At 62.7% G+C, this 56,683-nt stretch carries 48 protein-coding genes, 3 tRNA genes, 1 pseudogene and 1 riboswitch (1 of these 53 cut by a window edge); of the genes and pseudogenes, 29 read left to right on the top strand and 23 right to left on the bottom strand.

Going from position 1 to position 56,683, the window contains the following annotated elements:
• The 3 genes from AB5Y64_RS12620 to AB5Y64_RS12610 form a co-directional block, all read right to left on the bottom strand.
• A protein-coding gene (locus AB5Y64_RS12620; RefSeq protein ID WP_368203925.1) for an AAA family ATPase crosses the window boundary here: on the bottom strand, positions 1–3,016 show its 5' portion. Its footprint begins 740 nt before the window's first position; 3,016 of the gene's 3,756 nt are visible here — the first part of the coding sequence; its start codon is at positions 3,014–3,016; its stop codon lies off the left edge, out of view.
• Positions 3,013–4,239, bottom strand: a complete 1,227-nt coding sequence (locus AB5Y64_RS12615) for an exonuclease SbcCD subunit D C-terminal domain-containing protein (protein WP_368203922.1) — start codon at positions 4,237–4,239, stop codon at positions 3,013–3,015. The genes AB5Y64_RS12620 and AB5Y64_RS12615 overlap by 4 nt, the downstream gene beginning before the upstream one ends.
• A gap of 110 nt (positions 4,240–4,349) precedes the next feature.
• Positions 4,350–4,778: a GNAT family N-acetyltransferase gene (locus AB5Y64_RS12610; RefSeq protein WP_128345195.1), complete on the bottom strand. Its 429-nt coding sequence runs from the start codon at positions 4,776–4,778 to the stop codon at positions 4,350–4,352.
• A gap of 179 nt (positions 4,779–4,957) precedes the next feature.
• Here AB5Y64_RS12610 and rdgC point away from each other — a divergent pair, with 179 nt between their 5' ends.
• A complete protein-coding gene (gene rdgC / locus AB5Y64_RS12605) occupies positions 4,958–5,869 on the top strand; it encodes a recombination-associated protein RdgC (protein WP_010673564.1) in 912 nt (303 codons plus the stop codon).
• A gap of 179 nt (positions 5,870–6,048) precedes the next feature.
• On the opposite strand, the gene AB5Y64_RS12600 is transcribed toward rdgC, so the two are convergent.
• On the bottom strand, positions 6,049–6,666 hold the full coding sequence (locus tag AB5Y64_RS12600) for an arylesterase (protein WP_103244482.1): 618 nt from the start codon (positions 6,664–6,666) through the stop codon (positions 6,049–6,051).
• A gap of 112 nt (positions 6,667–6,778) precedes the next feature.
• Here AB5Y64_RS12600 and ggt point away from each other — a divergent pair, with 112 nt between their 5' ends.
• The gene (gene ggt, locus AB5Y64_RS12595; RefSeq protein ID WP_368203920.1) at positions 6,779–8,560 is read left to right on the top strand and encodes a gamma-glutamyltransferase; all 1,782 of its coding nucleotides are present in this window, start codon (positions 6,779–6,781) and stop codon (positions 8,558–8,560) included.
• A gap of 374 nt (positions 8,561–8,934) precedes the next feature.
• Entirely contained in the window at positions 8,935–10,566 is a 1,632-nt protein-coding gene (gene ybaL, locus AB5Y64_RS12590) for a YbaL family putative K(+) efflux transporter (protein ID WP_201996264.1), read from the top strand.
• A gap of 98 nt (positions 10,567–10,664) precedes the next feature.
• Here the strand turns inward: ybaL and AB5Y64_RS12585 are convergent, their stop codons facing one another.
• On the bottom strand, positions 10,665–11,966 hold the full coding sequence (locus AB5Y64_RS12585) for a sigma-54 dependent transcriptional regulator (RefSeq protein WP_010673560.1): 1,302 nt from the start codon (positions 11,964–11,966) through the stop codon (positions 10,665–10,667).
• Positions 11,967–12,312: 346 nt separating this feature from the next.
• Between AB5Y64_RS12585 and AB5Y64_RS12580 the strand changes: the two genes are divergently transcribed.
• The 5 genes from AB5Y64_RS12580 to AB5Y64_RS12560 all read left to right on the top strand — a co-directional run bounded on the left by AB5Y64_RS12580 (position 12,313) and on the right by AB5Y64_RS12560 (position 16,691).
• The gene (locus AB5Y64_RS12580; RefSeq protein ID WP_368203917.1) at positions 12,313–12,891 is read left to right on the top strand and encodes a hypothetical protein; all 579 of its coding nucleotides are present in this window, start codon (positions 12,313–12,315) and stop codon (positions 12,889–12,891) included.
• Between the two features lie 187 nt (positions 12,892–13,078).
• The gene (locus tag AB5Y64_RS12575) at positions 13,079–14,038 is read left to right on the top strand and encodes a hypothetical protein (protein WP_081331937.1); all 960 of its coding nucleotides are present in this window, start codon (positions 13,079–13,081) and stop codon (positions 14,036–14,038) included.
• A 52-nt stretch (positions 14,039–14,090) separates the two neighbouring features.
• Positions 14,091–14,768 carry a C39 family peptidase gene (locus tag AB5Y64_RS12570; protein WP_039039335.1) on the top strand — a complete coding sequence of 226 codons (678 nt, stop codon included), beginning with the start codon at positions 14,091–14,093 and terminating at the stop codon, positions 14,766–14,768.
• A 7-nt stretch (positions 14,769–14,775) separates the two neighbouring features.
• Entirely contained in the window at positions 14,776–15,435 is a 660-nt protein-coding gene (locus tag AB5Y64_RS12565) for a hypothetical protein (RefSeq protein ID WP_010673556.1), read from the top strand.
• 62 nt (positions 15,436–15,497) lie between these two features.
• Positions 15,498–16,691 carry a transporter gene (locus AB5Y64_RS12560; protein WP_042864210.1) on the top strand — a complete coding sequence of 398 codons (1,194 nt, stop codon included), beginning with the start codon at positions 15,498–15,500 and terminating at the stop codon, positions 16,689–16,691.
• 100 nt (positions 16,692–16,791) lie between these two features.
• Here AB5Y64_RS12560 and AB5Y64_RS12555 read toward each other — a convergent pair whose 3' ends face one another.
• Together AB5Y64_RS12555 and puuR are read right to left on the bottom strand one after the other, a co-directional pair.
• A complete protein-coding gene (locus AB5Y64_RS12555) occupies positions 16,792–18,069 on the bottom strand; it encodes an FAD-binding oxidoreductase (RefSeq protein ID WP_323937748.1) in 1,278 nt (425 codons plus the stop codon).
• Between the two features lie 49 nt (positions 18,070–18,118).
• Positions 18,119–18,727 (bottom strand): HTH-type transcriptional regulator PuuR, encoded by a 609-nt coding sequence (gene puuR, locus AB5Y64_RS12550; RefSeq protein ID WP_029314011.1) that lies wholly within the window; start codon positions 18,725–18,727, stop codon positions 18,119–18,121.
• A 309-nt stretch (positions 18,728–19,036) separates the two neighbouring features.
• Here puuR and AB5Y64_RS12545 point away from each other — a divergent pair, with 309 nt between their 5' ends.
• The 5 genes from AB5Y64_RS12545 (at position 19,037) to AB5Y64_RS12525 (ending at position 25,551) form a co-directional block, all read left to right on the top strand.
• Complete coding sequence (locus AB5Y64_RS12545; protein WP_010673552.1) at positions 19,037–20,500, top strand: NAD-dependent succinate-semialdehyde dehydrogenase; 1,464 nt, start codon at positions 19,037–19,039, stop codon at positions 20,498–20,500.
• A gap of 232 nt (positions 20,501–20,732) precedes the next feature.
• The gene (gene gabT / locus AB5Y64_RS12540) at positions 20,733–22,022 is read left to right on the top strand and encodes a 4-aminobutyrate--2-oxoglutarate transaminase (protein ID WP_069651685.1); all 1,290 of its coding nucleotides are present in this window, start codon (positions 20,733–20,735) and stop codon (positions 22,020–22,022) included.
• Between the two features lie 233 nt (positions 22,023–22,255).
• Complete coding sequence (locus AB5Y64_RS12535) at positions 22,256–22,393, top strand: hypothetical protein (protein WP_164882164.1); 138 nt, start codon at positions 22,256–22,258, stop codon at positions 22,391–22,393.
• Positions 22,393–23,736 (top strand): APC family permease, encoded by a 1,344-nt coding sequence (locus AB5Y64_RS12530; protein WP_161470788.1) that lies wholly within the window; start codon positions 22,393–22,395, stop codon positions 23,734–23,736. The genes AB5Y64_RS12535 and AB5Y64_RS12530 overlap by 1 nt, the downstream gene beginning before the upstream one ends.
• 471 nt (positions 23,737–24,207) lie before the next feature.
• Positions 24,208–25,551 carry an APC family permease gene (locus tag AB5Y64_RS12525; RefSeq protein WP_039039328.1) on the top strand — a complete coding sequence of 448 codons (1,344 nt, stop codon included), beginning with the start codon at positions 24,208–24,210 and terminating at the stop codon, positions 25,549–25,551.
• A 75-nt stretch (positions 25,552–25,626) separates the two neighbouring features.
• On the opposite strand, the gene AB5Y64_RS12520 is transcribed toward AB5Y64_RS12525, so the two are convergent.
• Entirely contained in the window at positions 25,627–26,019 is a 393-nt protein-coding gene (locus tag AB5Y64_RS12520; RefSeq protein ID WP_069651686.1) for a hypothetical protein, read from the bottom strand.
• A gap of 251 nt (positions 26,020–26,270) precedes the next feature.
• Here AB5Y64_RS12520 and AB5Y64_RS12515 point away from each other — a divergent pair, with 251 nt between their 5' ends.
• From AB5Y64_RS12515 to AB5Y64_RS12495, 5 genes are all read left to right on the top strand, one after another.
• Complete coding sequence (locus AB5Y64_RS12515; RefSeq protein WP_125117413.1) at positions 26,271–27,425, top strand: Na/Pi symporter; 1,155 nt, start codon at positions 26,271–26,273, stop codon at positions 27,423–27,425.
• A 140-nt stretch (positions 27,426–27,565) separates the two neighbouring features.
• Positions 27,566–28,036, top strand: a complete 471-nt coding sequence (locus AB5Y64_RS12510) for an FKBP-type peptidyl-prolyl cis-trans isomerase (RefSeq protein WP_010673545.1) — start codon at positions 27,566–27,568, stop codon at positions 28,034–28,036.
• 297 nt (positions 28,037–28,333) lie between these two features.
• A complete protein-coding gene (locus AB5Y64_RS12505) occupies positions 28,334–29,101 on the top strand; it encodes a class III extradiol ring-cleavage dioxygenase (protein WP_041213317.1) in 768 nt (255 codons plus the stop codon).
• Positions 29,102–29,204: 103 nt separating this feature from the next.
• The gene (locus tag AB5Y64_RS12500) at positions 29,205–29,630 is read left to right on the top strand and encodes a hypothetical protein (RefSeq protein ID WP_223931064.1); all 426 of its coding nucleotides are present in this window, start codon (positions 29,205–29,207) and stop codon (positions 29,628–29,630) included.
• A gap of 35 nt (positions 29,631–29,665) precedes the next feature.
• A complete protein-coding gene (locus AB5Y64_RS12495) occupies positions 29,666–32,464 on the top strand; it encodes a transporter substrate-binding domain-containing protein (protein WP_368203912.1) in 2,799 nt (932 codons plus the stop codon).
• Between the two features lie 243 nt (positions 32,465–32,707).
• Here AB5Y64_RS12495 and AB5Y64_RS12490 read toward each other — a convergent pair whose 3' ends face one another.
• Entirely contained in the window at positions 32,708–32,908 is a 201-nt protein-coding gene (locus tag AB5Y64_RS12490; protein WP_010673543.1) for a YbfA family protein, read from the bottom strand.
• A 214-nt stretch (positions 32,909–33,122) separates the two neighbouring features.
• Here AB5Y64_RS12490 and AB5Y64_RS12485 point away from each other — a divergent pair, with 214 nt between their 5' ends.
• Complete coding sequence (locus tag AB5Y64_RS12485; protein ID WP_200164044.1) at positions 33,123–33,410, top strand: hypothetical protein; 288 nt, start codon at positions 33,123–33,125, stop codon at positions 33,408–33,410.
• A 63-nt stretch (positions 33,411–33,473) separates the two neighbouring features.
• Here the strand turns inward: AB5Y64_RS12485 and AB5Y64_RS12480 are convergent.
• Positions 33,474–33,547: transfer RNA gene (locus AB5Y64_RS12480), tRNA-Cys, on the bottom strand.
• A 55-nt stretch (positions 33,548–33,602) separates the two neighbouring features.
• Positions 33,603–33,678, bottom strand: a tRNA-Gly gene (locus AB5Y64_RS12475).
• Positions 33,679–33,927: 249 nt separating this feature from the next.
• Between AB5Y64_RS12475 and AB5Y64_RS12470 the strand changes: the two are divergent.
• A pseudogene (locus AB5Y64_RS12470) lies at positions 33,928–37,367 on the top strand (ATP-binding protein).
• A 380-nt stretch (positions 37,368–37,747) separates the two neighbouring features.
• On the opposite strand, the gene AB5Y64_RS12465 reads toward AB5Y64_RS12470, so the two are convergent.
• Positions 37,748–37,837 (bottom strand) — tRNA-Ser (locus AB5Y64_RS12465).
• A gap of 340 nt (positions 37,838–38,177) precedes the next feature.
• Here AB5Y64_RS12465 and AB5Y64_RS12460 point away from each other — a divergent pair.
• Positions 38,178–39,095: a L,D-transpeptidase family protein gene (locus AB5Y64_RS12460; protein ID WP_049636696.1), complete on the top strand. Its 918-nt coding sequence runs from the start codon at positions 38,178–38,180 to the stop codon at positions 39,093–39,095.
• Between the two features lie 22 nt (positions 39,096–39,117).
• A complete protein-coding gene (locus AB5Y64_RS12455; protein WP_199252941.1) occupies positions 39,118–40,101 on the top strand; it encodes a DUF481 domain-containing protein in 984 nt (327 codons plus the stop codon).
• A gap of 63 nt (positions 40,102–40,164) precedes the next feature.
• Here AB5Y64_RS12455 and AB5Y64_RS12450 read toward each other — a convergent pair whose 3' ends face one another.
• The 3 genes from AB5Y64_RS12450 to AB5Y64_RS12440 all read right to left on the bottom strand — a co-directional run bounded on the left by AB5Y64_RS12450 (position 40,165) and on the right by AB5Y64_RS12440 (position 42,714).
• The gene (locus AB5Y64_RS12450) at positions 40,165–40,890 is read right to left on the bottom strand and encodes a MaoC family dehydratase (protein WP_010673529.1); all 726 of its coding nucleotides are present in this window, start codon (positions 40,888–40,890) and stop codon (positions 40,165–40,167) included.
• 236 nt (positions 40,891–41,126) lie between these two features.
• On the bottom strand, positions 41,127–42,074 hold the full coding sequence (rlmF, locus tag AB5Y64_RS12445) for a 23S rRNA (adenine(1618)-N(6))-methyltransferase RlmF (protein WP_182957602.1): 948 nt from the start codon (positions 42,072–42,074) through the stop codon (positions 41,127–41,129).
• A 151-nt stretch (positions 42,075–42,225) separates the two neighbouring features.
• The gene (locus tag AB5Y64_RS12440) at positions 42,226–42,714 is read right to left on the bottom strand and encodes a C40 family peptidase (protein WP_010673526.1); all 489 of its coding nucleotides are present in this window, start codon (positions 42,712–42,714) and stop codon (positions 42,226–42,228) included.
• Here AB5Y64_RS12440 and AB5Y64_RS12435 point away from each other — a divergent pair.
• The 3 genes from AB5Y64_RS12435 to AB5Y64_RS12425 all read left to right on the top strand — a co-directional run bounded on the left by AB5Y64_RS12435 (position 42,632) and on the right by AB5Y64_RS12425 (position 44,559).
• Positions 42,632–42,895, top strand: coding sequence for a hypothetical protein (locus tag AB5Y64_RS12435; protein ID WP_164882945.1), 264 nt, complete (start codon positions 42,632–42,634; stop codon positions 42,893–42,895). The two genes, AB5Y64_RS12440 and AB5Y64_RS12435, sit on opposite strands and share 83 nt — an antisense overlap.
• 96 nt (positions 42,896–42,991) lie before the next feature.
• The gene (locus AB5Y64_RS12430) at positions 42,992–43,714 is read left to right on the top strand and encodes a 4'-phosphopantetheinyl transferase superfamily protein (protein WP_053288177.1); all 723 of its coding nucleotides are present in this window, start codon (positions 42,992–42,994) and stop codon (positions 43,712–43,714) included.
• Positions 43,711–44,559: a tetratricopeptide repeat protein gene (locus AB5Y64_RS12425; RefSeq protein ID WP_041214740.1), complete on the top strand. Its 849-nt coding sequence runs from the start codon at positions 43,711–43,713 to the stop codon at positions 44,557–44,559. The genes AB5Y64_RS12430 and AB5Y64_RS12425 overlap by 4 nt, the downstream gene beginning before the upstream one ends.
• Positions 44,560–44,698: 139 nt before the next feature.
• Here AB5Y64_RS12425 and AB5Y64_RS12420 read toward each other — a convergent pair whose 3' ends face one another.
• The gene (locus AB5Y64_RS12420) at positions 44,699–44,941 is read right to left on the bottom strand and encodes an Lpp/OprI family alanine-zipper lipoprotein (protein ID WP_010634682.1); all 243 of its coding nucleotides are present in this window, start codon (positions 44,939–44,941) and stop codon (positions 44,699–44,701) included.
• A gap of 225 nt (positions 44,942–45,166) precedes the next feature.
• The gene (gene ribB / locus AB5Y64_RS12415) at positions 45,167–45,820 is read right to left on the bottom strand and encodes a 3,4-dihydroxy-2-butanone-4-phosphate synthase (protein WP_010673523.1); all 654 of its coding nucleotides are present in this window, start codon (positions 45,818–45,820) and stop codon (positions 45,167–45,169) included.
• A gap of 104 nt (positions 45,821–45,924) precedes the next feature.
• Positions 45,925–46,082: riboswitch (FMN riboswitch) on the bottom strand.
• A gap of 209 nt (positions 46,083–46,291) precedes the next feature.
• On the opposite strand from ribB, the gene purU reads away from it, so the two are divergent.
• Entirely contained in the window at positions 46,292–47,128 is an 837-nt protein-coding gene (gene purU / locus AB5Y64_RS12410) for a formyltetrahydrofolate deformylase (RefSeq protein ID WP_029313992.1), read from the top strand.
• A gap of 58 nt (positions 47,129–47,186) precedes the next feature.
• Here purU and AB5Y64_RS12405 read toward each other — a convergent pair whose 3' ends face one another.
• Entirely contained in the window at positions 47,187–48,455 is a 1,269-nt protein-coding gene (locus AB5Y64_RS12405) for a DUF945 family protein (protein ID WP_053288175.1), read from the bottom strand.
• A gap of 109 nt (positions 48,456–48,564) precedes the next feature.
• Positions 48,565–50,046 (bottom strand): cardiolipin synthase, encoded by a 1,482-nt coding sequence (gene cls, locus AB5Y64_RS12400; RefSeq protein ID WP_010673520.1) that lies wholly within the window; start codon positions 50,044–50,046, stop codon positions 48,565–48,567.
• Between the two features lie 96 nt (positions 50,047–50,142).
• On the opposite strand from cls, the gene AB5Y64_RS12395 reads away from it, so the two are divergent.
• Positions 50,143–50,685, top strand: a complete 543-nt coding sequence (locus AB5Y64_RS12395; protein ID WP_029313991.1) for a DUF1439 domain-containing protein — start codon at positions 50,143–50,145, stop codon at positions 50,683–50,685.
• Between the two features lie 4 nt (positions 50,686–50,689).
• On the opposite strand, the gene AB5Y64_RS12390 is transcribed toward AB5Y64_RS12395, so the two are convergent.
• Positions 50,690–51,148 (bottom strand): GNAT family N-acetyltransferase, encoded by a 459-nt coding sequence (locus AB5Y64_RS12390; RefSeq protein WP_029313989.1) that lies wholly within the window; start codon positions 51,146–51,148, stop codon positions 50,690–50,692.
• A 324-nt stretch (positions 51,149–51,472) separates the two neighbouring features.
• Between AB5Y64_RS12390 and AB5Y64_RS12385 the strand changes: the two genes are divergently transcribed.
• Complete coding sequence (locus tag AB5Y64_RS12385) at positions 51,473–52,213, top strand: lytic transglycosylase domain-containing protein (RefSeq protein WP_053288174.1); 741 nt, start codon at positions 51,473–51,475, stop codon at positions 52,211–52,213.
• Between the two features lie 105 nt (positions 52,214–52,318).
• Here AB5Y64_RS12385 and aqpZ read toward each other — a convergent pair whose 3' ends face one another.
• From aqpZ to AB5Y64_RS12370, 3 genes are all read right to left on the bottom strand, one after another.
• Complete coding sequence (aqpZ, locus tag AB5Y64_RS12380; protein WP_010673516.1) at positions 52,319–53,005, bottom strand: aquaporin Z; 687 nt, start codon at positions 53,003–53,005, stop codon at positions 52,319–52,321.
• Between the two features lie 293 nt (positions 53,006–53,298).
• Positions 53,299–53,820: a crossover junction endodeoxyribonuclease RuvC gene (gene ruvC, locus AB5Y64_RS12375; protein WP_039039380.1), complete on the bottom strand. Its 522-nt coding sequence runs from the start codon at positions 53,818–53,820 to the stop codon at positions 53,299–53,301.
• Between the two features lie 234 nt (positions 53,821–54,054).
• Positions 54,055–54,963, bottom strand: a complete 909-nt coding sequence (locus AB5Y64_RS12370) for a Gfo/Idh/MocA family protein (protein ID WP_042878794.1) — start codon at positions 54,961–54,963, stop codon at positions 54,055–54,057.
• 628 nt (positions 54,964–55,591) lie between these two features.
• On the opposite strand from AB5Y64_RS12370, the gene AB5Y64_RS12365 reads away from it, so the two are divergent.
• The gene (locus AB5Y64_RS12365; protein WP_042017433.1) at positions 55,592–56,632 is read left to right on the top strand and encodes an IS481-like element ISAs19 family transposase; all 1,041 of its coding nucleotides are present in this window, start codon (positions 55,592–55,594) and stop codon (positions 56,630–56,632) included.
• Positions 56,633–56,683: the final 51 nt, after the last annotated feature.

Genomic DNA, 56,683 nt, shown 5'->3' with positions numbered 1-56,683 from the left:
GCTCGGTCAAACGGGTACGCGCCTCGGCGCGGGCATCCTCCAGCGCCTGCAAGGCGGCGCGGCGCCCCTTGAGCTCATCCGGGCTCATGGCCAGCAGGCGGCGCAGATCATATTCGGCGATGCCGAGGCTGCTGGCGTGGGCAGCCCAGCGCCCCAGCACCTCCCGTCGCCGCCGGCTGCTCACCTGCTTCTCCTGCTCCAGATGGCTGAGACGGGTCTTGAGCTCGGTCTGGCGCTCGCGCAGGGTGCGGGCCGCCCCCTGCATCGTCTCCAGCTCGCTGGCCAGTTGCTGCAGCCGCTGCTGCCAGCGGCTCTCGACCAGGGCAATCTCCTCCCCCCCCAGACAGGCAGCGCGGCTGGTAACCAGCCCCTGCCGTTGCTGTTCATGTTCCTTGTAGTCGCGCTCGAGCTTGTGCAGCAGCTCACGCTGGGTCTGCAAGCGCGCCTCCTGAGCACTCAGGGCCGGGGTGAGGCTGGCAATCTCGCCGGTCAGCCGCTCCCACTCGCTCTGGCCGTGCAGCCAGGCCTCGCAGGCCCGCTGCCACTCGCGCCACTGCTGGCTGCCCAGCCACTGACGCCAGGGCTGGCCTCCCATCTGCTCGTCGAGCCGGCTGCCCCCCTGTTCAAGGCGCTGGCGCAGGGTCGTTTCCTGCTCGCCCATCGCATTCACCTCCCCTTCCAGAGCGATGCGCTGGCGGTCGGCCTCCTGCCACTGCTGCTCGAACTGCTGGTGCTGGCTGGCCAGCTGGCTCAGCTGCTGGCGCACGGCCTGCAACTGCTGCTGCCCCTGCTGGGCCTCGCGCAGTTGCTGCTGGCTGCGGGCCAGCCCCTGCTCCAGACTCTGGCCGCGGCCGAGCAGGGTACTCATCAACTCGTTCCACTCGATCGGGCTCTGACGCAGCGGCAGCGGATGGCCCAGCAGCTCGGCACCGCCCAGCTGCTGCCAACGCTGGGTCAGCTGTTCGGCACGCATCTCCAGCTCAGGTAGATGCTGCTGACGCACTGCCAGCTGGCGGGCCAGCTCCTGGCGTTCACTCTCGCACTGAATGTATTGGTGATTGAGCCGCTCCCACTCAAGCTCCAGGCCGCGGGCGCGCTCCGCCAGCTGCCCCAGAATGCCCGCCACCTGTGGCTGACTCTGGTGATAGGGGTGCTCCTCGGCGCCGCAGAGCGGGCAAGGTTCACCGTCGCGCAGGATATGGCGATGCTGCTCGAAACTGGCGATGGCACGGGACTGCTCCAGCGCGTGGCGTGCCTCGTCCCGTTGCAGGGCGAGCCGCTCGCGGGCCGGCGTCAGCTCGTCGCCGAGGATGGCCAGCTTGCCGAGCGCCTGCTCCAGCTGGGCGATCTCCTGCTGCAGGCGACCATGCTGCTCACCGTGATTGCGGCCATAGTCCGCCAGCTCCAACAGCTGACGCAGCTGGCTGAGCTGCTCGGTCTGCCCTTGCCACTGCTCCTGCGCCTTGGCCAGACGCCCCTCCCACTGCTGTTCCTGCAGCTCGTGCTGTTGCTGCTGCAGCCGCTCCTGCTCGCGCTGCCAGTAGTCGCGCTCCTGCTGCCCCTGATCCAGCTGGCGCTGCAACTGCCTGAGGACGCGCAGCTTGTGCTCGCGCAGGGTGAGCAGTTGCTGCAGCCTGTCGGCATCCTCGGCCCAATCCTGCATGGCAGTGAGCAGCGGCTGCCACTGGCGGGCCACCGGCGCCAGCTCCTTGTGCTCCTCAAGCCAGGCGCCCCACTGCAGGTGCTGGGCCTTGAGCTGCTCCACCTGCTGGCGCTGCTGGCGCCAGCCCTGTTCCAGGGTGAGCTGCACCTCCCGCTCCTGCGACCCCTCCTGCTGGATCTTCTGCAGTTGCTGCTGCTTTTCCCGAATGCGGGTGTCGAGCTCCTGCGCCCGTTTGAGTTCGGGTTGCAGGGCTCCCCACTCGCGCTCGGCGGCGATCTTCTCCGCCAGCAGTTGCTGTTCGGTGAGGGCACTCTGCTGGGTCTGCTCCTCCAGCTTGCCAAGTTCGGGGCCAAGCTCGGCCAGTGCCTTCTCCTGCTGCTGCACCTCCAGGGTGAGGCGAGCCAGCTCGTCGTGATCGGCGCGGGCCACCTGGGCCTGCTCGGCGCGGGCGAACTCCTCCCGCTCGGGAGCGGCCGCACCGTGGGCCGCCTCCGCCGCGGCAAGGGCCGCCTCTCCCTCCTGACAGGCCTGCAACTGCGCAGCAATGCGGCCGTTGAGATCCCGCAAGTCCTGCATCAGTTGCTGTTGCTGCTGCTCGTGTTTGAGGCTGGTGGCGAGGCTTATCTGCTGGCTCACCCACTGCTCGCGGGTCGCCTCGTCCATCAACGCCACGTCACCGAGCCGCTGGCTGATGGCGGCCAGTTTCTGCTGCTCCTCCCGCGCCCGCTCATGGGTCTGGACCGAAATGGCGGAGTAGAGCTCAGTGCCGGTCATCCGTTCGAGCAGGGCCGAACGCTCGTCGGCGCTCGACTTGAGGAAGGCGGCAAACTCCCCCTGGGGCAGGATGACGGCGCGGCGAAACTGCTCCCAGGAGAGCCCCACCAGCTCGTCGATGCGATCCTGCAGCTCCCGCTTGCTACCACTGAACACCTGGCCCGACGCCACGTCGGTCAGGCTGCGCTCCTGGGCCTGAAAGCGCCCCTCGGCGCGGTTGCGCGCCCGGCGCACCGCCCAGCGGGCCAGCCAGATGCGGCCGTCACAGCCGCGAAACTGCACCTCGGCAAAACCGCTGGCGTGGCCGCGGCTGAGGATACCGCGCACGTCGTTGGCCTTGAGTTTCTCCTCGTCATCCATGCGGCCCACTTCGGCGACGTTCTTGCGATTGGCGATAAAGCGCGGCATCTCGTCGTAGAGCGCCAGACAGATGGCATCGAGCAGGGTGCTCTTTCCGGCGCCGGTATTGCCGGTGATGGCAAACAGGCCGGCGGCCCCCAGGGCGCCGCCAGCAAAATCGATGGTAAAGGGGCCGGTCAGGCTGGCCAGATTCTCCCCTGACAGCGACAAGATTTTCATTGGCTGGCCTCCTTCACTTGCTCCAGGATCTCTTCAAACGACGCCACCAGCTCGGCCTCCGGCTCCCCGTCGAACTGACGCTGATAGCAGAGGCGAAACACCTCGGTGGGGGAGAGCTCATCGAGCCGGCGCTGGCCGGCACCATCCGCCAGCCCCTGGCCCGAGCCTTGATAACTGGTCGTGATGCGGGCAAGGCGCACCGGCTTGTCGCCGATGGCGGCCAGCACGCGCTCGCGGATGCGGGCCTCGGGTTTGGGCAGCAGCAGCCGCACCTCGAGGAAGGGCTGCGCCTGCTGCGGGCAAGGGTGCAGCGCCAGCGCCTCGATGGCCTTGAGCGCCTCGTCAAGGCCGCTCTGGGGCAGGCGGATCATCTCCACCGCGCGGGGCACCGGGATCCGCTCAAGGCGGGCCAGTTTGCCCCTCTCAAACGTCACCTCCAGCACCTGATGGTTGTAATTCGCCTCGGCCAGCGAGAGCGGCAGCGGCGAGCCGCTGTAGTGCACCCCCTCAGCCGGACTCTGGGCCAGGTGCAGGTGACCTAGCGCCGTGTAGTCGGCAGCGGCAAACAGCTCGGCAGGCAGGGCATGCTGGTTGCCGCCAAGCACCCGCCGCTCGGAAAGCTCGGAGAGCTGGCCCGCCGCCAGATAGGCGTGGCCCATGGCGATGAGGGCCTGATTCGGATTGCAGCGCGCCCGCCCCTCGCTCAGCACCGCCTCATAGACCTGGCGCACCCCTTCGATGAGTCTGTCCTGCCCCTCCCTGAGCCCTTCCGGGCGCAGATCGCTGCTGCGCAGAAACGGCACGGCGGCGCACCAGGCGGCCACCTCGCCGTTCTTGCCTCGCAGCGGCACCAGCAGGCGCTCGGTCTCGAGGCGCCCCTCGTCGTCCCGGCTGATGCTGCCCACCAGATGCAGGTCGAAGGCGCGCAGCAGCTCGTGGGGGGCATCCAGCTTGGAGGGGGAGTCGTGGTTGCCGCCGATGAGCACCATCTCCAGTGCCGGGTGCTCGGCCCGCAGCCGTGCCAGGAAGCGGTAGAGCTGCTGCCAGGCACTGGCGGGAGGGTTGGCGGTGTCGAACAGATCGCCCGCCACCAGCAGGGCGTCGATGTCGCGGGTCTTGATGGTGTCGGCCAGCCAGTCGAGGAAGGCGTCGTGTTCGAAGCGGCGGTCGTGGCCGTGAAGCTGATGACCGAGGTGCCAGTCGGCGGTGTGCAGGATCTTCATGGAAAACGGCTCGATAAGGAGAAGAGAGCGGGGGCGAAGGCGCCCCGGGATGGAGACAAGATGAGGATGGTGCCCCCCGTTTTCAACCGGGGCAACCCCAGACGTCAGATTCAGACGGCTTGGTAATGCATCTGGTACTGAAGATGACCGGTGAGGGGATCGGACACCTCCCCCCCGATTTCAAAGCCGTGGCGGCGGTAGAAACGCACCGCCGGCTCGTTCTCCACGAAGACCCGGGTATGCAGCTCGGCACATCTGGATCTGGCTTCCTGCAACAGGGCGTGCCCCACCCCCCGCCCCTGCCTATCGGGGCGCACGAAGAGTGCAGCCAGGTAATCATCCACCAGCGCCATGAAGCCGAGCAGGTCCCCTCGCTCCTCGAACACCCAGATGCGGGCGTGATCGAGGTAGCGGGTACGCAGCTCCTCCTGAGCCTGCCACCAGCAGGAGGCATCGACGAAATCGTGGGCCTGCAGGGAGGCCAGGAGCCAGATTTCGACGATCTCTTCCATGTCTTCCGGCCGACTCTGTCTCAACATGGTCGCCTCCTTGTCAGCAATGTGAACACTCGCAGTCTAGGGGAGTTGGGCCCGCGCCCGGGGAATCAAGGTGGGGCCCTGTGAGGTCGATCGCCCTTTATTTAGCGAGAATGATTGGCTGATCACAAAGCGCCTCTCTAGTACAATGCCCGCCGGACAATCTAGAGACCGAGGACGCCATGTGGTTTAAAAACCTGCAGATTTACCGCTTTACCCGCCCCTTCGACCTGACCGTTGAGCAGCTGGAAACCCAGCTGGAAGCCTGCGCCTTCACCCCCTGCGGCAGTCAGGACATCTCCCGGTTCGGGTGGGTCAAGCCCCTTGGCAAATTCGGCTCCACCCTGACCCACGCCGCCTCTGGCCACATCCTGCTGTGCGCTCGCAAGGAAGAGAAGATGCTGCCCGGCACCGTGGTCAAGGAGATGCTGGCGGAGAAGGTAGAGGCCATTGAATTCGAGCAGGGTCGCGCCCTCAAGAAGAAAGAGAAGGAGGCGCTGAAAGAGGAGATCATGCACACCCTGCTGCCTCGCGCCTTCAGCCGCACCAGCCAGACCTTCGCCTGGATAAACCCTGCCGACAACCTGATGGTGGTGGATGCAGGCTCCGCCAAGAAGGCGGACGATCTGCTGGCGCTCTTGCGCAAATCCATCGGCTCCCTGCCGGTAGTGCCGGTGGCCCTCAAGAACCCGCCCGAGATCACCATGACCGAGTGGCTCAACGAGGGCAACCTGCCCGCCGCCTTCACCCTGGAGGACGAAGCCGAGCTGCGCAGCGCCATGGAGCACGGCGGCATCATCCGCTGCAAGCAGCAGGATCTGATGAGCGAGGAGATCAAGAACCACCTGGCCAACGACAAGCTGGTGACCAAGCTGGCCCTCAACTGGGGCGAAACCCTGAGCTTCGTGCTGGGGGACGATCTCTCCATCAAGCGCCTCAAGTTCAGCGAAGAGCTGCGCGAGCAGAACGACGACGTCACCAGTGAAGATCCCGCCGCCCGCCTGGATGCCGACTTCGCCCTGGTCACCGCCGAGCTCTCCCAGTTCATCCCGGCCCTGTTTGCCGCCCTGGGTGGTGAAGAGCAGTCCATCTAAGCAAATTGGCTCAGCCTGATTGCCAAAAACCGCCTTCACGGCGGTTTTTTCATGTCTTCGGGCATTGTCGCCACGGGCTGGACGCCTCTGGAGTAGCGCCGTCGCCCTCCCGCCGCGCAATCTCCTGACCCCATAGGCTTTAGCAGCATGGCGAACTGCCCCGGCAGCATGGCACCTCGCTAGAGTGCCCCCCTTTCCTGCAACAGTCGATGAAGTCGCTGCGCCAGGGTGCGGTAACCCTCGGCATTGAAATGCACCGTATCGGACTTCAGGGCCGGGTCTCGCAGCAACTCGCCGATGCTGTCGTTGTCCAGCACCAGCCCGTACTGCTCTGCCAGCTCCTCGTAGAGGGGAGCGCCATCGGCAAACAGGGATTTTCGGGGCACCCCGACAAGCAGGATCTGGGCCCCGCTCCCCTGCACCGCCTCTATCATGGCGGCGAGATTGGCCTTGAGGGCCGCCTCCCCGCTGCCACGCAGGATGTCGTTGCCCCCCTCCAGCAGGATGACCAGAGCGGGTCTGTGCCGGGCCAGCAACCCGGGCAGGCGGGCCCTACCGGCCTGGCTCAGCTCTCCGGACACCCCGCCATTGACCACGGGATGGCCGCTCAGGTTCGCCAGCACGCTGGGGTAGCTTTGGGACGGGCTCACCCCGCGCCCCTCGGTCAGACTGTCCCCGAAGGCGAGCAGGGTCTCCCCCTGGGCCAGCGGTCTGAAGGTCGGCTCCCCGCAGGCCGTCAGCAACAGGCAGAGCAGCCCCGCCATGCAAGGTTTCGCCAGAGTCCCCCGGTGTGTCATGAGCGCCTCCTTGATAGTTTTGTAACCATATGAGTATTAAGACAAACTTTTAATCAAGCTCCAAGTGTGACACATTTCGGCAGGTGAACAAGAAACCGACAAGGAGCCTGTCATGTCCCTCAAACCCCTCGGCCTGCTGGTCGCCCTCGGCCTGCTTGGCGGCTGCGCCTCCCAGGATGGCTTTCACTATGTCCCTCCTCCCCAGACCCTGATCGCCCCGGAGGCGGCCAGCGGCTGGATTGACAAACCGGGCTGGCAGGGCCGTGACTTCATGGTGGCGGCGGCCAACCCGCTGGCGGTGGACGCGGGCTACCAGATCATCAAGGCGGGGGGCAGCGCCATCGATGCAGCCATCGCCGTCCAGCTGGTATTGACCCTGGTGGAACCTCAATCCTCGGGCATCGGCGGCGGCTCCCTCATGCTGGTGTGGGACGGCAAGCAGGTGGCGGCGGTGGATGGCCGGGAAACAGCCCCCGCCGCTGCCACCGATCAGCTCTTCATGAAGGAGGGCAAACCCATGGCCTTCTATGAGGGGGTGGTGGGTGGGCGCTCCGTCGGCGCCCCCGGCACGGTGCGCGCCCTGGCCCTGGCCCACGAGCGCTATGGCAAGCTGCCCTGGGCCACGCTGTTCGAACCCGCCATCACCCTCGCGGAGCAAGGGTTCGTGATAAGCCCCCGCCTCGCCACCCTGCTGGCAAAAGATCCCTATCTGGCCGGGGATCCGGACGCCCGTGCCTACTTCTATCAGGCGGACGGCACTCCCAAGACGGCAGGTACCCGGCTCACCAACCCGGCCCTGGCCAGGGTGCTGCGTACCCTGGCAAGCGACGGCCCCGACGCCTTCTATCGCGGCCCGCTGGCCGAGGCCATGGTGGCCAAGGTGCACGCCCACCCGACCAACCCCGGGGTGCTGAGCGCCGCCGATCTCGCCAGCTACCAGGCCAAGCTGCGGGACGGGCTCTGCTTTGACTATCGCCAGAGCGAGATCTGCGGCTTCCCGACCCCCTCCTCCGGCACCCTGGCCCTCGGCCAGATCTTCGGCATGCTGGAGAGCCGGGACATGGCCGCCCTCAAACCGGTACAGGGGGAGCAGGGTCAACTGGCCGCCTCCAGCGAGGCCATTCACCTCTACAGCGAGGCGGCACGCCTCGCCTTCGCCGATCGCAACCAGTATGTGGCCGACGGCGACGTCGTCGACGTGCCGGTGACAGGCCTGCTGGACAAGGGCTATCTGGCGCAGCGGGGGCACCTTATCGGCAACCGCTCCATGGGCGTCGCCCAGCCCGGCAACCCGCCACGGGCGCTGGCCAGGGGCCGGGACGCCACCCCGGAGCTGCCCTCCACCAGCCACATCTCCATCGTGGACAAGAGCGGCATGGCGGTGGCCATGACCAGCTCCATCGAGGATGGCTTCGGCTCGCGGCTGATGGTCAACGGCTACCTGCTGAACAACCAGCTCACCGACTTCTCCTTCACCTCGGTGGACGCCGCCGGCCTGCCGGTGGCCAACCGGGTGGAGCCCGGCAAGCGCCCCCGCTCCTCCATGTCTCCCCTGCTGGTGTTTGACAAGGCAAGCGGCGAGCTCGAGATGAGCCTGGGCTCCCCGGGAGGCTCGGCCATCATCAACTACGTGGGCAAGGCGCTGCTCGGCACCCAGGATTGGGGGCTCAACCTGCAGCAGGCCATCAACCTGCCCAATTTCGGCAGTCGCAACGGCCCCACCGAGCTGGAGCAGGGGCGCACGCCCGACGCCGTGGTACAGGGGCTCAAAGCCAGAGGGCATGAGGTCCTGCTTAACGAGCAGACCTCCGGGCTGCAGGGCGTCCAGCGCCATGCCGACGGCTGGCTGGGGGCCGCAGACCCCAGACGTGAGGGGGTCGCCAGGGGAGAGTGATGCCCCTTCAGCACCCTCGTTCACCATGGAGGAGGCCCGCCTCCTCCATGCCGTGTGCTCATAGCTGTTCTCCCTTGCCTCCCAATATCATCATCGATTGATTATTCCTGCCAATTTTTCTTTAACTGCACACTCATTTCACCCAATTGCAATGCATTAAAGATGCTTTTCATCAAAATCAACGCAAAAACTGGAACAGTGTTGCTCATGGCATATAAATGCATTACTTTTTAATAGAAACGGCATCTGTTGCCCTCAAGATTTCCCCTTGATACGGCCAACTTCTGTCTCTTTCGCCCCCTGCTCATTGACAGCTGCCCTCTTCGCCTTCGGGTGATCTGGTAGCCCCTGACTGCCATTAGCGAGGTGACGACATGGACCACTCACTCCCCCTTATCACCACCCTGGTAGGCGGCCTCGTGCTGGCCTACCTCTTCGGCATGCTGGCAAGCCGCCTGCGCATCTCCCCCATGGTGGGCTACCTCGCGGCCGGCGTGGTATGCGGCCCCTTTACGCCGGGCTATGTCGCCGACCTGCGGCTCGCCCCCGAGCTGGCCGAAATCGGCGTCATCCTGCTGATGTTTGGTGTCGGCCTGCACTTTTCCGTGAAAGACCTGCTGTCGGTGAAACACATCGCCATCCCGGGAGCCATCGTCCAGATAACCCTTGCGACCCTGCTCGGCCTTGGCCTCTCCCAACTGCTCGACTGGACCGTGACCGCCGGCCTGGTGTTTGGCCTGGCCCTCTCCACCGCCAGTACCGTGGTGCTGCTGCGCGCCCTGGAGAGTCGCGGCCAGCTCGACACCAACGAGGGACGCATCGCCATCGGCTGGCTCATCGTGGAGGATCTGGTGATGGTGCTGGCCCTGGTACTGCTCCCCATCCTCGCCAACCTGCAGCAAGGGGGCGAGGCACTGACCCCGGCCCAGGTGATGGCGGATATCGGCCTGACCCTGGCCAAGGTGGCTGCCTTCATCGCCCTGATGGTCATCGGCGGACGCCGCCTCATCCCCTGGCTGCTGGCCCGCACCGCCGCCACCGGCTCCCGCGAGCTGTTCACCCTGGCCGTCCTCTCCTGTTCTCTGGGCATCGCTTTTGGCGCCGTCAAGCTGTTTGGCGTCTCCTTTGCCCTCGGCGCCTTCTTCGCCGGCGTCGTGATGAACAGCTCCCATCTGAGCCACAAGGCGGCCAACGACACTCTGCCCCTGCAGGACGCCTTCGCCGTGCTCTTCTTCGTCTCCGTGGGCATGCTGTTCGACCCCGTCATCCTGCTGCGCGAGCCCCTGGCCGTGCTGGCCACCCTGTTCGTCATCGTGATCGGCAAATCCGTGGCCGCCTTCGCCATCGTGCGGCTCTTTGGCCACAGCCAGCGCACGGCGCTGACCATCTCCGCCAGCCTGGCCCAGGTGGGTGAGTTCTCCTTCATCCTGATGGGTCTCGGGGTCATGCTCGAACTGGTCCCCGGGGTCGCCCGGGATCTGGTGCTGGTCGGCGCCTGTTTCTCCATCGTGCTCAATCCGCTGGTCTTCAACCAGGTAGAGCGTTGGCTGAGGCGCCATCCCGAGCCACGCACCGATGAGTCACCTCACCTCTGCCCCTTGCAGGGCCATGTGGTGGTAGTGGGCGCCGACGAGATAGGCCAGCACCTCATTCGGCAGTTGCATGAACAAGGCAGGGAGATGGTGGTGATCGACACCGACGAGCGACTGCTGGCCCCCTGGCGCGCCATGGGGATCACCTGTCTGGCGGGCCATCCCATCCAGCAGGATCTGCTGACGGCGGCGCTGCCCAACGCCAGCTGGCTGCTGATCACCCTGGATGACAGCCTGCTGGCCGGTGAGATAGCCATCAGGGCGCAGGAATACGGCGCCCTGATGCGCATCGCCGCCTGTGCCCACCAGCACGAGGAGGTGCATCATCTGCGCGTGCGCGGCGTGCATCAGGTGGTCAAGAGCGAGGAGGAGGCTGCGCGGCGACTCTGTCACCTCGCCATGGAGATGGCCTGAAGCTCATCGGAAGTAACGAGTCCCCACGACGGGGCCAGACAAGAAGCCCGGGCCTGCTGCCCGGGCTTTTTGCATGACGGGGCGATACTGCCGTCCCCTCACAGCAGATCGTGCTTGTCCAGCAGGCGATAGAGGGTGGCCCGGGAGATGTCGAGCGTGCGGGCCACCTCCTCGAGCTGATCGGGGAAGCGGGCCAGCGTCCGTTGCAAGGCCTGACGCTCCGCCGCTTCGCGCACCGCCTTGAGCGAGCCGTCGAGCAGCAGGCTGTCCATGTTGGTCAGCTCCATGTCATCGGCTTCGATGAAGGGGCCGCTGCACATGACCACCGCCCGCTGAACCCGGTTGCGCAGCTCCCTCACATTCCCCGGCCAGCCATAGGACTGCATGGCCTGGCGCGCCTTGCGGGTGAAGCTGAGCACCCGCCCGCCCCGCACTTCCGCCAGAATGTCATCGGCAAGGAGCTGGATGTCTTCCGCCCGCTCGCACAAGGCCGGGGTGCGCAGGCGCACCACGTTGAGCCGGTAGTAGAGATCCATGCGAAATCCGCCGCTGGCCACCGCCTGCTCCACATCGATATTGGTGGCCGCGATGATCCGCACATCCACACGACGCGTCAGGTGGCTGCCCACCGCCTCTATGCACTGCTCCTGCAAGAAGCGCAGCAGGGTTGCCTGATCCTCCAGTGGCAACTCCCCTATCTCGTCGAGAAACAGGGTGCCGCCATCGGCGGCCTCTATCTTGCCTATCTTGTGGTGCTGTGCCCCGGTGAAGGCCCCCTTGACGTGGCCGAACAGCTCGGACTGGATGAGCTGATGGGGCATGGCCCCGCAATTGACCGCCACGAAAGGGCTCTCCTCCCCGAACGTGCTGTAGTGCAGCTCCCGGGCCACCAGCTCCTTGCCCGTACCGCTCGGTCCCGTCACCAGTACGGGCAGGCGGCAATGCTGCAACCGCACGATCTGGTCGCGCAACTGGCGGATGGGGGCGCTCTCCCCCTGGATGAAACGAAGCTGGGGTTGCAGTCGGGGGCGGTGTCGCCGGATGAGGCGCGCCATCCCCAGGGCATGTCCCAGGCTGTGGGAGAGCCTGTCTCTGTCCAGGGGAAAGGTGTGAAAATCATGAAAACAGGCTGCCAGCAAATTGCGAAGGGCTTCGCTGGCGAGACAGTCCCGCTGGATGAGGCCGATCCACAAGGCGCCGGAGTGCTGCGCAATCAGGTTGTAGAGGGCTTCGTGCTGCTGATGCTCGATCACCACCAGCACCAGGGGATAGTCCTTTTCCTGCAGTTTTTTCTCTGCCACCACCAGGGAGCTTGCCTGCTCCACCTGCCACTCGCCTTGTTCCAGCAGGCTTTCCAGTACGGCACATGAATTGATGAGCAACAATGCCGTTTCTGTCATAGGGACAACTCCTTGTTATCGCCACTGCACGAAGGAGTCTGACGACTTGTCCAGATAACTCCCTTTATCATCAAATGGCGCCATTTAATATGGCCAGACGATGATAACTATAAACCATCCCGCCTTTAGATTGATGGCACCACAATATTGAGACAGCCAAATTATCCGTGAGAAAAAATAAATCCATTGATAAATAAGCGCTTACTTCACGACATAATATGTCGCTCTCAACATTGAGACGTAAAAACAATTATATCAAATAAAAAACAACTAAAAATCATATGGTTGTAAATTGGCATGGTCGTTGCTCTCTCCAATAAGCCCTCCTGGCAGATGGAGACAGAACATGAAAATATATATTGCATTGGCAGCATTTCCTTTTCTGGCATTTGCCACCCCCTCAATGGCACAAAACCGGGTCGATCTCGGTGCTCAGGTATTGAGCAATATTCGTGGTTCCATGGGCGTCAATATGGTTGCCGGTAATAACAACCAGCAAGGCAATCTTGCCGCCATCGCCATTTCGGGTCCGGCAGTCATTCAATTTGGCCAGCTGAATCAATCCACCACCAATCTGAACGGCAGCCAGAGCGTCGCCATCCTGGGCTCGGCCCTGAGCCAGAACCGGGGACTGGTCGGCATCAATCAGGGGGCGGGTGAGGGCAACCAGCAACTGAACGCCTTCGCCCTGTCCCTCGATGACAGCGGCCTGGGTGTCGTAACCGACATCAATCTCAGCTCCAGCGTCGCGAAGACCCCAGGGGGAAAGCCCCCCGCCAACACCACTACCAGCATCTATCTGGATGACACCGCCCTCACGGGCAGCAAGGGGGTCATTCAGGTGAACCAGGTCACGGGACAGGGAAACCAGTCAGTCAACATGGTTTCCCTGCCCCTGGCTGGCGCAGTAACGGCATCCCCATGATGCCGCAGGGATAGGAAGCCAGGCCCGGGGGTATCAGCCGATGGGCATATCTTCCGCTGAAAGTTCAATGGAGAGACTCATTATGCGTGGACTTATTTATAGCTCATTAGCCGCCGCGGTCATCATGGCCATGTCGGGCACTGCATCCGCCGATTACCGCGGTGACAGAGATGAGACAGGGGCAACCTTGACCAAGAAGGTCAAGGCAGAGGTCGATGTGGAATACGAAGGCAGGGTCAATGTCGGCGGCTACATCAACGTCAACAAACTCGGCATGGCCGTCGTGGACAACCAGCAGTCCAGTTCCATGATAGGCACCGCCAATACAAGAACGGAGAACACGAGCAAGATCGACGGCTCGTTCAAGGGTGCATCCGGTAACATCGGCGCCAACGTCGCAGCCGGTGACTCCAACGTACAGGGCAACAGCGCTTCCCTGGCCGCCTATGACGAGGTCGATGCCGAGTTCATCATGGGTCGTGGTCAACAACAACATGGCGCCCCTGGCGGATCGTCGGATGCCGAGGTCTTCTCCACCCAGAGCGCCAGCAACAACTGGACGACCAATCACGGCCATCAGAACAAGGCCGGTGTGGGCGATGGGGCCTTCAAGGATGCCGCAGGCAACATCGGGGTCAACGTGACCTCGGGCTCGGGTAACGTCCAGGCCAACAACATGGCAGCCTCCGTGTCCACCGGCAACATGGCCGTGGCCACCGTGGCCAACAGCCAGAGCGTCTCCAAGAACATGACCGAAAACCAAAGCCTGAGTGCAACCAAGACGGTTGACAAGGCGGGTGTGTTCCTCGGTCTCAAGGCTTGGGGCGATTACGAGGGGGGCGGTACCGGTCATGATGTCAAGAAAGGACATGACCACGACAATGACAACGACAGGTACGGCAACAACAACCCGAAAGATGATGGCAAGTTCGAGTTCAAGGAAGAGGGTGACATCAAGCTCAGTGGGTACGCCGTCGGGTATATTCCCGTGGTCAACACCTACACCAGCCGCGAAACCTTCAACCGGGCAACCATCGATGGCGGCGCCTTCAACGGTGCCGTGGGCAACATCGGGGTGAACGTCTCCTCGGGGACCAACAACCTGCAAGCGAACAATCTCTCGCTGGCCGCAGGGTTTGCCAAGTAAGTCGATGCGAGGGGGCCCAGTGCCCCCTTTTTCCCTGACACTGGAGGTCTGAATGCGCTGGCTGTTGCTGTTGCTGTGCTGTCCTGCCGTCTGGGCAGGCTCGGTGCCACTGGGAGAGCATCTTCCGGCGCTGGGGGATCTCAACAAACCGGTGCAGAGCATTCTGGAGCGTCGGTACGCCAACATCGAGCGCCAACATACGGATTTCAGCTGCGGGGCCGCCGCCGTCGCCACCATCTTGCGCTACGCCTACGGCCATGCAACCAATGAACGCTGGGTCATGGATGGCATGCTTGCCATGGCAGACCCGGAGCAGGTCAAGCACTACGGCTTCTCCATGCTCGACATGAAGCAGTACCTGCAAATGCTCGGCATGCGGGTCAGAGGGTATCGACTGGGCGATGAAAAACTGCGCCAGGTGAGGGTGCCCACCATCGTCCTGCTCAACATTCGCGGCTATCAGCACTTTGCCGTGCTGCGGGCCATCGATCGCCACGATCGCGTCTATCTGGCAGACCCGGCCCTCGGCAACCGGGTGATCACGTTCAAGGAGTTCAAGGAGAGCTGGAACGGCATCCTCCTCGCCGTCATCGGCGCGGGCTATCGTCCCGATGCCCCCCTTGCCAACCCCTCTCCCCCGCTCTCTGTCAGAGGCAAGGATGGGCTCTTCGCCCCGGTCAATGAAACATCCCTGCTGGAATTCGGTTTTCAGCACAAAGAGCTAATGTGAGGTCATCATGAATACCCGACCCGCCCTATGCCTCCTCTGCAGCCTGGGTGGCATCGCCTCTCCGCTGCTGGCAGCACCGGACCCGCTGGCCCATCTGTCAGACCACTTTGCGCCCGAACTGGCGGACGGGGAGCTGGCCCACCTGCGCGGCCGCTATGTCAGCAGCCATGGCATCAGCTACTTCGGCATCGAGTTCATCTCGTCACTGACCACGGCCCAGGCCCAGCAGACGGCGGCCATGAATCTGGCGCTGAGCATTGTGCAAAACAAACCCAAGCTGGATGTGCGCGTCAAGGATGAGGTCAAGCCCGCGGCCACGCCCGCCAAGGAGGCCCAGGTGCAGGGGGCCGGGCTGGTACAGGTCGTTCAACTGGAGGGGAGCGGCAACAGCTCGGTCAACCAGACCGGTATTGAACTGACCACCCCCACCATGACGGGACACCTGGTTCAGGCGGGCAGCTACGAGCACCAGGGCGATCTGGGCACCGCCACCTATCGGGTCTCGGGGAATTATGCCGGCTTGCAACTACACTCTTCCGACGGCCGGGTCCTGCTGGAGCAGAGCCTGCGCGGTACCGACTTCAGCCGGGGGCTGCTGCAGTTCAACAAGGTCAGGGGGGATGGTTTGCAGACGCTCAATCAGACCCGCATCTGGTTTTCGCGCTGAGCACCGGTGAGCCCGGGGGCTGAACCATCAGAAAGGATGATAAACAACAAGGACGTATCCCGATGAAACAGTCTCGCATGCTGTTGATTGCCCTCGCCCCCTTCGCCTGCTGGGGGGCCACGGCCGAAGAGGAGGCCCTGCAACAACAGCTGGATCTCCTGCGCCAGCAACTGATCCAGCAAAACCAGGCCCTTCATCAGCTCCAGGCCCGCCTGGAGGCCGTCAAGGCCGCCGGTGCCACGACGGCAACCGCCGGAGCCGGGGCCGCCGTCGCCTCCACCCAGCAGGACGCCTCACGGCGCACGCCGGAAGTCGGCCGCAGTACCGAAGACCTGATGATCGAACAGCACAATGTGTTCGACCGCGCCCTGACCGTCGATGTGGGCCTCTCCTACCAGCACTACAACCGCAAGGATCTCGCCCTGCGCGGCTTCCTCGCCCTGGACGCCATCTTCCTTGGCGAAATCAACCTGGATCGGGTGCGCTCCGATCAGTGGACGGCGGATGTCATCACCCGCTACACCCTCAACGATCGCTGGCAACTGGAGCTGGCCCTCCCCTACATGTTCCGCAACACCAACTACCAGAGCACCGGCAAGGAGAACTCCAGCCGCGACTTTGAGGAGCAGAGCGTCAGCGATGGCGGTCTGGGGGATCTCAGCCTCGCCATCTACTACAGGGTCATGGCAGAGAGCGAGGATTGGCCGGATCTGGTGTGGAACTTCCGGGCCAAGGCGCCGACCGGCAAGGATCCTTACGGCATCGAGATCAACACCTCGGAATCGGGCAACCTGGTGACCCCCAAGGAGCTCGCCACCGGCAATGGGCTCTGGCAGCTCTCCACCGGCTTCTCCCTGGTCAAGACCATGGATCCCGCCATCCTGTTTGCCAGCCTCAACTATGGTCACAGCCTCAAGCAGGACTTTGACGATATCTCCTACCAGCCCGGCAACCAGCCCGGCAGCATCCAGCTGGGGGACTGGTATGAATATGGCCTGGGGGTCGCATTCGCCCTCAACGAACGCTTCAGCCTCTCCTTCAACATCAACCAGCGCGTCACCATGGAGTCCGAGCAGGGGTCTGAAGGCTTTGCCATGGAGAAGGTCACCGGCTCCGATGCCAACGCCGCCAGCTTTGGCATGGGGTCGACCTGGGCCATCACCGACAACCTCTCCATGGCGGTCAACTGGTCTGCCGGGCTCACCACGGATGCACCGGACTACACCATCGGGATCCGCTTCCCCTACCGCTTCTAGCCCTGTCAGGGCCCGGGCAGGTTGACGACAAAAAAACGAGGGAGGCATAACGCCTCCCTCTTCTTGTTGCCGCCAGCCTGCCTGGCGGGCCACCTTGTCATCACACCCCCAGTCGATCGCGCAGGGTGTACCAGGCGGCGCCGGCGGCGGTGAAGGGGATGCGCAGCAGGCGGCCACCCGGGAAGGGGTAGTGCGGCAGCCTGGCGAACGCATCGAAGCGCTCCGCCTGACCGCTCAGCACCTCGGAGAGCAGCTTGCCCGCCAGATGGGTACAGGTGACGCCGTGGCCGCTGTAGCCCTGCATGTAGTAGATGTTGTGACCGATGCGGCCAAACTGCGGCAGGCGCGACAGGGTGAGCAGGAAGTTGCCGGTCCAGGTGTACTCCACCTTGACGTCGGCCAGCTGCGGGAAAGTCTTGAGCATCTTGGGGATGATCAGCCGCTCGATGTCCGCCGGATCCCGCGCCCCGTAGACCACGCCGCCGCCATAGATGAGCCGGTGATCGCCGGAGGTGCGGTAGTAGTCGAGCAGGTAGTTGCAATCCTCCAGGCAGTAGTTTTGCGGCAGCAGCGAGCGGGCCCGCTCCTCCCCCAGCACCTCGGTGGCGATCACCTGGGTGCCGCAGGGCATGCTCTTGCCGGCGAGCTCGGGCACCAGGTTGCCGAGATAGGCGTTGCCCGCCACCACCACGAAGCGCGCCTTCACCGCCCCCTTGGCGGTCTTGACCAGGGCGGGTTGACCCGGGGTGATGCTGGTGACGGCGGACTGCTCGAAGATAAGCCCCCCCTGCATGCGGATGGCTTCCGCCTCCCCCAGCGCCAGGTTGAGGGGATGGATATGGCCGCCGCTCTTGTCCAGCAGGGCGCCGACGTAGCGATCGCTCGCGACCACCTCGCGCACCCCGTCGGCATCGAGCAGCTCCAGCTGGTCGTTGCCCCACTTCTGCCAGCGCTCATATTGCGCCTTGAGTTCGTGAAGCTGCTTCTCGGTCTCGGCGGCAAAGACCCCGCCCTCCTGCAGATCGCACTGGATGTTGTAGCGTTTGATCCGCTCGCGGATGATCTGGCCCCCCTCAAACAGCATGGAGCCGAGCAGCCTGGCCTGATCCGGCGGGCAGTTCGCTTCGATGGTGTCGATGTCGCGGCTGTAGGAGTTGACGATCTGGCCGCCGTTGCGGCCGCTGGCGCCAAAGCCGACCCTGGCCGCCTCCAGCACCACCACCTTGTACCCCTTCTCCACCAGATGCAGCGCACTGGAGAGGCCGGTGTAGCCTGCGCCTATGACGCAGACGTCGCACTCCAGCTGCTCGGTGAGCGTGGGATAGGGCGCGTGTTTGTTGGCACTGGCTGCGTAGTAACTCTTTACATGTTCGGTCATGATCCCTGTTTCCTTACCGGTTCGTTTCCAACACAACGGGTTGTTCACATTAAAAGCTGGCCGGGGTGTGGGCGCTGACAATGCGGCAGACCTGCCCCGAGGGATTGCTGAAACTGTGGGGCTCGCCGGTGTCGATGACATAGCTGTCCCCGGCGCACAGTTCATAGGTCTGGCCGGCCAGGGTCAGCAACACCGACCCTTCCAGCACGGTGCCCACCTCTTCCCCCTGATGCTTCACCACGCCGCCGGTGTCGGTGCCGGGGGCATAGGTCTCCAGCATGAAGCCGAGCTGGCGCCGATTGTTGCCGTTGTGCACCAGCTTCATGGAGACCCCCTGGCTGCCGAGCTCGATGAGCTGCTCCGCCTTGATCACCACGCTGGGCGTGCTAGCCACCTCCTCTTCGGCGAAGAAGCGCGACAACGGCAGCTCGTAGACGCTCAACAGCTTTTGCAGGGAGGCCACCGAGGGGCTCACCTTGTTCTGCTCTATCATGCAGATGGCGCCGTGGGTCAGGCCGCTCAGTTCCGCCACCCGGCGCTGGGAGAGCCCGAGCTCCCTGCGGATCCGGGCAAGCCGCTCCCCCATGTTTCTCTCGTGCTCCGCCAGGGGGTTGTCCGTCATGGTCCGCCACCGGACCTCGCCACGGGATTGCTCCATCGCCCACCTCCTTCCATGGTCATTCGAATACCTGGGGCCGACTGGTCAATATAGTGAGTCAGGAACGTCAGCCCCGTTCACTATCCTGCACAACCCAGAGCGTTCATTATTTTGCACACCCTGCGCAATGAAAACCGCTACAATCGCGCTCACAGCCCCATTTCTAGCATGTGGCGCCCAGTTCACTCAAATATATTTAACACTTGAAAAACATTTCGGCTCATTTTATGGTCGTTACGTGCTTATTATTCTATACGGCGGTGCCCACATAAACGCGCCACCCAGACCCACTATCGAGGCCCCTTACATATGTCAGCATCACAACCTGCTCTCTCCCTGATCAAATCCCTGGCCTATGTCGACGGCCGCTGGTGCGAGTCCCTGGGCGGGCGCCGGTTCGAGGTCCTGAACCCGGCCACCGGCCAGGTCATCACCCAGGTGCCCGACATGGACGGGGAGGATACCCGCCTCGCCATCGCGGCCGCCCACGCGGCGCAACCCGCCTGGGCGGCCCTCACCGCCAAGGAGCGCAGCAGCAAACTCTACGCCTGGTTCGAGCGCATCATGGCCAACCAGGAGGAGCTCGCCCGCATCATGACCTGCGAGCAGGGCAAGCCGCTGGCGGAAGCCAAAGGAGAGGTGGCTTACGGCGCCAGCTTCATCCAGTGGTTCGCGGAAGAGGGCAAGCGTGCCTATGGCCGCACCATCCCTGGCTTCTCCGCCGATCGGCGCCTGGCCACCATCAAGCAGCCGGTGGGGGTCGTGGCCGCCATCACCCCCTGGAACTTCCCCATCGCCATGATCACCCGAAAGGCGGGTCCGGCGCTGGCCGCCGGTTGCACCATCGTCATCAAGCCCGCCGCCGAAACGCCCCTCTGCGCCCTGGCGCTGGCGGTACTGGCGGAGCAGGCGGGCATTCCCGCCGGGGTCATCAACATCGTCACCTCCCATCAGGCGAGCGCGGTGGGCAACGAGCTGTGCAGCAACCCCGTGGTGCGCAAGCTCTCCTTCACCGGCTCCACCCGCATCGGCAAACTGCTGATGCGCCAGTGCGCCGACACCATGAAGCGCCTCTCCCTGGAGCTTGGCGGCAACGCCCCCTTCATCGTCTTTGACGACGCCGACCTCGACGCCGCCGTGGCCGGGGCCCTGGCGTCCAAATACCGCAACGCCGGCCAGACCTGCGTCTGCGCCAACCGCATCCTGGTGCAGGCCAGCGTCTATGACGCCTTCGCCGAGAAGCTCGCAGCCGCGGTCAAGGCCTTCAAGGTCGGGGACGGCATGGGCGAGGGCGTCCAGATCGGGCCCCTCATCAACCCGGCCGCCGCCAGCAAGGTGGCCGAGCTGGTGCAGCAATCGGTCGCCGCCGGTGCCCGGGTGCTGGTGGGGGGCGACGCCCACCCCGCCGGTCCCCTCTTCTATCACCCCACCATCCTGACCGGGGTCACCCGGGGCAACCCCATTCTGGACGAGGAGATCTTCGGGCCCGTCGCCCCCCTGGTGCGCTTTGAGACGGAAGCCGAGGCCATTGCGCTTGCCAACGACACCCCCTATGGCCTGGCCGCCTACTTCTATGGCCGCGACATCGCCCGGGTGTGGCGAGTGGCCGAGGGGCTCGAATACGGCATGGTGGGGATCAACGAGGGGATCATCTCTACCGAACTGGCCCCCTTTGGCGGGATCAAGGAGTCGGGGCTGGGCCGGGAAGGGGCGGCCGAAGGGCTGGAGGAGTACCTGGAGACCAAATACCTCTGCTTTGGCGGCATTCGCTGAGGGAAATGAAAGGGCTATCGCATCGTTAAAACAGATGCGTTATGACGCAGCCTATCGCTTTTACAGATAGAAAGAGGGGGTCGCCGGTCACGACCGAGCGCCTTGTGGGCCCTGAGGGTACGCCCGGGGCCCCCTTTTGCGAACAGGCCGCCCTGCCCGAGGGCAGTTGGCGGCACACATATGGCCAGATGGCACAGGAACAGCGGGGGCCCATGCCCCTCAGGGAGGAAAGATGAGTCATTCAAGCAACAACCAGCAGTGGCAGGCCCGCCGCGAAGCGGCCGTGGTCCAGGGGGTCGGCACCCTGCTGCCGGTCTTCATCGACCGGGCGCACAACGCCGAGCTGTGGGACGTGGAGGGCAACCGCTACATCGACTTTGCCTCCGGCATCGCCGTGCTCAACACCGGCCACAACCACCCCAAGGTGGTGGCGGCGGTGCGCGAGCAGCTCGAGAAGTTCAGCCACACCTGCTTCCAGGTCACCCCCTACTCCGGCTATATCGAGCTGGCGGAGAAGTTGAATGCCCTGGTGCCCGGCCCCACCCCCAAGCGCACCCTCTTCCTCTCCACCGGCGCCGAGGCGGTGGAGAACGCCATCAAGATCGCCCGCGCCCACACCGGTCGCAGCGGCACCATCGCCTTCAAGGGGGGCTTCCACGGCCGCACCATGATGGGCATGGCCCTCACCGGCAAGGTGGTGCCCTACAAGACCGGCTTCGGCCCCTTCCCGGGGGAGGTCTATCACCTCCCCTTCCCCGCCGATTACCTGGGAGTGAGTGAAGACGATGCCCTGGCCGCGCTGGATCTCTGCTTCAGCGCCGACATCGAACCCACCCGGGTGGCCGCCATCATCATCGAGCCGGTGCAGGGGGAAGGGGGCTTCTACCCCGCCTCCGCCAGCTTCATGCAGCGCCTGCGCCAGGTGTGCGACCAGCACGGCATCCTGCTCATCTGCGACGAGATCCAGACCGGTTTCTGTCGCACCGGCAAAACCTTCGCCACCGAATACAGCGGTGTCGAACCCGACATCATGACGCTGGCCAAGAGCCTGGCCGGCGGCTTCCCGCTCTCTGCCGTGGTGGGCAAGAGCGAGGTGATGAACGCCGCCAAGCCCGGTGGCCTGGGGGGCACCTATGCGGGCTCCCCCATCGCCTGCGCCGCCGCCCTTGCAGTGCTGGAGGTGATCGAGGAGGAGCGCCTGAACCAGAAGGCCCTGGCCCAGGGGGAGCAGATCAAGGCACGCCTGCACCAGCTGGCGACACGGTTTGACTGCATCGGCAACATCCGCGGCCCCGGCGCCATGGTGGCCATGGAGCTGGTGAAGGAGGGGGATGCCGCCAGACCGGACCCGGATCTCACCAAGCGGCTGGTGGCCGAGGCGGGCAAGCGGGGGCTGGTGCTGCTGGCCTGCGGCGTGCGTGGCAACGTGATCCGTTTCCTCGCCCCCCTGACCGCCCCGGCAGCCATCGTCGACGAGGGGCTCGACCTGCTGGAGCAGGCCCTGTCCACCTCCCTGGCCTGATCCGGAAGACCGCGTTCGCCCACGTGCAAAAAAATGCGTTTTTGCTCCCTTGATATGCTTGTCAAGGGGGCATCACGAATGCACAATGCGCCGCCGTATTCAAGGACCGTCCGCTCATCGGAGCCCGGTTCTTTTTTTGCGCCAAACAAATCCATAACGAGGCCGGAACAGACCGGAAATGATAACGAGGTGGCACGCCATCTCACGACACCCGCTTCTTAGTGAGGAACTCCATGGGGCATATCATCGCTTTCCTGCCGGCCCGCGCCGGTCTGCGCCATCCGTCCGCATCCCGGACTGGCGCCCCCACCGTGCAGGATGACCTCACCGTCAGCCTGATCCCGTCAACCTGCCTGCGGGGGATCGCCTGATGCACCCGCACCCCGCCGGTCTGAAAAAAAGCCTGAAACTCTGGCACGTGGTCATCATGGGGCTGGCCTATCTCACCCCCATGGCGGTGTTCGACACCTTCGGCATCGTCACCGAAATCACCGAAGGCCATGTGCCGACCGCCTACCTGCTCGCCCTCATCGGCATGCTGTTCACCGCCATGAGCTACGGCCACCTGGTGCGCAAGTTCCCCTCGGCAGGCTCCGCCTACACCTATGCCCAGAAGGTGTTCCACCCCTATGTGGGTTTCATGGTGGGCTGGGTCTCCCTGCTCGACTACATGTTCATGCCCATGATCAACATGCTGCTGGCCAAGATCTACATGGAGGCCCTCTTCCCCGGCGTGGCCCCCTGGACCTACATCCTGGCCCTGGCCGCCGTCATGACCTTCCTGAACCTGCGGGGCATCAAGCTGGTGGCGAACTTCAACAGCCTGATCGTCATCATGCAGTTCAGCATCATCGCCGTCTTCATCGGCCTCATCGCCTGGGGCGTGAGCCACGGCGAGGGGCTGGGCACGGTGGCGAGCAGCCGCCCCTTCTTCTCCGAGCAGATGCACATCCATCCCCTGCTGACCGGCGCCTCCATCCTCTGCCTGTCGTTCCTCGGGTTTGACGCCATCACCACCCTATCGGAGGAGACCCCGAACGCGGATCGGGTGATCCCCCGGGCCATCGTGCTCACCGCCCTCATCGGCGGCGTGCTCTTCATCTCCGTCTCCTACTTCCTGCAGCTCTTCTTCCCGGACATCTCCCGCTTCCAGCAGCCGGATGCGGTGCTGCCGGAGATCGCCCTCTATGTGGGCGGCAAGCTGTTCCAGGCGGTGGTGCTGGTCTGCACCACGGTGGCGGTGCTCGCCTCGGGGCTCGCCTCCCACGCCGGGGTGTCGCGCCTGCTCTACGTGATGGGCCGGGATCGCGCCCTGCCGAGCCGCGTCTTCGGCTACATCCACCCCACCTGGCAGACCCCGGCTCTCAACGTGCTGCTGGTGGGCATGCTGGCCCTCTCGGCGGTGGCCTTCGATCTGGAGATGGCGCTGGCGCTCATCAACTTCGGCGCCCTGGTGGCCTTCACCTTCGTCAACCTGGCGGTGATTGCCCACTTCTATCTCAGGCTGGGTCACAACAAGACCCTGAAGGATCACCTGCTGTTCCTCGCCCTGCCCCTGTGCGGCGCCGCCTGCATCGGGGTGCTCTGGCTCAACCTGGAGCCCGCCTCCTTCGAGCTGGGGCTGATCTGGGCCGCCCTCGGTGCCATCTACCTGCTGCTGCGCCTCACCGTGTTCCGGGTCCGCCTCGGCCGCCCCGAGCAGGACGCCTCCTGAGCGAAACCGGCGCCCCCAGGGCGCCGGTTTCGCATGGCGGCAAAGCAGGGCGCCAGCTGATGACAAGGTTGTCATCGACTTTCCGGCAGCGGTGGCGAAGTGATCGCTCACGGGGGGAACAAATTCCCCGCTGGCGGCCTTTTTCGCTTGTCTCCTCCCCCCCCCTGAGGGCACAATACGGCGCCCCTTGAGAGCCGATGTTTCAACAACATCGGTTCTTTGCTTTTCTGGGGCACACCACCATTCACCAAGAGGCCGGCCATGTGCCGGAATTGATACCCAGATTGCCAAGCAATCTCCCGACGTTGTGAGGAAAAACATGGGGCATTTCACTGCTTTCCTGCCGGTCCCCGCCGGCGTGCGCCACGCATCTGTGCCACAGATGGGCGCCCCCTGTGTCCAGCGACGCGTTCCCGCGTCCCTGATCCCGTCCCATTTCGCCCACGGGGCCTGTGCAGAGGAGAAAGCGTGATGGCCGGTGCCAAGCTGCTCAAGACCCTCACCCTGTTCCAGGTCGTGGTGATGGGTCTGGCTTACCTCACGCCCATGGCGGTATTCGATACCTTCGCCATCGTCGGTGACATCACGGATGGTCGCGTGGCCACCGCCTACCTGCTGGCGCTCGGCGGCATCCTGCTGACCGCGTTCAGCTACGGCCACCTGGTGCGCCGCTTCCCGTCCGCAGGCTCCGCCTACACCTATGCCCAGAAGGTGTTTCACCCCTACGTGGGCTTCATGGTGGGCTGGTCTTCCCTGCTGGACTACATGTTCATGCCGATGATCAACATCCTGCTGGCCAAGATCTACCTGACCGCCATGTTCCCCACCGTGGAGCCCTGGATCTTCATCTTCGGTCTGGTGACCGTGATGACCTTCCTGAACCTGCGCGGCATCAAGCTGGTGGCGAACCTCAACGGCTTCATCGTCTTCATCCAGATCGCCATCATCGTCACCTTCCTCGGCCTCATCGCCTGGGGCCTGAGTCACGGTGAAGGGGCCGGCACCCTGATGAGCAGCCGTCCGTTCCATGTGGAGTCTGCCAGCATGCTGCCGCTGTTTACCGGCGCCACCATCCTCTGCTTCTCGTTCCTGGGCTTCGACGGCCTGAGCTCCCTCTCCGAAGAGACCCCGAATGCCGGCAAGGTGATCCCCCGTGCCATCGTGCTGACGGCCCTCATCGGCGGCATCATCTTCGTCACCGTCTCCTACAGCCTGCAGCTCTTCTTCCCGGATCTGGCCCGCTTCAAGGAGCCGGACGCCGTGCTGCCGGAGATCGCCCTCTACGTGGGTGGCACCCTGTTCCAGAGCGTGGTGCTGGTGTGCACCACCGCGGCCGTGCTCGCCTCCGGCATGGCGGCCCACGCCGGCGTGTCGCGCATCCTCTACGTGATGGGGCGCGATCGCATGATCCCGGAGCGGGTGTTCGGCTATATCCACCCCACCTGGCGCACCCCGGCCATCAACGTGCTGCTGGTGGGGGCCCTGGCCCTCTCCGCGGTCTCCTTCGATCTGGACATGGCCCTGGCCCTGGTGAACTTCGGCGCCCTGGTGGCCTTCACCTTCGTCAACCTCTCGGTGATCGGCCAGTTCTGGGTGCGCGAGAAGCGCAACAAGAGCCTCAAGGAGCACCTGCTGTTCCTGGTGCTGCCGCTGCTGGGGGCCGCCACCATCGGCGCCCTCTGGATCAACCTGGAGCAGAGCTCTCTGGAGCTTGGCCTCATCTGGGCGGGGATCGGGGTCACCTACCTCTTCCTGCGCCTCGCCGTGTTCCGCATCCCCTTCCGTCAGTACGAGGAAGCGGCCGACGGCCAGTAAGGCGGCACACACGCCCAAACAGAAGGGGAGCCCATGGCTCCCCTTCTTGCATTCAGACGTCCGGTGCGCGGACCCTCACCCCTGATTGAGCACGGCCGTGGCGGCCGCCTTGACCGGATCCCTGGTCACGGCGTTGACATCCTTGCGGGTCTGGTTGACCTTGTCCTGCGCCTGCTTCACACCGGCACTCTGCTTGTTCAGGGCCGCATTGGTGTGCTGCCTGGTCTCTTTCAGTCCCGCCGTCTTCTTGTCCAGCACGTCCGTGGTGTGTTTCTTCACCTCGGCATTGGCCTTCTCCTTCTGCTGGCGCACCAGCTTGTCGGCATCGCAGTTGCCCTTGACCCCCAGGGTGGCGTTCATCGCCTCGTTCCTGACCGCCTTGTCGAGGTTGCACTCGGACTTGAACACGCTGGCCTGCGCACCGGCAGACAGCAGACCCAGGGAGAGGCACAAAACCCATGCACGCATCATCACTTCCTCAGTTTCAAGACAGGAAAGTCCGGCAGCATATAACCCTGGGATCCCAGTGCAAGGGCGGGGGCCGGTGATGAGCCGGATGGCGTCATATCGGCGTTTGCTCCGACACCTTTTGTCTGCGACGCCACCTGCCGCCCTGTCACCAAAGCATCATAAAAGTGTCACGTTGTCATATTTCTGTCATGGAGCCTTGTTGTAATGCGCCCGTCCATTTTCAACGCAGAACGACCCCAAGAGGCCATATGCACAGCACCGCATCTTCCGCACCCCAGCAGATCCGTCGTCCCGGCCCCCTGTTCAACTGGCTCGCGGTGATCACGCTGATCTACCTGATCCTGGTCGCCGTTGGCGCCGTCTCCCACGGCTTCAAGGGCTTCTCCGGCGGCGCCGAGGGCGCGGCCCAGATCTTCGCCTTTGCCAACAACCCCTTCGTCGCTCTGCTGCTCGGCATCCTGGCCACCGCCCTGGTGCAATCCTCCAGCACCGTCACCTCGGTGATCGTCGGTCTGGTGGCAGGGGGCCTGCCCATGGTCATGGCCATCCCCATGGTGATGGGGGCCAACCTCGGCACCACCATCACCAACACCATCGTCTCCCTGGGGCACATCCGGGACAGAGGCGAGTTTCGCCGCGCCTTCGCCGCCGCCACCGTGCACGACTTCTTCAACCTGCTGGCGGTCTTCATCTTCCTGCCCCTGGAGCTGATGTTCGGTCTGCTGCAAAAGAGTGCGGAAGGGATTGCCAGCCTACTGCTGGGCTCCGCCGACATGTCGATGAAGGGGATGGATTTCATGAAGCCCCTCATCTCCCCGTCCCTGGATCTCATCGACGGTGCCGTCGCCTTCCTGCCGGGCAAGGGGGGCGCCATCGCCACCATTCTCATCGGGATTCTGCTCATCCTGTTCTGCGTCACCTCCCTTGGCAAGGTGCTGCAACAGGTCATGGTGGGCCGTGCCAAGGAGCTGCTGCACAAGGCCCTGGGCCGTGGTCCGCTCACCGGCATCGCCTCCGGCACCCTGGTCACCGTGATGGTGCAGTCCTCCTCCACCACCACCAGCCTGATGATCCCCCTGGCGGGAGGCGGCGTGTTCAGCACCCGCCAGCTCTATCCCTTCACCCTGGGGGCCAACATCGGCACCACCATCACCGCCCTGCTGGCCGCCACCGCCATCAGCGGTGCCGGTGCCCAGCTCGCCCTGACCATCGCCCTGGTCCACGTGCTGTTCAACCTCTTCGCCGTGGTGCTCATCTACGGGGTGCCCTTCCTGCGGGAGCTGCCCATCAAGGCCGCCGAAGCCCTGGCCCGGGTCGGCAGCGAGAACAAGCTGCTGGCGCTGGGTTACGTGGCCGGGCTCTTCTTCGCCCTGCCCGCCCTGATGATGGTGGCCGTCAAGTAACCCCGCGCGGGGGCACTCAGCTGCCCCCGCCCCCTTGCCCGCCAGGTCACATCCCGGGGCGCCTCCCCTCGCCCTCTCCCCCTGGCTGGGATAAGATGCCCCCTCACTCGCACTCTGATTTCAAGGAACAGGAAAACCCGATGAAATTCATTCTGATAGCCCTGCTGATCGCCGGCGCCGCCTACTACTTCTACTCCAGCAGCAACAACCGGAAGCTGGCGGAAGAGAACGTGCGCAAGGGGGCCGAGTTCCTCGCCAGCAACCAGGAAAAACCCCTGGTGACCACCACCGCCTCCGGCCTGCAGTACGAAGTGCTGACCCCGGGCACCGGCACCGTTCACCCCACCGCCACCAGCAAGGTGAAGGTGCACTACGAGGGCAAGCTGCTGGACGGCACCGTGTTCGACAGCTCCGTCGCCCGTGGCGAGCCCATCGAGTTCGGCCTCAACCAGGTGATCAAGGGGTGGACCGAAGGGGTGCAACTGATGGTGGAAGGGGAGAAGACCCGCTTCTACATCCCCGCCAACCTGGCCTATGGCGATCGTGCCGCCGGCAAGATCCCGCCGGGCTCAGTCCTCATCTTCGACGTGGAGCTGCTGGGCATTCAATAAACCCGCCCGGGGCCCGCGTTGATCTTGGCGGTGGCGCTGCGGGCATCCCGTCAGGGGCCACGTCCGACGGACCCTGATCACAACGCCGGCGCACTGCGCCGGCGTTGTCGTTTCTGCCCCAGTCTCCCTCGCCCTGATGCCATACTATCAACCAAAAGTGAAGAGTGCTTATCCATAAAGCCTGATTGTTAACCCATTAATAGGGGCAGATAATGACCACATCGTCAGCGGCATGTCGCCCTGGCCTCGGGTTGTCGGTGCGCCGCGCGCATCGGCACAACGCATATGGAGTCTGTCATGTCTATCGCCCCTGTCTGGTTCATCTCCCACGGCGCCCCGGATCTGGTCCTGCGCGATCAGCCCGCGACCCGGTTCCTGAAGCAACTGCGCCTCGAGGGTGCCAGAGGGCTGGTGGTGATCTCGGCCCACTGGTTCAGCCGAAGCGAGCTGCAGATCAACGTCGAGCCCAGCCCGGCCCTGATGTACGACTTCTACGGCTTCCCCGAGCCCCTCTACCAGATCCGCTGGCCCGCGACGAGCCCGCAATGGTTGCAGGAAGCGGTGAGCGATCAGCTGCTGCTGGCCGGCCTGCCCGCCACCCCGGTGCGCCGCGAGCTGGATCACGGGGTCTGGTCCCCCCTCTCCCTGATGGATCCGGACAGTGAACTCCCCCTGGTGCAGATCGCCATCCCGGCCAGCTTCACCCCGGCCCAGCTGTGGCAACTGGGGGAGGCATTGCAGGGGCTGCGCGAGCAAGGGATCGGCATCCTCGCCTCCGGCGCCATCACCCACAACCTGCGTGCCCTCGGGCCGGACGGCTCGCCGGTTCCCCAGTGGGCCAGTCAGTTTGCTCGCTGGCTGGAGCAGACCATGGCAGAGGGAGACAGGGGGGCGCTGGAAGATTACCGGGCCCGGGCGCCGGGCGCGGTGGAATCCCATCCCCACGACGATCACCTGCGCCCCCTGTTTGTGGCGCTCGGCGCGGCGGGGGCCGACAGACCCCGAAAGCTGCACGACAGCTGGGATTACGGCAGCCTCTACATGGGGGCCTACCAGTTCGGTTGAGGGCGGGGCGGCCAGGCCGCCCTGCTTGACGTGCTCTCGCCGACGCGCGTGGAGAAATAGCGGACTCGTTATAGCCATTTTCCGGTAGAATGGCCGCCATTGGATGAGGCTTGGCAGGGATGGCTGTCGCGTCGGGTGGCTAGATGAACCTATATCGAACACTGATCCTGCTCTGTCTGCTCTGCCTTCAACCTGTGCAGGCCCTGACCCTGCACAGCGCTACGATCCCGCCCCGCTGCCTCCCCGCTGGTCGGAGGGGGAGCTCGGATGGCTGCGCCAGCAGTCCCAACTGCGGGTCGGCATCCTGCAAGAGGACTACCGCCCCTTCACCATGATCGCTCGCCAGCGCGTCGAGGGGCTCAGTGCCGACTACATCGACCTGCTGGCCCGGATGCTGGACAAACCCGTTGCCCTGAGCGCCTTCCCCGACAAGGCGCACCTGCTCCGTGCCCTGGCACGGGGGAGATACACCTCGCCAGCCTCGGCAATCTCACCCTGGCGGACAGTGACACCCGGGCGATCCGCCTGAGCAACCCCTATTTCAGCAGCCCCCTCGCCTTCTCCGTGCCCAGACGTTATCGGGGGGCACTGCTCACACCGGGACAGCGGGTAGCCGCCGTCCGGGATCAGATAGACAGGGCGCGCTTTGGCCGCTACTACTCCACTCTCACCCTGGTGACCTATCCCTCCAACATGGAGGCGTTCGATGCGGTCTTCTTCGGCCGCGACGACATCCTGCTGGGGGATGCCCACGCCACCCACTACCTCAACAGCGAACGCTTCGACAACCTTCGCCAGCGGGGCGAGGCCCCGCCCGATCTGGCGCCTGCCGAATTCCGCTTTGCCGTCCCGGCCACCGAGCCCGCCCTGCTCAGCCTGGTCAACCGGGGGCTGGCGGCCATCGACGACCGGGCGCGCAACACCCTCTTCACCCAGTGGAACGGGCCCATCCGCGACATGAACGAGCGAAGCGCCGATCTCTATGATGCCGCCGAGCGGGCCTGGATGCGGCAAGCGCCCCCCATCAGGGTGTGGCTGATGGACAACCTCTACCCCTATGGCGCCCTGGATCATGACGGCCAGCTGGTCGGCATGACGGTGGACATGCTGGACAAGATCCGCACACGCACCGGCCTCACCTTCGAGTTCGTGCGGGCAGACTCCGAGCGTCAACTGGCAAAAGCCATGCAGTCAGGCGCCATCGACCTCATCGGCGCCATCTCCCAGCAGGTGGCTGAACACTACGGGCTGCGCACCTCGGTGCCCTACGCCACCGACAACATCTATGTGATCCTCACCCGCCAGGAGGAACAAGGGATCGACACCATCCGGAGTCTGGCGGGCAAGACGGTGGCGATGACGCACCATGTGCCCCTCGCACAGAGACTGGAGGGCAGCCGCATCACCCAGGTGGAGAGTGCCGCAGAAGCGATGGAGGTGCTCGCCCAGGGACAGGTGGATGCCGCCATCGTGCCCCTCTATTTTGCCCGCCATGCGCTGGACAATGATCCCCAGAGCCCGCTGCGCATCGCCGGCCCCGCCGATGACGAACCAATCCGGATGGGGTTTGCCAGCCTGCCCGGACAGGGGATGCTGATGGGGATCCTCGACAAGACCATCCTCGCCATCCCCCCCAACGAGCTCGCCATGATGAGTTACGAGTGGCGCAACCGCAAACTGCCGGTGCCCGGCTTCATGGATCGCCACGCCCACATCGTCTACCTGGTGTTCGTGGGGCTCCTCACCCTGGCGCTGGTGCTGCTCTATCGCAACCGCATGTTCAAGCGGATGGCTAGCGCCGAGCAGGCTTCCCGCCAGCAACTGGAGGCCCATGTCAGGTTCATCCGGGCACTGGGGGAGAGCCTGCCCCACCCCATCGTCGTGCGGGACAAGAGCGGCAAGGTGCTGCTGTGCAACAGCAAATACCTGACCCAGCTCGGCGCCGAGCCAAAGGCCATCCTGGGTCAGCCCTTCGCCCAGGGGCTGTCAGGGGTGCTCGATGCAGGCAGCATCGCCGTGCTGGAGCAGGACTTTGCCAGGGTATTGCAGGAGGGGCAGCCCATCTTTGCGGATCGCCTCTTCCATCACAGGGGAACCCAGAGCGACATCTATCACTGGATGGTGCCCTATTTCGACGGGGAGGGGGCCATCAGCGGGGTGATCGACGGCTGGATAGACATCACGGACCGCAAGCGGCTGGAAGAGGCGCTGCGCGAGGCCAAACAGCAGGCCGACAGCGCCAGCCGCGCCAAGAGCGACTTCCTCGCCACCATGAGCCACGAGATCCGCACCCCCATGAACGCCATCCTCGGCATGCTGGAGCTGGCCACCGAGGATCCCGCTCTCAGCCGTCACAGCGGCGAGCTGCTGCGCATCGCCGCCGACTCCGCCAACGGCCTGCTGGATCTGCTGGGGGACAGCCTGGATATCGCCTCCATAGAAGCGGGCCAGATGACCCTGACGCCCACCCCCTGCGATCTCGCCCCCCTGCTCTCGTCCGTCACCCGGGTCTTTGCGGGCATGGCCGAGCAGAAGGGGCTGATCTATGAGGTCAGGCTGCCCGACACCCCCATGCCAAGGGTGCTGATCGATCCCCTTCGCCTGCGCCAGATCCTCTTCAATCTCATCGGCAACGCCATCAAGTTCACCGAGCAGGGCCGGGTCGCCATCACCGCCACCCTGACCGGGGGCGAGCAGCCTCCTGTGCTGCACCTCACCATCACCGACACCGGAGCCGGCATTCCCGCGGACAAGCTGCCCCGGCTCTTCACCCCCTTCTATCGCGCCCACGGCCAGGGCCAGTTCCCAGGCAGCGGGCTGGGCCTCAATATCGCCCGCATCCTGTGCCAGATGATGGGGGGGGAGATAGCCGTTTACAGCCAGGTCGGCGAAGGCACCCGGCTCGAGATAAGGCTGCCCCTCACGCTCGCCCAGCAACCCCCCGCCCCGATCACGGCAATCCCGGCGCCCCAGCCCCACCAGGCTCAACCCCTCCCCCATCGGCTGCATATCCTGGTGGTCGATGACAATCACGCCAACCAGATCCTGCTGCGCCAGCAGCTCAAGCACCTGGGACACGACGTCAGTGTGCGCAGCAATGGCCTGGAGGCCCTGCGCGCCCTCGCCAGCCACCCCTTCGATCTGGTCATCACCGACTGCCAGATGCCGGTGATGGACGGCTTCGAGCTGACCCGCAGCCTGCGTGCCCTTGGCCATGGCCTGCCCGTCTGGGGCTTCACCGCCCATGCCCAGCCTCGCGAGCGGGAGCTTTGCCTCGCCGCCGGCATGAACGACTGCCTGTTCAAGCCCATCGGCCTCGCCCGTCTGCGCGCGGCGCTGGCCACCCTTGGGCCAGTGCCCTGAGTACCGCCAGCCCTTCCTCCCGTCATGTCGCACGGGCGCGGCTGAGAGTGCGGCTGAGAATGCGGCATAAAGGGTCGCCCACAGGGACAAGAGACAACGTGGACCAGCCATGGATACAAGGCCGGTGGCGGTTCGAGCCCCATAAAAAAACCGACACCAGGGTGTCGGTTTTTTTATATCGGGAGGTGCGCCCTGCCTGTCACGCCAGTCTGGCGCCGGGTGAAGCGGGCGTCACGGGGAGGATCAGTAGAAGATCCGCTCCCCTCGCTCGCTCATCTTGAGCCAGACCGGCTTGGTGCTGGTCTTGCTCCAGATCCGGTGCAGGTAGCTGTAGAAACGGGCGCGATCCCGGCGAAACAGCATCACCGGGAAGGCGAGCAACCCCGCCATCAGGACGAAGATGCGGCGAAGGATTATCTGAGTCAGGGAGAAGGGATGAAACATGATGTAACGCCTCACTGGTAAGACCACTGAACAAAGATTACGCCAATCATTGTAGGATTACTACACCGACAGCGCCATTTTTTGATAAAAAATGGGGCTAAAAGCCTAAAAATGAAACCGGGTTACATTCTTTAACTAAAAAACAACAAAGGTGGCAAAACGCGGCCCCTGTTCCAGAGTTAACGAGGACTGGACCAGAACGGGGGAACACAGGATGAAACTTGCAGATGCGGCGCTGCTGGGGGCATTGGGCGTGCTCGCCTGGAGCCAGTGGCAGGAGTGGCGGCTCAATCGTGACGTCGCCATCGACATCCCCTATCACGGGGTCCCCACCGCCAGCCTGTGGCAATGCGGTTTGCTGATAAAGGAGATGGCCGCGCTGGCAGAACAGGTGGGCGAAGAGAGGTCCGGATCCAGGGGCGAGGCATTGTCCGAGATGGATCAGCATCTGCACAAGACGTGGCAACGGGAGGGTTGTTCACGGCTGACTGACATGCAATGAAGCATCATCCTGGGCCGCCATGGCGGATGGACAACGTCATGGATATGGAAAACAGGGAGAAGATGGAGGCACGTTCCGGAGTCGAACCGGACTAAACGGATTTGCAATCCGCTGCATAACCGCTTTGCTAACGCGCCATGCTGACAAGGCATTGCCTTGAGAGTGATGTCCATGGTTGGTGCCATGGAGTATTGGAGCGGGAAACGAGACTCGAACTCGCGACCCCGACCTTGGCAAGGTCGTGCTCTACCAACTGAGCTATTCCCGCATGACTGCTTGCGTGCCAGTTACCTGACAACGAGGCGCATTATACGTACCCCGAGCCCGGGCACAACCCTTTTTTCTCACTTTGAGCCCTTTCTCGTGCTGTTTGCTCACCCTTTAGACGCCTTGGTCGAAAATCCCCCCGCTCCCTGTGACCCGACGAGCGAATTTAAGATAAAGCCATTGAAATAGTTAGCCTTTAGTCAGAAACTCATCGCGCTTAGTAACTGGATTCTCAATTGAAAATCATGCGATGAAATGGAACTTCAGGCCTCGGGGGCTCAGACCGCAGCTGATGCTGGCTTTTTTTTCATGTTGGGCCTGGTGCCCTTCCTGGTCGTCACCCTGTTTTTCCTCTATAGCCACGGCAAGGATCTCACCACCCAGACCTCCAACCATCTGGTCTCGGTGCGCAACATCAAGAAAAACCAGCTGCAAGACTACTTCGGCAACCTCAAGGAGCAGATCATCAACTTCTCCCAGCAGGACTTTGCTGGCAACAGTATCGGTCGCTTCTACGGTTTCACCGGTGCCTTCGAGAAGCTCGGCACCACGCCGCAGGAGGCCCGTGCCCGCGCCCAGGCCCGCTATGTGCCGGGCTCCTGGGACAAGCTGCAACAACCTGACAGTCAGGTGGAGATAGAGCCCTCCATCAGCGCCCTCATCCTGGCAGACGAGATGTATGGCCGCGTCCACCAGCGCTTCCATCGCGACTACGCCGACATGGTGCGCAAATCCAACTACAGCGACATCTTCCTGGTCGACCTCAACGGTGACGTGGTCTACTCGGTCACCAAGCAGGCCAACTTCGCCACCAACCTGCTCTCGGGCCCCTACCAGTCCAGCGGTCTTGGCAACACCTTCGCCAAGATCAAGCGCCGCCTTGATGGCGGCCAGAAGCCCCAGCAGATCTTCGAGTTCACCGATTTTGGCCGCAACGAGCTGACCGGCCAGGTGGTCGCTTACCTCGCCGCCCCCGTGATGCAGTACGACTATGTGCGCGGCGTGGTCATCTTCGAGCTGCTGCCGGACAAGCTCAACCAGATCATGGCGGAGCGGGAGGGGCTCGGCGCGACCGGCGAGACCATTCTCATCGGCCCGGACAAGCGGATGCGCGCCAACGCCTGGCTCGCCCCCGAATTCAGCGTGGAGAACAGCTTCAGCCCCGACTTCCGGCCGCTGCAGACCCCCCTCATCATCAAGGCCCTCTCCGGGGAGCAGGGGGTCGGCCCCTTCCTCTCCTACCACGATGACGAGGTGCTGGCCGCCTATACCCAGGTGAAGGTGTTCGATACCGAGTGGGCCTTCATCGCCGAGATCTCCACCAGCGAGGCCTATGCCCCCATCCGCCAGCTCGAGACCCTGGTGATCCTGCTGGGGGCAGGCTCACTGCTGCTGCTCATCCTCTTCTCCCGCTGGCTCTCCCACTCCATCACGGCGCCCCTGCGATCCCTCACCGCCGCCGCCGAACAGGTGGCGGACGGCGCCCTGGATCACCCCATCACCATCCCCCGCACCGACGATGACATCGACCGGCTGGCACAGGCATTTCGCCACATGCAGCGCTCGGTGAAGGACAAGATCGAGCTCATCGAACGCCAGACCCAGGAGCTGCAACAGCAGGTCAAGCTGACCCACAAGCAGAACCTCAGCCTGCAACAGGCGGACAAGCTCAAAGACGAGCTCCTGGCCAACACCTCCCACGAGCTGCGCACCCCCATCCACGGCATCAAGGGGATGGCCGAGTCCATGCTCGCCAGCCAGCAGGACCTGACCGAAGGGCAGCAGAAACAGCTCGGCCTCATCATCAAGAGCGCCGACGGTCTGGCGCGCCTCGTGGACGACTTGCTCGACTACCACCAGATGCGCTACGGCCAGCTGGAGATCCACCCCCAGCCGGTCTCCTCCAAGGGGGTCATCCGGCTGGTGCTGGATCTCTGCCAGCACCTGGTGCAGGCCAAGCCCCTCACCCTGGTGGACAAGAGCCCCGCCGAGCTGCCCCCTGTGCTGGCGGACGAGCAGCGCCTCGAGCAGGTGCTCTACAACCTAGTGGGCAACGCCATCAAGTACACCCCCCAGGGCAAGGTGGTGCTGAGCGCCCTGGTGGAGGGCAACTTCCTGCGCATCAAGGTGACCGACACCGGCATCGGCATCGCCAGGGACCATCTGGAGCACATCTTCGAGCCCCTGGTGCAGATGAGCCCGGAAGTGAGCAAGCAGGGAGCAGGCCTCGGTCTCTCCATCACCCGCCAGCTGGTGCACCTGATGGGGGGGGAGCTGTTCGTGGAGAGCGAGCCGAGCGTCGGCTCCACCTTCGCCTTCACCCTGCCGCTGGCCAGCGGCAAGGCGGGCAGTCTGACCCTCGACAGCCGCCAGATAGAGCACCAGCTGGTGCGCCAGCAACCCGTCATCCTGCCGGACTGGGAGAGCGAGGATCTGCCGCCCCCGCCGCAAGATGCCCCCGTCATCCTGGTGGTGGATGACGAGCCCATCAATTTGCACATACTGCGCCACCTGCTGCAGCCCTGCGGTTATCGCATCCTGCCCAGCAGTGACGGTCACGACGCCCTGACCAAGCTGGCTCAGGAGCCGGTGGATCTCATCCTGCTTGACGTGATGATGCCCACCCTCTCGGGCTTCGACGTCTGCCGCCGTCTGCGCCAGCAGCACCCCAAGGAGAAGCTGCCGGTGCTACTGCTCACCGCCCTCAACCAGCCCAAGGAGATTGAAGAGGGTTTCAACGCCGGGGCCAACGACTATCTGGTGAAACCCTTCTGCAAGGAGGAGCTGTTCGCCCGGGTGAGGGCCCTGCTGGAGGCCAGCGCCGGGCGCGCCTCCCTGGTGGAGAACCGCCTGCTCAAACAGGAGATAGAGCACCGTCTGCTGCTCCAGGAGCAACTGCACCAGGATCAGGAGCGGCTCCTCGCCCTGCTTGGCGAGGGGGCCGACCCCATGGTCTTCCTCGATGAGCAAGGAGGGGTGCTGTTTGCCTCCCGGGCCCTGGCGCGCCTGCTGGGTCAGGAGCCGGAAGCCATGGAGGGGCAGATGCTGGACGAGTGGCTGGCCGCCCCGCTGGCAAGCCAGTGGCCCGACATGACCGCGCAGCCGGAGCGGGAGCTGGACTTCCTGGTGGCGGGCCAGCGAGACACCCTCAACGCCCGCGCCCTGCCCATCAACCTAGGGGGGCAGCACGCCTATGCGCTGACCCTTGGCACAGAACCGCGCCAGGACGACAATCGCATGGCTGCACTGGAGAACGCCCTCAAGAGCCTCTCTCGCCAGGCCATCATCGAGGATGGCCAGTTGCTGGGGGAACTGAGCCGGCTGGGAGGGGAGTTCAGGTCGCTGGCGGACGATCTCATTCGCCAGCAGGATGACGAACCTCTGCGCCGCGCCCTGGTGGACACCATGCGTCTCACCCTGGAGACCTGGCAGCAGAGCACCGGCAAGGGCAAGATAGTGCTGGCGGAGAAGAGCAAGCTGTGGCGGGTCTACATGGACCGCTCCAGTCCCCAGACCCGCACCCTCGACAAGTACCTGAACCTCGACACCCTGCCCAAGGCACCGCGCTGGAAGACGGTGGTGGCCAGCGCCGAGTACGTGCTCAAGCACTGCGCCCTGAACGAGGTGCAGCACCAGAGTCTGCACCAGAGCACCCAGCGCCTTCGCCAGCTCGCCAGCCGCAAGGCATGAGTCTCCAACCCGCAGCCACGTTGCTCTGATGATGGCTGCGGGATAGAAAACCAAGCACCAATAGCCAACTCTGGACACATCTACTCGCAGGCTTTCTGCGCCTATCAGGGGGATCGCGATGGCTGAGCTCGCGGGGTCGGCCAGATGACCCTGCAGGTGCGGGCCCATGCCCCATCACCATGTTGGTGATGACCCCGGGAGACCTGTCTGGGCCGGCAAGTGGCTAATCAGGTGAATGGACATTCGAGAGAATGGGGTGAGACTTCGCGACCCCGTGACCACAGGCCCCAAATCGGAAAAGACATTGGGAGATGGCTGAGGCGGGGGATGGACAGTAGAAATGACAAACCCGCGACGGGCGCGGGCTTGAGGGGAATAAATGGCGGAGAGACAGGGATTCGAACCCTGGGTGGCATTGCTGCCACAATTGATTTCGAGTCAATCCCGTTCGGCCACTCCGGCATCTCTCCACGGGCACTCATATTGACCCAACCCTAGCCGGGAAATCAATGTAAATCTCGTTGCAGATCAGACGACTGGCGATAAAACCGCCATCCGGTGATCCCGCCCCTCCCAACGCCAGTGACGTTCACCCGGCAGCGCCTCCCCACTCACGGCCTCCACTTTGTGCCCGGTTCCGGGCGGGCGAATACGGCGAGCCTGATGGGCCAGTGACACCCTGTGACGCGCTCGCCACCGCCCTCCCGGCAGTCATGGTGCCGGACTGGTAATCCCCGCGGGATTCGTTGACAATCTCTGCTCATTTTTTGGAAGGGAACCCGTCCCTCGCCCCAGCCGATAGGAACAACCATGCTCAACACTCGTATCGTCTCACTGCTGCTGGCCGCCGCCAGCCTCTGGGCCGCACCTGTCTGGTCCAACACCTATCCCCTGCCGCCAGCGGACAGCCGTCTCATCGGCGCCCTGGAAGATTACATCGTACAGCCTGGCGATCATCTGGAACTGGTCGGCAAGCATACCCGGACAGGCTTTCTGGCACTGCTCGAAGCCAATCCCGGCGTAGACCCCTATCTGCCCACCCCGGGCACCCGGCTCACTCTGCCGACCCAGATGCTGCTGCCCGACGTGCCGCGAGAAGGCATCGTCATCAACCTGCCTGAACTTCGCCTCTACTACTTCCCCAAGGGCAAGCAGGAGGTGATGGTGCTGCCCATCGGGATCGGTGACATCGGCCGCGAGACGCCGGAGATGACCACCACCGTCATTGCGAAAAATCCCAACCCGACCTGGGTGCCCGGCCCCATGGTCCGCAAGTCCTGGCTGGAGCAGAAGGGGATCGATCTGCCCGCCGTGGTCCCCCCCGGCCCCGACAATCCCCTCGGCAAGTTCGCCATGCGTCTTGGCTATGGCAACAAGGACTACCTCATCCACGGCACCAACAAGGATTTCGGGGTCGGTCTGCGAGTCAGCGCGGGTTGTATCCGGCTGCGCCCGGATGACATCGAAACCCTGTTTGGTCTTGTTCCCGTCGGCACCCCGGTCCGTGTCATCAACCAGCCGGTCAAGATGGCGGTGGAACCCGACGGTCGTCGCTGGCTGGAGGTACACTCCCCCCTCTCCCGCACCGAAGCGGAGATGGCACAGGGGGCGCCGCTGGTGCTCTCCCCCGAAGCCGAGCAGTTCATCGCTGCCCCCGACATCGACAGTGCCCGGGTGACCGCCCTGCTCGAGCACAAGAGCGGGCTGCCCAAGCCCGTGAGCGGCTGAAGGCCTGACCACCATGAACAGAATCAGTCATGTGGTTTGCCTGTTGTTTCTGCTGCCTGGCTCCGCGGCGATGGCGGACATCCTCTGGATGCGCAACGGCGATCGTCTGAGCGGGACCATAGAGGAGATCACGGACGAGCAGATCCGTATCAAGCCCGCCTACAGCCAGGCCATGACGGTCCCGCGCCACGCCATCAAGCGCTGGCGTCTGGACAAGCAGGAGAAACCCAAGCCGCTCACCAAGACGGGGATCCCCCTGCTGGACTCTCCTGACGAGGCCAATGCCTGGCTGCTGACGGGGAACGGGGATCTCAACATCAAGCTCAAGGAGAACACCAAGAAGACCAACAACGTCAATCTCAAGGTCTCCACCGAGTTTGCCAATCTGGACTGGCGTTACAGCCTAGATGGCGAGTACATCTACGAAACGGCGAACAACATCACCGACAGCCACGAGTACAAGCTCAAACCCAAGCTCGACTTCTTCTTCGACGATCACTGGTTCCTGCGATCTTCCGTCGACATCGATTACAACATGATCGAGGCAGGCTATCTGGAGATTGACTATGCCTCCGGTCCCGGATACCGCTTCTGGAATGACAGACAACGCCGGCTGGAGATCATCAGCCAGCTCGGCCTGGAGCGGGCCTATTTCAGGCCGGAGGTGTGGAGCAATTCCGACCTGTTTGACGACAGGATCATCAATTACCCCTTCGTCAGCCTGGGGTGGGACTACCGGCAGCCCTTTGCACTCTGGGAAGAGAAGTTCGAGCTGTTTGGCAAGGGCAGTTATGAAAGGTTCGTCGACCAACCATCCCCCTATCTGACCAGAAAACAGTCCGTCAGCGGCAGCCTGGGCCTCAGGTACTATTTCAACGATCACCTACGCCTCTCCTGGTCAAGCGAACTGGATTGGGACGATGCCTGGCTCGACTACCACGGTCTGCAAAGGGATGTGAGCGAGAAAGAGTGGCGTCACCTCATCACCCTGGGAGCGAGTTTCTGACCCGCCAGAAACGACACAGGCCCACCGAAGTGGGCCTGTGTTCATGGACGCAAGACGAGCGCGTCAGAAATAGATCCGGGTGACCGACTCGATGACGCAGCCAGGGCGACGGATCCCCTCGATCTCTATCTTGATCTCCTTGAGGAGCTCGATCCCCCCCTTGATGGGCGTGACACGCGACAGCTTGGTGCGGGCGCGGATGTTACTGTCCACCTTGATAGGATAAGGGAAGCGGACCTGTTCCAGGCCGAAATTCACCACCATGCGAGCGGTCGGGAACTCCGGCGTGCTCTCATCCACCGAACCGGTCAACTGGGGCAGCAGGGCCAGAGTCAGGAAGCCGTGGGCAATGGTGGTCTTGAAGGGAGACTCGGCTGCCGCACGCTCGGGATCGGTGTGGATCCACTGATGATCGCCGGTCACGGTCGCGAACTGGTTGATCAACGCCTGGGTGACCTGCAACCACTCACCTACATGGGTCTCTTCACCGATGCGGGTCTGCAACTCGGCATAGAGTGCCGCCGCTTCGCCTTCGAGCTCCACCACGGGATCCTGCGCCAGGGCAGGCTGGCCATTCGCGACCTGGGTGACTCTGGCAGCCTCTTGCTGGCGGGCATCCTGGGACTCCCCCTGCAGATCCAGCACTCTTCCCAGCAAGGGGTGAAGGTGTGCCTTTTGCTGAAACTCACGCCAGTAGTCGCGGATCGCCGGAGAGAGCCAATCCTTGAGCTCAAAGGGGTGTTGCGCCAGAATTTCGCGCTTGTGCTTCAGAAAATCGACAACTTTCATTTACCGATCCCTATTCGATTCAAAGCCTGTAAAGAGGTCTAACCAGTCCTATTTTATGAAAGTTTCATCAGCAAGTACAAAAAAATCTCGGCGTACACCTGTACCAGGCGCGAAAGTGGTCACTAACATGCGAGCAAACACGGGCAGGAAAACGATTGAATGGAAGGCTGCAAACGAATCAACATCTGATCTGAAAAAGAGACAGGGCCCGTGTCGCCACTGAGCCCCGTCCTCGATCATCTCCCCTGGGCTGTCCACCAGGTCTTGCGCTGCCCATCGTCCAGGAAACTCCAGGCGAGGATCCGGCTCACCTTGTTGCCTTGCGCCATGTCGATCACCCTGACATCCTGCGCCCCCACCCGAGCCAGCGCCTTTCGTGCGGCAGGCAGATTTTCCTTTTTCGACACCAGCGAGCTGAACCAGAGGCATTGGCTGGCAAACTCCTTGCTCTGCTCTATCATGGCCGCCAGAAACGCCGCCTCGCCCCCCTCGCACCAGAGCTCGGCCTTCTGACCGCCGAAATTGAGCACGGGCGCCCCGGCCACTGCCTGGCCCTTGCCCAGGTTGCGCAGCTTGCGCTCCGTCCCCTTGCTCGCTTCCGCCAGAGAAGCATGAAACGGCGGGTTGCACAGAGTCAGGGCAAAGTGCTCCTTCGGCCCCAGGATCCCGCGAAAGACATGCTTGGGGTTACCCTGATGACGGCAGGTGATCTGGTTGCCCAATCCATTGCTGGTGGCCAGCAGGGTCGCCGCCTTCACCGACACAGGATCGATGTCTGAGCCCACAAAGCGCCAGCCATACTCCCGGGCGCCCAGCAAGGGATAGATGCAGTTGGCCCCGACACCGACATCCAGCACTCGAACCTGCTTGCCCGTCGGTACGCATCCCGCGCTCTCGGCCAGCAGATCCGCGGCTCGATGCAGGTAGTCTACCCGGCCCGGAATGGGCGGGCAGAGATAGCCGGGGGGCAGATCCCAATGCGCAATGCCATAGTGCAGTGCCAGCAATGCCCGGTTGAGCGTCTTGACGGCGGCCGGATCGGCAAAGTCCAGGGTTCGGGTGCCGTGCTCGTTGGTGAACACGAAAGGCGTCAACGCCGGGGTACGCTGGCAGAGCGCGTCGAAGTCGTAGGGTGCCTGATGGCGATTGCGCGGGTGCAATCCGGTTTTCTGCTGGGGTGTCATGCTGGACCTGCCGAGGATCAAGGGGGCCACACTATAGAGAGTCGGCCAGGGAAAGTCTAAAAGAGGGCCATAAAAAAACCGGACCCTGAGGGTCCGGTTCAAGTGAGGTTGGAAAAACAGTCCGTACTGCGAGCCGTTTGTCCAGCCTGACTCAGATATCGATCCGGCGTGCCTGCCAGAACTTGTTGCGCCAATACACATTGTCGAGCTTGGAGCGCGTGACGCCGGCACGGAAGGAGACATGGATGAATTCACCGTTGCCGACATAGATGCCGACATGGTTCAGACGCGGGTTGATCTTGAAGAAGACCAGGTCCCCCTCGACCAGATCCTGCTTGGAGACGCGAGAGCCTTCGTGGACCTGGGAGCGGGTATCGCGGGGCAATTCGATGCCGATGGCATTGCGGAACACTTCACGGGTAAACGCCGAGCAATCGATACCTCGTTCTGTGGTACCGCCATAACGATAGGGGGTACCACGCCACTCTTTGTATACGGTCAGGATTTCGTTGACATCCGGGGTAGGCGAAACTTCGGGTTCAATCACGGGTTCCATCATGGAAACCTCGATCTTGCTCGCGACCTCGGGTTGGGGTGCCGAAGCACAACCTACCATTCCGAGCGCGACCAGCAGTAGCATCAGGTGGCGCAATCCTTTATCCCCGCAAAAAAGAGTGAAACTTGTTAAAATGCAGCCCGACAGGGCAATTTATAAGGCAACAGCACCCGACTATATCCAAGAATTCTATCGAGGCAAGCGAAAATCCCAATCGACCTCACATTTTTGCAAGGAAATGCTCTGTTTAGCGCAATTTATGTGATCATGGCCAAACAATATACAATCTTGAAAGCATCGGTTTCGGCCTCTCCAAACGGATTGTTATCGCTACTTCGACCCCATTTTTAAGTGAAATATTATGCTTTCTGCGGATCTCTATTTGTTAAATACCGCGCTCGTCGATACTGAACAGCTGATCGGGCTGTCATCCGGGCTCTCCCCGGAGGAATACCGCCACTGGCACGAGATCCGCCAACCCGGCCGCCAGCGCGAGTATCTGCTCGGCCGGGTGCTGCTTCGCCGCCTGCTGGCCGAGCGACTCCATTGCCGGGCCGATGCCCTGACTTTTGGCATCGGTGCGCATGGCAAACCGACACTGCTCAGTCATCGCTGGCAGTTCAACCTCAGCCACAGCGGAGAGTGGCTGGTGATCGCCCTCTGTGAGGAGGGCCCCCTTGGGGTGGACATCGAGATGGGATTGCGTCACCGCTCCATACTGCCGCTGGCCAAACGCTTCTATGCGCCAAGCGAATACCAATGGTTAAACGCCCTGCCCCGAGAGGAGCAACATTCGGCCTTCTATCGGCTATGGTCTCGCAAGGAAGCTGTGCTCAAGGCGCATGGCGACGGTATTTCCGCAGGACTCGACAAGATCTGCTTCCTTCCGGAGCAGGCATGGCAGCTCAAAAATCATCTCGACAATCGCCACTATGAAATCCGCGACTGGCCCGCGGGCAGCGGATGGCTCAGCCTGGCTGCCCCGACTCGCAGGGTCGATGCCCATCTGCTGGATGCGCGCTTGAATTCCACCCCGCTGGACCCCATGTTGATCCACACCATTTTTCGAGAGTCAGCCTCATGATCGTCGACATCACTCCCCAGAACTTCCACGCAGAATTGCTCGATGCGTCCATGAAAAAGCCGGTCGTCATCTATTTCCACGCGCCCCAGATGCCGGAGTGCCAGGCCATGACCCCGCAAGTGGAAGCGCTGGTCGGCCCGGCCAATGCGGCGGTGACCCTGGCCAAAGTCGACATGAACGACCCCCAGTTGCAGCCTCTGGCCAGCCAGCTTGCCTTGCGCGCACTACCCGCGCTGGTGCTGTTCCATCAGGGACGTCCGGATGAGCAGGCCATTCTGGAAGGGCCGCAGGATGAAGCCACATTGCGCCAGTATTTCGCCGCCTTTGCCCCCAAAGAGGAGGAGTTGCTGCTCGATCAGGCAAAGCAGGCGCTGGAGAACGGGCAAGCCGATGTGGCGCACACCCATCTTGGCCAGGCCCATCGCCTCGCCCCCGAGCGTCACGACATCACGCTCTGGCTGATACAGGCGGCGCTGGATCTCAATCTCCTTGACGAGGCGCAGAGCCTGCTCTCGACCATCCCCATGGTGGCACAGGATGATCATTACCAGACCCTGAGCTCCCGCCTCTCACTGGCGCTGCAGGCCAGCGACAGCCCTGAGCTGCGCGCCCTGGAGCTGCGCCACGCTGAACAGCCGGATGATCATGCCCTCGCCCAGGAGCTGGCGGTGCTCTACAGCCAGGTTGGTCGACAGGAAGAGGCATTGGCCCTGTTGTTCACCATACTCAAACGTGATCTCGCCTTTGGCGATGCCAAGAAGATCTATCTCGATGTGCTGGCAACCATGGGCGCGCACCCGGCGGCGCAGAGTTATCGTCGCAAGCTCTACAGCCTGCTCTATTGAGCGACAGGAAAATCAGAAGAGGGGATGCCGATTCGTCGGCATTGCCTTGTCAGGCGGGTTTCAGCGGGGAAACGCGGTAATTTGATGAATTTCAGGCAAAAAAAATGGCGCATTGAAATGCGCCATTTTTTCGCATGGATTACTTCTTGTAGGAAGTAGCCATGTTGTCGATGCGCTGGTTAGCACGCATAGCTTCTTGCTTGGCTTCTGCAACATCAGCAGCGATCTTGGACTGATCAGCACGAACAGCGCTAACATCTTGAGCCAGTTGGTCAACTTTGTTAGACAGATTCTGAACGGAAGTTTCCAGTTCGCTGGTGTTTGCACAACCGCCCAGCAGAGCGGACAGACCAACAACACCTACCAACAACATTTTTTTCATTTTTAAAAGCTCCCTTTAACTCGCCAGACGTTTAGCAAGCGGCGTGATTATGGCACAAAAAAATCATAGTTTGGATAGGCCTCATCACAGATAAATGCGTTAAAACCCTCATTTTTTTTTAGTTGCACACTTTCCGTACAAACTTTAAGCAAAAATGAGTGTCCCTGGATGAGGTTCGCACAAAGCGTAACCAAAATTTGGGCTTATTACAATTTCGTATGAGGCTCAGGCTGAACGTTCTGACAGCAATTGACGATATTGCACCAGATCTTCGATGGTCAGGACCGGCATCCGGTGCTGGCGACCGAAGGCCACCAGGTCCGGCAACCTGGCCATGGAGCCATCTTCCTTGGTCAACTCGCACAAAACTCCGTAAGGTTTGAGCCCGGCGAGCTGCATCAGATCGACGGTCGCTTCGGTGTGACCACGGCGGGTCAGTACCCCACCCGTACGGGCGCGCAGCGGGAAGACATGGCCGGGTCGATGCAGATCGGAGGGCCGGGCTCCGTCGGCAATGGCCGCGCGGATGGTGGTGATGCGATCGGCAGCGGACACCCCGGTAGTCACCCCCTGCGCCGCTTCGATGGTCACGGTGAAGGCAGTCTGATAGTGGCTGGAGTTGGCCTCCACCATCATCGGTAGCTCGAGCTGGCGAACCCGCTCGTCGGTCAGACAGAGGCAGACGATGCCGGAGCACTCGCGGATCATCATGGCCATCTGCTCGTTGGTCATGGTTTCTGCGGCAAAGATGAGATCGCCTTCGTTCTCGCGATCTTCATCATCGGCCACCAGCACACCCTGACCGGCACGCAGGGCGGCCAGCGCGGCTTCGACGCGAGCAATGGGATCACCGAATTCACTGAGTAGAGACTGATTCATGGTAAGACTCCTAAAAAAGACAAGGACCAGAATCAGGGCATGGAAAGGCAGACAGAAGTAGCCATGCGGCGGCCAACCCGGCAGGGTCTGGCCAGCAATATCTGTCTTATCCTCTTTCATCCGGACTATGACCGTCGGCTCCGGCATCTCACCGGATCTGCTGACCCCGTCCCGGATGAATGCCGGGTCGGGCGCTCGCGGGCTCCCCGAGTCACATCGGGATACCGCCGGTGGGGAATTTCGCCCCGCCCTGAGAATAAGCGCAGACAGCCTAAAGAAAAAAGACGCAGGACGCCAGCCAAAAACCCATCAAAGACAAACCGGGAGCTGGCTGCACGGCAATTTTCGCGCGAGCACCACCCGATACACGGCGCGCTGTCCTTTCTGATTTCGTTTGTGGCATAGTGCCAGCAAAAACGCGCGCGCCCGCGCAGACCGGGTGCCAACATCACAAACGGAATCATGACAGAGATGGAAAAGAAAATACTGCTGACCGATTGCCCCGATGCCAAGGGTCTCATCGCCAAGATCACCAACATCTGCTACAAGCACCAGCTCAACATCAACAAGAACGACGAGTTCGTGGATCACGAAAACGGCCGCTTCTTCATGCGCACCGAGCTGGAAGGGCGCTTCAACGACGAGACCCTGCTGGCCGACCTCGATGATGCCCTGCCTGCCGGCGCCCAGCGTCGTCTCGTCAAAGCGGGCAAGAAGCGCATCGTCATCCTGGTGACCAAGGAGACTCACTGCCTCGGCGACATCCTGATGAAAAACTATGCCGGCGCCCTGGACATGGACATCGTCGCGGTCATCGGCAACTACGACACCCTCGCCGAGCTGACCGGCAAGTTCGACATCCCCTTCCACTGCGTGAGCCACGAGGATCTCAGCCGCACCGAGCATGAGGAGCAAGTGCGCACGCTCATCGATGGCTACCAGCCGGATTACGTCATCCTGGCCAAATACATGCGTGTGCTGACCCCAAGCTTCGTGGAAGCCTATCCGCGCAAGATCATCAATATCCACCACTCCTTCCTGCCTGCCTTCATCGGTGCCCGCCCCTATCGTCAGGCCTTCGACCGCGGGGTCAAGCTGATTGGTGCCACCGCCCACTTCGTCACCGACGATCTGGATGAAGGCCCCATCGTCGAGCAGGACGTGATCCACGTCGATCACACCTTCAGTGCCGATGACATGGCCAAGGCCGGACGCGACGTGGAGAAATCCGTGCTGAGCCGGGCGCTGGAACTGGTGCTGAACGAGCGGGTCTTCGTCTACGGCAACAAGACCGTCGTGTTCAAGTAAGCGGCTGCGCGCCCCCAGAAAAAAGGCTCCCGAGGGAGCCTTTTTCATTGCGCGGCACTCACGGGTGCAGCGGCAGACCATTGACGGTCACGGCCCCTTTGTCGAGCTTGAGCTCGGCCTGAAGCTGTGACTCCTGCGCCTTCAGATATCCCATGGCAGTGAATTGCTCCAGCATGGGGGCCAACTGGGGAACGGCCTGGCCCAGCTTCTCCCCAAGGTGGGCATGAAGCAGACCGGAGAGTGCCTGCATCCCCTCCTCGCTGCCCATCAACTGTGCCAGGGTGGTGGACGCCAGCTTGGCCTCCCCTTGCAGGCTGACAGGCTCACCGTTCAATCGCGCACTCAGATCCACCAGTTCCAGCGTGGCCCCTCTCTGGAGCATCTTGTCCAGCGCTTCCTGGATGGCCGCTTCGTCCACCCGTTTGCTGCTGGCCTCTTGCAGCGTCTGATACCCCTCGAGATCCAGCCCCTTGAGGGAGAGATCCAGATTTCCCTGGGTCAGCGCGAGCCGGTCTTCCTCGCTCTCCATGTTGAGGGTCGCCACCTTCATCTGATAGCGAGTGGAGAGCGTCTGAAGATCGTCCCCCGCCAGCTCGGTGGCCGTGGTCAGCCCCTCCAGCGTGATCTTGACGTTCCCCGGCTGGGTCAGGGTGAAGGCCGTGAGGGTCGCATCGCTGCGGGGAGAGAGCCAGAGCCCGCTGATCTCGGCTATGTCGGCACTGCCCTTGAGATCCGCCAAGGCCAGATCTGTCTTGCTCTGGGCATCGTGGACAGTCATCCCCAACCAGTGGGCGGTGAGATGGCCATTGCCGTCGAGATCCCCGCGATAGTCGCCGTTCAAGGGCAGGAAATTGAATTCGTTGAGCCCCTCCTTGACCTTGAAGTCACTCACCCAGAAGCGGGAGCTGTTGCTCATGGTCCAGAGGCTGCTCGCCGATTCGGCCCCCAGTTGCCACTGCTGCATCCCCAGAGAGGTCAGGATGGGCGCCAGCGTGCCCTGTGCGGTATCAAGCTGGAGGTGACTCTTGATATAGAGCGGCAACAGGCGGCTGTTGAACGCGAACTGCATCTCGATGGGTTCGCTTCCCGCCAGCTGGGGATCAAAACTCGCCAGCGTCTGGGGCGGTACCACCACCTTGAGCACGCCGTCGCGGGTAAACAGATTCTCCGTCTCCGGGCTCCAGGTGACTTCGATCCCGCTCTCCTGCTGCGCCCTGGCGATCTGCTCGGCCAGGATCCGGTCGAACGTATTGCCCGTGTACCAGCAGGCGCCAAGCCCTCCCACCACCAACACGGCTCCGACGGCCAAGGCCACTTTTTTCTTCATCAGTTCTGTTTCTCCACAATGGTTCAATGGCGGGTGCATGGGCGCACTCTACGGGGAGGATGGGCATCAACACAAGCCAGACAACGGCTTGGGGTCCACGCTCTGGCTGTCACAGCAGGGGGCTGAACAGGTAGAAGATGTTCTCAAGCAATTTTTTGTACCAGGGGCGGGCACGCCACCTGGTCAGCGACATGGGGGTCGCCTCCAGCATGTAGCCCTGCACCAGCTGGTTCATCTCGGCGACAAACACCGGGTTGTCGATGAGCAGGGTGATCTCGAAATTGAGCCAGAGACTGCGCCGGTCGAGGTTGACCGTGCCCACCAGGGCGAAATCATCGTCCACCAGCACGCTCTTGGTGTGCAGCAGCCCGGCATCATAGCGATATATCTCCACTCCTGCCGCCAGCAGATCCTCCATGAAGGAGTTGCTGGCGTGGTTCGCCATCAGGGAGTCGTTGCGCGCAGGCAGCACCAGTTGCACCAGCACGCCGCGGGCCGCCGCCGAAGAGAGGGCCGCAGCCAGCGGATCGTCCGGCACGAAATAGGGGGTGGTCAGCACCAGATGGTGACGAGCCTGGTAGATGGCGAGCAGCAGGCTCTGCTGGATACAGTCACCACCGACGAAGGGGCCGGAGGGAATGAGCTGGGCCCGATAGTTGGTCTGTGGCCAGGCTTCCGGCTCATGTTGCAGACTGTCGAGCAGCCGTTCGCCGGTCTCCATCTCCCAGTCCCAGACGAAGGTGGACCACATCAACGGCACCACGGGGCCCTGCACCCGGATCATGATGTCGACCCACTGGCCGACCCCGGCATCCTGCTTGAAGAAACGGGGATCCACCATGTTCATGGAGCCGGTGTAACCAACCTTGTCATCGATCACCACCAGCTTGCGGTGCATGCGCAAGTCCTGGCGCTGAAACGGGATGCGCCAGGCGCCGACCGGCAACACTTCCACGACTTTAACGCCGGCGGCGCGCAAGGTTTTGGGCCAGGAGGAGCGGAAGAAGGTCTTGCTGCCGATGGAGTCGAGCAAGACACGACAATCCACGCCGCGTGCCGCCACCTCCATCAACGCCTCGCACACCTCGTCCACATCCCCGCCGGGGTGCCAGATGTAGAACTCCAGATAACAGGATTGGGAGGAGCCCCGGATGTCGCGCACTATCTCCTCTACGATGCTCTTCGGCTTGTGCAGCAGGGTCATCCGGTTGCCCGAGAGCATGGGCATGGCCAAGCGCCCCTGGATCAGATCGTGGAGCGGGCGTGCCTTGCTTCCCACCTCGCAGCAGTGCTGGGGGAAGAGGCGCGCGAGCTGGCGGATCCAGATGGCGTAAGGACGGTACATGGCCTGGGCCCGCTCCGCCCGCTTGCGACCGAGGCGTATCTCGCCAAACAGCACGTAGAAACCGACCCCGGCGAAGGGGATGGCATAGATGAGGGCCAACCAGGCGAGGGATACCCCGATGGGACGTCGCTTCATCACCACCCGCAGGGAGATCCCAGCCACGATCACGGTGTGAAACAACAGCAACAACCAGCCGAGAAAGCGGGAAAACAGCAACTGAATGTCGTATTCCAGACCGTCGAGCAAGGCGACTCCTTGGTGTATTGGACAGATGGCACGGGCAGACCCCACAGGGTCGGGATGGTATGCTATGGGGCACACCCATTCTATCAGGTCGTTAGCATGATCCTGCAATCTATGCTGCTGAGTCTGGCCATGCTAGGTCAAGGCTCATATGACATCAATGAGCAGCAGATAAATCAGTACCTGCAGTCCCAGGTGCAAGTGGACAAACAGCTGGAATTGCCCGGCATCATCAAGGCCCATGTGCAACTCGAGCAGAGCGATGTGCAGATTGGTCGCCAGAGCCCGGATACCGCCAGGGTGTTTGGCAAAGGCAAGCTGAAAATCGCGCTCCCGGATCAGACCGAGTACGACGCGCGCCTCAACATGACCTATGAGGCGAGGCCCCGCTACGACAAGGCCAGGAGTGCGCTCTTCCTCGACAACATGAAGCTCATCGATTACAAGCTGGAGCCTGCCGCGGCGGAACAGAAGTTTGGTTTCATGCTGAGGATGCTGCTGCAGAGCATGGAGAAACGGCTGGAGACCCAGCCTGTCTACAAGCTGGATGACAAAGATCCCAATCAGGCCTGGCTCAAGGAAAATCTGCTGGGGCTGGAGCTGTCACCAGGCAAGATCCACCTGCTGACCAAACCCCAATAAGACGTCAGTTGAAAACAGGCGCCTTCGCCTGACGCACCAGCAGCTCGATCTGGTAACCCTGTTCGTGCTGCTGGTGATAGAGAGAGTGGAGGGGCCCGTCGAGTTCATGCAGGGGAAGGTGGTCAAATCCCGCCTTGAGGTAGAAGGGTTTCTCGAACGGCAGGGCGTGACAGATCACGGGCTTGTCGGAAAGATCGCGGCAGGCATGCTGCAACAAGCGGGATCCCAGCCCCAGGGACTGGTAGTGAGGGAGCAGACGAAAGCCGCACAAGTGGTAGTAATCCTGTTCATCGCGCAGGCGCACAGCCCCCACCAGCCAGTGCGCGTCACGGACCACAAAAATCCGTTCTGCCAAATCCGGCACATAGTGGGAAAACGTCGTCTCGTAATAGTCTCTGATGAGGGAAAGATCCGCATCACAGTACTCTTCGAATCTGAGCTCCATCGCTCGCCTGCTTGTCATGCCCATTTCGCTCTGGCCATACCGGCCCTCTCCTGCTCGCTCGCTGGCTCCACGAAGAGATCAGACCAGAGTGGAGCAACAGCAAGATAACACGCCTTTAACTTACAAAAAAGCCAATAACTCGATGGAAAAGACGAGGTTGCGATCATCCGCCCCTTGACGCCATGAGCCGCGCCCCTTGTCCTGAGTGAGCACTCAGGTGGGACGTCCCTCTGCCATCACATTTCCAGCCTCCCCTGTTCACGGGCACTTGTTCTGCGCCATCCCGAATGCTTTACTCAACGTGCCTAACGAGGCTTAAGGAGCAAGCCGTTGAAAGCATGGATGTTGCTGGGCATGATGCCGCTGTTTTCCCACGCAGCCCCGGCTCAGATACCGCCGCCGGCCGAGGTGGTGATCCTGACCCCGGAGACGGCAGTCTCCTCCCCGGTTCCCACGCCGCGTACCGTGGCACTCACCACGGCGCCGCTCCCCTCCCCTGAACCCGCTAAGCCTGCAAGCCGTCAGATCCAGGTCTACAAGTCGGTACAAAAGAACGGGGTCATACGCTATTCCGACATGATGCCGGAGCAGGGTCACTACGAACTGCTGCTGTTCAACGACTGCTATGCCTGCGATCCGGCGTCCAAGGTCAACTGGCGCACGACAGGCCTCTTCCTCTATGACTACGCCAGCACCATACAGGCGGCAGCCAAGGCTTATCAGGTCGAGCCTGCCCTCATCCGGGCACTTATCCATGCCGAGTCCGCTTTCAATCCTCTGGCCGTCTCCCGCAAGGGCGCCATGGGACTGACCCAACTGATGCCCGCCACGGCGCACGAGCTCGGGGTCGGCAACGCCCTGCTGGCGGAGCAGAACATCTTTGGCGGGGTGAAATACCTGGCGGGTCTGCTCAAGCAGTATGACGGCAATGTGGCCCTGGCCACCGCCGCCTACAATGCAGGCGCCGGTGCGGTGCAAAAACACGGCGGCATACCGCCCTATGCCGAAACCCGGGCCTATGTGGAACGGGTCAAGCTGCTGCATCAGCGCTACAAAGAGATGCTGAGCGCCAAGGGACTGTGATCATGCCGCACCCTATCGTCAGCATGGCGCCCTGCCCGGTATTCCTTCAGGCATAAAAAAACACGCCCGGGGGCGTGTCGATACCACACGTTAACTAGCAACACATCACTCTTTCGTGGCGATCACACGATAGGCCAATGCACCCAGAATGGCACCGACAATGGGGGCAACCCAGAACAGCCAGAGCTGGCCCACGGCCCAGTCACCGACAAAAAGCGCCACGCCAGTGCTGCGCGCCGGGTTGACCGAGGTGTTGGTCACCGGAATGCTGATGAGGTGGATGAGGGTCAGGCACAGACCGATGGCGATGGGAGCAAACCCGGCCGGCGCACGGCTGTCGGTGGCCCCCATGATGACAAACAGGAAGAAACCGGTCATCACCACTTCACACACCAGTGCGGCCAGCAGGCTGTAACCACCGGGGGAATGCTCGCCATAGCCGTTGGAAGCAAAGCCTGCGCTCACATCAAAACCCGCCTGTCCGCTGGCAATGACATAGAGCACGCCACCTGCCACGATCCCGCCAAGCACCTGGGCCACGATGTAGGGCAGCACGTTGGAGGCCGGGAAGCGGCCACCGGCCCAGAGCCCGACGGTCACGGCCGGGTTAAGGTGGCAACCCGAGATATGACCGATGGCATAGGCCATGGTCAGCACGGTCAGACCGAACGCCAGGGCGACGCCCAGCAGGCCGATCCCCACATTGGGGAAGGCGGCAGCCAGCACGGCGCTCCCGCAGCCTCCCAGTACCAGCCAGAAGGTTCCCATAAATTCAGCAGCAAAAGGTTTCACTCTTGTCTCTCCCATGATGATTAACACGAGAGCCAGAAAGGCTCATACGGACACAGTTATTGAACAGGCGCCATATTATGGGAGTGTGGCGGAGCAAGACGAAACCGACCCGGCTCATCGCGGATATGTGATGAATGTCACAAGTTATTGATAAAGTAGAAAGATATTCATCCGCTCGGTGCGCTTCTCCATGGGAGTCCCATCGAGGGATGCGACAGATTGTGACCCGACCAGCGATTTTGCCAGCAGCTCCCCGCGCTCCCCTGCCAACACCAGAAGCCCTCCCCCGGGGATCAGCGATAACGGCCGCGCACCGATCCGCTGGCCCGCCCAGCCATGCGAATGAGGCTCTGACGGGTGTGGAAGTGGCAAAGCGCCACCCCGAGGGCATCCGCCGCATCCGCCTGGGGGGTGGCAGAGAGCTTGAGCAGATGAGTCACCATGTGCTGCACCTGCTCCTTGGCGGCGCCACCGGTGCCCACCACCGCCTGCTTGATCTGGGTGGCCGAGTACTCGCTCACCGGCAGCAGGGCGTTGACCGCCGCGACGATGGCACTTCCCCTGGCCTGGCCGAGCTTCAGGGCCGAGTCCGCGTTGCGCGCCATGAAGACCCGCTCGATGGCGAACTCGTCCGGCTTGAACTGGGTGATGATCTCGCTCACCCCGTCATAGACCTGCTTCAGGCGAGACGGCAGCTCCCCCAGATCGGTGCGGATGCAGCCCGATCCCAGATATTCCACCTTGCCCGCGACGATGCGAATGACCCCGTAACCGGTGATGCGCGAACCGGGATCGATCCCCAGAATGATGCTCATGAACGGAATACCCCGCCCACTGCGGTCAGCCATCTCATCTTCGACACCTTCTTCATTGCGATCTCTTGCCCTGCAGCTCTTGATGGCCGCCAAGATAACAAACCCGCCTTCGCTTGGCTCGCTCGCTGGCACCTTTCCCGGCTGACTGCGCAAGGAGCCACCATCTCATACAGTGCTCTGCCGCTTCTCTGGCCAGTGATGCCTGCCGGTGTCACACAGCCCCTTGCCTTCGGGTCATCCCTTTGCCAGGGCGACGAGGCGCTCTGCCAGTCGATGGCTTTTCAGGTAGCTCTCGACCAGCGCCCCGTCTGCCCGCCCGGCGTCAATCTGCCCATACCAGTGCTCGAGCATGGCGACAAAGCCTCGGCTCGCCAGCACGGGCTGCCAGTCGCCCGGTGCCATGGTCTGCACTGTGTTGTCTCGCGCAAGCAGGCCACGGGTGCAGTTCTCGATATGCAATGAGAGGTTGTCGCCATAGGCATCGATGCGCTCCTCGGTCATGCCGGCGCTGCGATTCATGCTGCCGCTCACCGCCATCTGCCCGCTCTGCCAGGCGACGCTCACCCCGGCCAGCAGCTCGGGCTGCTCACTGCTGCGTCGCAGCACCGCATGCAGCTCCCCGTCCGGCTCGCCGCCATAACAGCAGAGGCTGTCGAGCACATGGATACAGTCGTCGAACAGGAACTGGCGAGGCGCCCCCGGCAGGGCGTGCCTGTGCTTTTGCCAATGGAGCTCGGTCAGCGGCTGGCCGCGTGCGGCGGCCATGGCGGGCAGATAGCGACGGTTGAAGCCCACAAACAGCGGGCAATCCTGCGCCATGGCGAGATTGGCGAGTGCCTCCACCTCTCCTGCGTTGTCACACAGCGGCTTGTCCACAAAGGTGGGAATGCCGGCACGCAGGCACAGTTCCGCCAGTTTGCCGTGCACGGCGGTGGCAGCGTGGATCATCACCGCATCAGGTCGGCTCGCCAGCAGCGCATCGACCTCGGTAAAACACTCGCCAATCCGGTACTGGCGCGCCAGTTTGCCGAGCACCGAGGGACTCCGGGTACAGAGCAGCGGGGTGACTCGCTCGTCGTTTGCCAGCAGCGGCAGATAGGCCTTCCGGGCGATATCGCCAAGGCCAATCAGGGCAATGCGCATGGGCACTCCTCTCAAGGGGATAATCAGATAACTGCCTGCACGATCTCAGGATTTCCCTCGCAGATCCAGCCTTGGCGCCATCTCGCTCCAGGTGCCTTCTGATGCAATGCGGCATCGCCCCGCGACACCCTGGCCACCTTCCTCCATCGAAGCGACCCCCGGCGGCGCGGCGCTTGAGCGGTAAACCGCGATAGCAAAACAGGCAGGGCGACAACTGTCGCCCTGCCTGTTACACCCGCACACACCGCCGCACTCAGGCGATTGGCGCTCTTCTCACGTCAAGTTACTCTGCCGATCCGGCCTGCTCTTTGGCATCCCGCCACTTGCCAATCCTGGCGCCCAGCTCGGCGCAAAGCATGGCGCTGACCATGGCTCCTATCATCCGGGTCATATCAGACATCTCTGTTGCAACCGGAAGCAGGGGCACAATCAGGTTAAAGGCGATGAGCCCCATCACCAGCCCGAGCCCGCTGCCTACCTTCTCTCTTCGGGATCGCGTTGTTATCGCCATCTGATTGCTTGTATGGAGATGGTATTCACCTGACAGTTGCCCACAAAAGGGAGTGGTCATACGGCTTCAAACCGGATAACAAAACGGTACCCCTACCGTGTTATCCGGAGTCACCGTATGACCACCAACGAGAAAGTAGCACGTCGCAAACTCAGCCTGCTAGAGCTCGCCAAAGAGCTCAATAATGTCAGCAAAGCCTGCAAGCTCATCGGCTACAGCCGTCAGCAGTTCTACGAAATTCGCCGTAACTACCAGACCTATGGCGCCGAGGGATTGCTCGACAAATTGCCCGGGTGTAAAGGGGCTCATCCCAATCGGGTCGCTCCTGAGATTGAACAGGCCATCCTCGATTACTCCCTCACCAGACCAACTCATGGCCCGCTGCGGGTCGCCCAAGAACTGGCTCTGCAAGGCATCAATGTCAGTGCGGGTGGTGTGCGTGGCGTGTGGCAACGTCACGACTTGCTCTCCAAACACGACCGCTTGTTGCGCCTCGAGAAAACCCACCGGGAGCAGACCATTGAGCTCAATGACGAGCAGATTCGCCTGTTAGAACGCTTCAGCCCCGAGTTTCGCGAACGCCAGATTGAGGTCCACTACACCGGGGAACTGGTGGCGGTCGACACCTTCTTCGTCGGCGCACTCAAGGGGGTGGGCAAGGTGTATCTGCAAACCGTACTGGACTGCTACAGCCGCCACGCCTGGGGACGGCTCTACACCAGCAAGCTGCCGGTGACCTCGGTTCATGTGCTCAATGAAACGGTATTGCCGTTCTTCGAAGCCCATGAGGCGCGGGTCTATACCATCCTGTCGGACAACGGGCGCGAGTTCTGCGGCCGCCCTGACCATCATCCCTACGAGCTGTTCCTGCAACTGGAGGGGATTGAGCACCGGACCACCAAGGTACGCAGGCCGCAGAGCAACGGCTTTATCGAGCGGCTACATCGCACCCTGCTGGATGAACACTTCCGTATCAAGGGGAGGACAACCTGGTATGAGTCGGTAGAGCAGATGCAGACAGACCTGGACAGCTATCTGGATCACTACAACACCCAGCGGCCACATCAAGGCAGGATGATGGAAGGACAGACTCCCTACAGCATGTTCAAAAAGGGTCTGAAATTGATACCGAAGGAAGTGCGCACTAAAGTAGCGTAAACAAGACACCGGTTTGAGGCCGGTGTCAGGTGATAACTAGATCTGTACAGA

This window comes from Aeromonas sp. R5-1 (assembly GCF_040908265.1).
Classification (GTDB): Bacteria; Pseudomonadota; Gammaproteobacteria; order Enterobacterales; family Aeromonadaceae; genus Aeromonas; species Aeromonas caviae.
Note: the sequence above shows the minus strand (reverse complement) of the source record. Positions and strands in the feature narration are given on the sequence as shown.

Excerpts from the sequence above, each read along its gene's own strand:
- puuR (WP_029314011.1), bottom strand. The coding sequence starts at position 18,727 with ATGGAGCAATCCCGTGGCGAGGTCCGGTGGCGGACCATGACGGACAAC.
- AB5Y64_RS12370 (WP_042878794.1), bottom strand. The coding sequence starts at position 54,963 with ATGCGCATTGCCCTGATTGGCCTTGGCGATATCGCCCGGAAGGCCTAT.
- ruvC (WP_039039380.1), bottom strand. The coding sequence starts at position 53,820 with ATGAGCATCATTCTGGGGATCGATCCCGGTTCGCGCATCACCGGTTAC.
- AB5Y64_RS12615 (WP_368203922.1), bottom strand. The coding sequence starts at position 4,239 with ATGAAGATCCTGCACACCGCCGACTGGCACCTCGGTCATCAGCTTCAC.
- AB5Y64_RS12600 (WP_103244482.1), bottom strand. The coding sequence starts at position 6,666 with ATGACACACCGGGGGACTCTGGCGAAACCTTGCATGGCGGGGCTGCTC.
- AB5Y64_RS12460 (WP_049636696.1), top strand. The coding sequence starts at position 38,178 with ATGCTCAACACTCGTATCGTCTCACTGCTGCTGGCCGCCGCCAGCCTC.
- rdgC (WP_010673564.1), top strand. The coding sequence starts at position 4,958 with ATGTGGTTTAAAAACCTGCAGATTTACCGCTTTACCCGCCCCTTCGAC.
- AB5Y64_RS12545 (WP_010673552.1), top strand. The coding sequence starts at position 19,037 with ATGTCAGCATCACAACCTGCTCTCTCCCTGATCAAATCCCTGGCCTAT.
- rlmF (WP_182957602.1), bottom strand. The coding sequence starts at position 42,074 with ATGACACCCCAGCAGAAAACCGGATTGCACCCGCGCAATCGCCATCAG.
- AB5Y64_RS12515 (WP_125117413.1), top strand. The coding sequence starts at position 26,271 with ATGCACAGCACCGCATCTTCCGCACCCCAGCAGATCCGTCGTCCCGGC.
- purU (WP_029313992.1), top strand. The coding sequence starts at position 46,292 with ATGGAAAAGAAAATACTGCTGACCGATTGCCCCGATGCCAAGGGTCTC.
- gabT (WP_069651685.1), top strand. The coding sequence starts at position 20,733 with ATGAGTCATTCAAGCAACAACCAGCAGTGGCAGGCCCGCCGCGAAGCG.
- AB5Y64_RS12385 (WP_053288174.1), top strand. The coding sequence starts at position 51,473 with ATGTTGCTGGGCATGATGCCGCTGTTTTCCCACGCAGCCCCGGCTCAG.
- AB5Y64_RS12580 (WP_368203917.1), top strand. The coding sequence starts at position 12,313 with ATGAAAATATATATTGCATTGGCAGCATTTCCTTTTCTGGCATTTGCC.
- AB5Y64_RS12530 (WP_161470788.1), top strand. The coding sequence starts at position 22,393 with ATGCACCCGCACCCCGCCGGTCTGAAAAAAAGCCTGAAACTCTGGCAC.
- AB5Y64_RS12440 (WP_010673526.1), bottom strand. The coding sequence starts at position 42,714 with ATGCTACTGCTGGTCGCGCTCGGAATGGTAGGTTGTGCTTCGGCACCC.
- AB5Y64_RS12420 (WP_010634682.1), bottom strand. The coding sequence starts at position 44,941 with ATGAAAAAAATGTTGTTGGTAGGTGTTGTTGGTCTGTCCGCTCTGCTG.
- AB5Y64_RS12570 (WP_039039335.1), top strand. The coding sequence starts at position 14,091 with ATGCGCTGGCTGTTGCTGTTGCTGTGCTGTCCTGCCGTCTGGGCAGGC.
- AB5Y64_RS12535 (WP_164882164.1), top strand. The coding sequence starts at position 22,256 with ATGGGGCATATCATCGCTTTCCTGCCGGCCCGCGCCGGTCTGCGCCAT.
- AB5Y64_RS12485 (WP_200164044.1), top strand. The coding sequence starts at position 33,123 with ATGAAACTTGCAGATGCGGCGCTGCTGGGGGCATTGGGCGTGCTCGCC.
- AB5Y64_RS12425 (WP_041214740.1), top strand. The coding sequence starts at position 43,711 with ATGATCGTCGACATCACTCCCCAGAACTTCCACGCAGAATTGCTCGAT.
- ggt (WP_368203920.1), top strand. The coding sequence starts at position 6,779 with ATGTCCCTCAAACCCCTCGGCCTGCTGGTCGCCCTCGGCCTGCTTGGC.
- AB5Y64_RS12500 (WP_223931064.1), top strand. The coding sequence starts at position 29,205 with ATGAGGCTTGGCAGGGATGGCTGTCGCGTCGGGTGGCTAGATGAACCT.
- AB5Y64_RS12430 (WP_053288177.1), top strand. The coding sequence starts at position 42,992 with ATGCTTTCTGCGGATCTCTATTTGTTAAATACCGCGCTCGTCGATACT.
- ybaL (WP_201996264.1), top strand. The coding sequence starts at position 8,935 with ATGGACCACTCACTCCCCCTTATCACCACCCTGGTAGGCGGCCTCGTG.
- AB5Y64_RS12435 (WP_164882945.1), top strand. The coding sequence starts at position 42,632 with ATGGAAACCTCGATCTTGCTCGCGACCTCGGGTTGGGGTGCCGAAGCA.
- AB5Y64_RS12490 (WP_010673543.1), bottom strand. The coding sequence starts at position 32,908 with ATGTTTCATCCCTTCTCCCTGACTCAGATAATCCTTCGCCGCATCTTC.
- AB5Y64_RS12525 (WP_039039328.1), top strand. The coding sequence starts at position 24,208 with ATGGCCGGTGCCAAGCTGCTCAAGACCCTCACCCTGTTCCAGGTCGTG.
- AB5Y64_RS12555 (WP_323937748.1), bottom strand. The coding sequence starts at position 18,069 with ATGACCGAACATGTAAAGAGTTACTACGCAGCCAGTGCCAACAAACAC.
- ribB (WP_010673523.1), bottom strand. The coding sequence starts at position 45,820 with ATGAATCAGTCTCTACTCAGTGAATTCGGTGATCCCATTGCTCGCGTC.
- AB5Y64_RS12520 (WP_069651686.1), bottom strand. The coding sequence starts at position 26,019 with ATGCGTGCATGGGTTTTGTGCCTCTCCCTGGGTCTGCTGTCTGCCGGT.
- AB5Y64_RS12405 (WP_053288175.1), bottom strand. The coding sequence starts at position 48,455 with ATGAAGAAAAAAGTGGCCTTGGCCGTCGGAGCCGTGTTGGTGGTGGGA.
- AB5Y64_RS12560 (WP_042864210.1), top strand. The coding sequence starts at position 15,498 with ATGAAACAGTCTCGCATGCTGTTGATTGCCCTCGCCCCCTTCGCCTGC.
- AB5Y64_RS12585 (WP_010673560.1), bottom strand. The coding sequence starts at position 11,966 with ATGACAGAAACGGCATTGTTGCTCATCAATTCATGTGCCGTACTGGAA.
- AB5Y64_RS12610 (WP_128345195.1), bottom strand. The coding sequence starts at position 4,778 with ATGTTGAGACAGAGTCGGCCGGAAGACATGGAAGAGATCGTCGAAATC.
- AB5Y64_RS12395 (WP_029313991.1), top strand. The coding sequence starts at position 50,143 with ATGATCCTGCAATCTATGCTGCTGAGTCTGGCCATGCTAGGTCAAGGC.
- AB5Y64_RS12390 (WP_029313989.1), bottom strand. The coding sequence starts at position 51,148 with ATGACAAGCAGGCGAGCGATGGAGCTCAGATTCGAAGAGTACTGTGAT.
- AB5Y64_RS12505 (WP_041213317.1), top strand. The coding sequence starts at position 28,334 with ATGTCTATCGCCCCTGTCTGGTTCATCTCCCACGGCGCCCCGGATCTG.
- AB5Y64_RS12510 (WP_010673545.1), top strand. The coding sequence starts at position 27,566 with ATGAAATTCATTCTGATAGCCCTGCTGATCGCCGGCGCCGCCTACTAC.
- AB5Y64_RS12565 (WP_010673556.1), top strand. The coding sequence starts at position 14,776 with ATGAATACCCGACCCGCCCTATGCCTCCTCTGCAGCCTGGGTGGCATC.
- AB5Y64_RS12365 (WP_042017433.1), top strand. The coding sequence starts at position 55,592 with ATGACCACCAACGAGAAAGTAGCACGTCGCAAACTCAGCCTGCTAGAG.
- AB5Y64_RS12450 (WP_010673529.1), bottom strand. The coding sequence starts at position 40,890 with ATGAAAGTTGTCGATTTTCTGAAGCACAAGCGCGAAATTCTGGCGCAA.